The sequence below is a fragment of the Geodermatophilus sp. DSM 45219 genome, assembly GCF_900104025.1.
Taxonomy (GTDB): Bacteria; Actinomycetota; Actinomycetes; order Mycobacteriales; family Geodermatophilaceae; genus Geodermatophilus.
Genome location: NZ_FNIQ01000005.1, coordinates 511050 through 555315 on the forward strand (window position 1 = coordinate 511050; position 44266 = coordinate 555315).

The following is a 44266-nucleotide window of genomic DNA, read 5'->3' on the forward strand; positions in this document are numbered from 1 at the left end:
CCATCGCGTCGGGCAGCCACGCCTGCAGCGGGAACTGGCCGGACTTGCCGCAGGCGCCGAGCAGCAGCAGCAGGCCCATCGCGGTCACCGTGCCGCCGGCCAGCAGGCCGACCGAGCCGAAGACGCCCTCGTAGGACACGGTGCCCAGCTGGGCGAACATCAGGAAGATCGCCAGCGCCAGTCCGACGTCGCCGACCCGGTTCATGATGAACGCCTTCTTCGCCGCGGTCGCCGCCGACGGGCGCTCGTGCCAGAAGGCGATGAGCAGGTAGGACGCCAGGCCCACGCCCTCCCAGCCGACGTAGAGGGCCACGAAGTTGTCGCCGAGGACCAGCAGCAGCATCGCCGCGACGAACAGGTTCAGGTAGGCGAAGAACCGGCGGCGGCGCGGGTCGTGCGCCATGTAGCCGATCGAGTAGACGTGGATGAGCGCGCCCACGCCGGTGATCAGCAGGACGAACAGCGCCGACAGCGGGTCGAACAGCAGCCCGGCCTGCACGTCCAGCGAGCCGGTCGCGACGAAGGTGAACAGCTCGACGTCCACCCGCCGGCCGCCGAGCTGGAGGGTGCACAGCAGGCCGAGCACGAAGGCCGTCACGACGGTGCCGGTGCCGAGCAGGTGACCCCACCGGTCGGTGCGCCGTCCGCCGAGCAGCAGGACGGCGGCCCCGGCCAGCGGCAGGGCGATGAGCAGCCAGGACGCGGCGATCAGCCCGTCGGCCGGAACGGTCTCCATCTACCGGTTCCCCGTCCTCAGTACTTGAGCAGGTTGGCGTCGTCGACCGACGCCGACCGGCGCGTCCGGTAGATCGACATGATGATCGCGAGGCCGATGACGACCTCGGCGGCGGCGACGACCATGACGAAGAACGCCATGACCTGGCCGTCGAGGGTGCCGCTGGCCCGGGCGAAGGTGACCAGGGTCAGGTTCACCGAGTTGAGCATCAGCTCGACGCACATGAACACGACGATCGCGTTGCGCCGGACCAGCACGCCGACCGCGCCGATGGTGAACAGGATCGCGGCGAGCACCAGGTAGTGCGTCAGACTCACGACCCCTCCTCGCTGGCGCTCGTCGTGATCGTGAGCCGGACTGCTCTGCTCATGGGTTCGCTCGCACGCTCGCTCACCTGTCTCGTCCCCCCGGGATGTCGCTGGGCGCGGGGTCCAGGGTGCCGAGCGCGGCGTCGGGCGTGCCGAGCTGCTCGCGGCCGGTGGGCCGCGGCATCTGCTCGACCTCCCGGGGCTCGATCCCGGTGGCGAAGCTGTCCTCTGCCAGCCGGCCGTCGGGGAGCAGGGCGGGCGTGGCGACGGAGTTGCCGCGGGCGTGGACCCCCGGTCCGGGCAGCGTCTGCGGCCGGTCGGTGAGGAACCGGGCCCGCGACAGCTCCTTCTGGGTGGGCCGCGTGCCCGGCTCGCGCTCGATGTGGGCGAGCACCATGGCGCCGACCGCGGCGGTGATCAGCAGGGCGCTGGTCACCTCGAAGGCCAGCAGGTAGCGGGTGAACAGCAGCGCGGCGATCGCCTCGATGTTGCTGGTCTCCGCGCCCTGCACGGCCGCGAGACCGGCGACCGGCAGGCCCTGGGTGGCCCGGGCGACGCCGGCGCCGACCAGCCCGGCGAAGCCGAGGCCCAGCACGATCGCCGCGACCCGCTGCCCGCGCAGGGTCTCCACCACCGAGTCCGACGAGTCGCGGCCGACCAGCATCAGCACGAACAGGAACAGGATCATGATGGCGCCGGTGTAGACGATGATCTGCACCGCGCCGAGGAACGGCGCCTCCTGGACGACGTAGAAGACGCCCAGCGCGAGCATCGTGTTGACCAGCCACAGCGCCGAGTGGACGGCGTTGCGCGAGAGCACCATGCCCAGCGCCCCGGCCAGCGCGACCGGGCCCAGGATCCAGAAGACGACGGCCTCGCCGGTGCCGATGACGACGTCGTTCACGGCATCTCCACCGCGACCGGCTCGGCGGGCGACGCGGGGTCCGGCGTCCGGACGTAGTAGTCCTTCTCGTCGTCACCCAGCCGCATGGCGTGCGGCGGGGCCTCCATGCCCGGCAGCAGCGGGGCCATCAGCTGTTCCTTGGTGTAGATCAGGTCCTGCCGGTTGTCGTCGGCCAGCTCGAAGTCGTTGCTCATGGTCAGCGAGCGGGTCGGGCAGGCCTCGATGCACAGGCCGCAGAAGATGCAGCGCAGGTAGTTGATCTGGTAGATGCGGCCGTACCGCTCACCCGGCGAGTACCGCTCGTCCTCGGTGTTGTCCCCGCCCTCGACGTAGATCGCGTCGGCCGGGCAGGCCCAGGCGCACAGCTCGCAACCGACGCACTTCTCCAGGCCGTCGGGGTGCCGGTTGAGCACGTGCCGCCCGTGGTAGCGCGGCTTGGTCACCTTCGGGACCTCGGGGTACTCCTCGGTGGTCACCTTGCGGAAGATCTGCGCGAAGGTGACCCCGAAGCCCTGCCCGGGTGCGGGCAGCCAGCTGGTCTTCTTGGCGGGGGCGCCGCCGTCCCGGCGCGCGAGCTCGCGCTTCGTCTGCGCCACCACGTCGTGACCGGGGTCGTGTGGATCCGGCGAACGGCGGTCCACGTCCTGGTGCTCAGTCATCGACGTCCTCCTCGATCGTGGTGGTGCTGCGCCGACCGGTGCCGACCACGGCACCGTCGGGCGCGACCGCGTCGCGGCGGCGCAGCCGCGGTGACGGGGGGACGGCGAGGTCCATCGGCGGGATGGGGAAGCCGCCCTCGGCGCGGCTGGGACCGGTGGGCCGGGCCGACCGCCGGCGCGGGCCGGCCGGCGGCAGCACCTCCGGCTCGGCGTCGGTCGGGTGGATCGACCCCGCGGCCGCCTTGGTGGCGGCGATCCGGGTGGCCCGGTTGCTGGCCCGGCTGGCGACCAGGAGCACCGCGATGACCAGCAGCGCGATCGGCACGCCGACGAACAGCGCCACCTGGCCGGTGGACAGGTCGGCCTCGCGGGCGACGGTGCGCATGGTGGCGACGGCGAGGATCCAGACCAGCGCGGTCGGGACCAGCACCTTCCAGCCGAAGCGCATGAACTGGTCGTAGCGCAGCCGGGGCAGCGTGCCGCGCAGCCAGATGAAGACGAACAGCGCGGCGACGACCTTGAGGAAGAACCACAGCAGCGGCCACCAGCCGGAGTTGGCGCCGGCCCAGATCGAGATCGGCCACGGCGCCCGCCAGCCGCCGAGGAACAGCGTCGCGGCCAGGGCGGAGACGGTGACCATGTTGATGTACTCGGCCAGGAAGAACAGCGCGAACTTCAGCGACGAGTACTCGGTGTGGAAGCCGCCGACCAGCTCGCTCTCGGCCTCGGGCAGGTCGAACGGCGCGCGGTTGGTCTCGCCCACGACCGCGATGACGTAGATGACGAAGGACACCGGCAGCAGGACGGCGAACCAGCCCGGGCCGTCGAAGGTGAGGCCGAAGAAGGACACCGGGTTCCCGTCGGCCTGCGCGGCGACGATCTCCGAGGTCGACATCGAGCCGGCGTAGAGGAACACCGCGACGATCGACAGGCCCATCGCGATCTCGTAGCTGACCATCTGCGCGGCGCTGCGCAGGCCGCCGAGCAGCGGGTACGTCGAGCCCGACGCCCAGCCGGCGAGCACGATGCCGTAGATGCCCATCGCCGAGCAGGCCAGGACGATCAGCACCCCGATGGGGGCGTCGGTGAGCTGCAGCGGGGTCTGCTGGCCGAAGATGCTGACCACCGGCCCGAGCGGGATCACCGAGAAGGCCAGGAACGCCGGGACGGCGGCCAGGACCGGGGCCAGGAAGTAGACCGGCTTGTCCGCGAGCGCCGGCATGATGTCTTCCTTGAACGCCAGCTTGAGCCCGTCGGCGAGGCTCTGCAGGTAGCCGCGCGGCCCGACCCGGTTGGGGCCGATCCGCTGCTGCATCCGGGCGACGACCTTGCGCTCGAAGACGATCGCGAACAGCGTCAGCAGCACCAGGACGACGAAGACGCCGACGACCTTGATGAGGACGATCCACCAGACGTCGGTGCCGAAGTCCTCGAGGGTGGGCTGGTTCTCGGCCGCCAGGACCACCACTGCGTCCACGGGCGACCCCGCGAGCTCGGTCACTCGGCACCTCCTGCGATGAGCCGGACCACGCCGCCGGGCGGCGTGCCCAGCCGGGCGCGCAGCTCGCTGCCCGGTGAGCGCATCGGCAGCCAGACCACCTGGTCGGGCATCTCGGTCACCAGCACCGGCAGGCTGACCTCGCCCATCGCGCCGCAGACGGTCACCCGGTCACCGTCGGCCAGGCCGAGCCGGCGGGCGGCGTCCTTGCCGAGGCGGGCGACCGGCGGGCGGGCGGTGCCGGCGAGTTCCGGCTCGTCGCGCTGCAGCGTCCCGACGTCCAGCAGCTGCCGCCACGAGGCCAGCACCGCCTCGTCCTCGGCGAGCTCCGGGTCGTTCGGCGGGACGACGTCCAGCCCGGTGACCCGGGGGCGCTCGGCGACCACGCCCAGGGCGGCCAGCTCGGCGCGGGCCACCTCGGGCGCGGGCAGCCGCAGGTCGACGTCCATCTCGTCGGCCAGGCCCTGCAGGACGCGGCCGTCGGGCAGCTGGCCGGTGCCGTGCAGCGTCGCGTCGAACGGCCGCAGCCGCCCCTCCCAGTCCAGGTAGCCGCCCGCCTTCTCCGCGGCCGCGGCCACCGGCAGGACGACGTCGGCGTGCTCGGTCACCGCGCTCGGCAGCATCTCCAGGCTGACCACGAAGGCGGCCCGGGTCAGCGCCGCCTCGGCCAACCCCGGGTCGGGCAGGTCGGCCGGGTCGACGCCGCCGACCAGCAGGCCGGCGAGCTCGCCGTGCGCCGCGGCGGCGAGGATCCCGCTGGTGTCGCGGCCGGGCGCGGCCGGCAGCTCCGCCAGCCCCCAGGCGGCGGCGACCTGGGCGCGGGCGCCGGCGTCGGTGACCGGGCGGCCGCCGGGCAGCAGCGCCGGCAGCGCGCCGGCCTCGACCGCGCCGCGCTCCCCCGCCCGCCGCGGCACCCAGGCGACGCGGGCCCCGGTCGCGCGGGCCAGCGCCACCAGGGCGGAGAAGGCACCCGGCGACTCGGCCAGCCGCTCACCGGCCAGCACCACCGCGCCGGGCTGCCGCAGCGCCTCGACCGCGGGACCGCCCCAGGTGCCCTCGGCCAGCGCCGCGAGCGAGCGGGCCTCGGCGCCGGGGCGGGTGGCCAGCACGGTGGCCTGCAGCTTCTCGGCGGCGCGGGTGACGAACGGGGCGAGGTCGAAGACCTGCAGCTTCCGGGTGCGCACCGCCCGGCGCAGCCGCAGGAAGACGATCGGCGACTCCTCCTCCGGCTCCAGCCCGGCGAGCAGCACCGTCGGCGCGGCGGCGAGGTCGTCGTAGGTGACGGATGCCCCCGCCGTGCCGCCGGCCGGTCCGGTGCCGGCCACGTGCGCGGTGAGGAACGCCAGCTCCTCCATCGAGTGCGCCCGGGCGCGGGCGTCGACGTCGTTGGTGCCGAGCGCGACGCGGGCGAACTTGGCGTAGGCGTAGGCGTCCTCGATCGTCAGCCGGCCACCCGGCAGCACCCCGACCCCGCCGGCGTCCCGCGCGGCGCGCAGCCCCTCGGCCGCCGCCGCCCACGCCTCGGGCCAGGACGCCGGCTCCAGCACGCCGTCCCGGCGGACCAGCGGTGTGGTGAGCCGCTCGTTGGCGGTGGCGTAGCGGAAGGCCCACCGGCCCTTGTCGCAGTTCCACTCCTCGTTGACCGCCGGGTCCTCACGGGCCAGCCGGCGGGTGACCTTGCCGCGGCGGTAGTCGGTGCGCTGGGCGCAGCCGGAGGCGCAGTGCTCGCACACGCTGTCCTCGCTGCGCAGGTCAAACGGCCGCGCCCGGAACCGGTACTGGGCGCTGGTCAGCGCGCCGACCGGGCAGATCTGGGTGGTGTTGCCGGAGAAGTAGGACTCGAACGGCTCGTCCTCGTAGATCGCCACCTGCTCCAGCGCGCCCCGCTCGAACAGCTCGATGAACGGGTCACCGGCGACCTGCTGGGAGAACCGGGTGCAGCGGGCGCACAGCACGCACCGCTCGCGGTCGAGCAGCACCTCGGTGCTGATCGGCAGCGGCTTGGGGTAGGTGCGCTTGACGTCGACGAAGCGGCTCTCGGTGCGGCCGTTGCTCATCGCCTGGTTCTGCAGCGGGCACTCGCCACCCTTGTCGCACGTGGGGCAGTCCAGCGGGTGGTTGATCAGCAGCAGCTCCATCGTGCCCTGCTGGGCCTTGTCGGCGACCGCGCTGGTGAGCTGGGTGTGGACCTCCATGCCCTCGGTGACCGGCATGGTGCAGGAGGCGACCGGCTTGCGCTGCCCCGCCACCTCGACCAGGCACTGCCGGCACGCGCCGACCGGCTCCAGCAGCGGGTGGTCGCAGAAGCGCGGGATGAACACGCCGACCTGCTCCGCCGCGCGGATGATCAGCGTCCCCTTGGGCACGGCGACCTCGAAGCCGTCGATCGTGCAGTGCACGGCGTCCGGCGGGGTGTGCGGGCCGGGCGTGCCGGGGGGCACCGCCGGCGCGGGCTGGGGATTGGTCAGCGTCACTGGTCCTCCTCGCTGGCGCTCGTCGGGCCAGTGCCGGGGCGTGCTGTGTCTCTGCGCGACCTCGCGAGCTCGGTCACGAGGCGACTCCGACGGGCTCGAGGCGGAGGCTGCGGCCCAGGCGGCCCTGTTCCTCCACCGGCAGCAGGGCGACGTAGTCGTCGCGGAAGTACTTCAGCGAGCTGGCGATGCAGCTGGTCGCGCCGTCGCCGAGGGCGCAGAAGGAGCGGCCCAGGATGTTGTCGCAGGTGTCGGTGAGCAGGTCCAGGTCGGCCGCCGTCCCGCGGCCGTGCACCAGCCGCTCGAGGATCTGGACCAGCCAGTAGGTGCCCTCCCGGCACGGGGTGCACTTGCCGCAGCTCTCGTGCGCGTAGAACTCGGTGAAGCGCAGGGTGGCCTCGACGATCGAGTCGGTCTCGTCGAACACCATGAGCGCGGTGGTGCCGAGCATGGACCCGGCCGCGGCCACCGAGTCGAAGTCGAGCGGGACGTCGAGGTGCTCGGCGGTGAAGTACGGCGTCGAGGAGCCGCCGGGCGTCCAGAACTTCAGCTGGTGCCCGGGGCGGACGCCGCCGGCCATCGCCAGCAGCTCGCGCATCGTCGTCCCCATGGGGGCCTCGTACTGGCCGGGGCGCACGACGCGACCGGACAGCGAGTAGATCTTCGGTCCGGGCGACTTCTCCGGGCCGAACTCCTTGAACCAGTCCGACCCGCCGCGGACGACGAACGGCACGCTCGCCAGCGTCTCGACGTTGTTGATCACCGTCGGGGCGCCGTAGAGCCCGGCGACCGCGGGGAACGGCGGCTTGAGCCGCGGCTGGCCGCGGTAGCCCTCCAGCGAGTCGAGCAGGGCGGTCTCCTCGCCGCAGATGTAGGCGCCGGCGCCGGCGTGCACGATCAGCTCGAGGTCGTAGCCGCTGCCCAGGATGTCGGTGCCGAGGTAGCCCGCGGCGTAGGCCTCCTCGACGGCGGAGACGAGCCGGCGGTGGGCGTGCACGGCCTCGCCGCGCACGTAGATGACCGCGAACGCCGACCGGATCGCGTAGGCGGAGATGATCACGCCTTCGACCAGCGAGTGCGGGTCGGCCATCATCAGCGGCAGGTCCTTGCAGGTGCCCGGCTCGCCCTCGTCCGCGTTGACGACGAGGTACTTGGGCATGGCCGCGGGGCCGGTCGGGGTCTCCCCCGGCTTGGGCTGCGGGATGAAGCTCCACTTCATGCCGGTCGGGAAGCCGGCGCCGCCGCGGCCGCGCAGCCCGGAGTCCTTGACCAGGCCGACCAGCTCGTCGGGGGTCATGGTCAGGGCGGTGCGCAGCGCGGTGTAGCCGTCGAGCCGCTCGTAGGCGGACAGCCGCCAGGACTGCGGCTCCGCCCAGCGGGAGGTGAGCACGGGTGCGAGGGGCATGTCAGGCCTTCCCGTCTGTCGGGGTCGTTCCGGTGGCCGGCTCGGCGGCGGGCGGGTTCTCGGTGCCGGCCCGCTGGCGGCCCCGCGGCTGCCCGTACTCGGCGCCCTTGTCGGGGTGGGCCTGCGCGGCGCCGGCCCGCTCGGCGGGGTTGTCGGCGGCCGCGACGCGGGCGTCGGCGGCCTCCTCGTCAGGCGTCTCCCCGGTGCGGCCGGAGGGCCGCGTCGTCTCGCGAGGCTCGCCCGTGTCGGCCGGTGGCTGCTCGGGCCCGTGCATGGGCGGGGCGGACTCGCCGCGCTCGGCGGCCAGCCGCAGCCCGGCCAGCGTCGGGCCGATGTCGCCCTCGGCGTCGACCGCGGCCGCCCGGGGGGCCGCCCCGCCGTACTGGTCGAAGCCGGCCAGCTGGCGGGAGACCCCGCGGAAGTCGGTCAGCGGGGCGCCGCGGGTGGGGTGCGGCCGCTCCCCGCGGCGCAGGGCGGCGACGAGCTCGCGGGCGCTGTCGACGTCCTGCTGGTCGTAGAACTCGTAGTCGACGGTGACCACCGGCGCGTAGTCGCAGGCGGCCAGGCACTCGGCGTGCTCGAGGGTGACCGAGCCGTCGGCGGCGGTCTCGTCGTGGTGGACGCCGAGGTCGGCGGCGAGGGCGTCGAAGATCCGCTGCCCGCCCAGCACGCTGCACAGGGTGTTGGTGCAGACGCTGACCAGGTGACGGCCGGTGGGGCGGCGCTTGTACATGGTGTAGAAGGTCGCGACCGCGCCGACCTCGGCCTTGGTCAGGCCCAGCTCCTCGGCGCACAGCGCCACGCCCTCGGGCGAGACGTAGCCCTGGACGCTCTGCACCAGGTGCAGCATCGGGAGGAGCGCCGAGCGGGGCTGCGGGTAGCGGGCGATGATCTCGCGCGCCTCCACCCGCACCTGCTCGGTCAGCGGCGGCAGGTCCGCAGGGGCGGGCTGCACGGGGCTGGAGTCCAGCCCGGTGACCGCCGTCCCCTCGGCCGACCCGGGGAGCGAGCTCATCGGTCGCACCCGCCCATGACCGGGTCGAGCGAGGCGATCGCCGCGATGACGTCGGCGATCATGCCGCCCTCGCTCATCGCCGCGGTCGCCTGCAGGTTGACGAAGCTGGGGTCGCGCACGTGCACCCGCCACGGTCTGGTGCCGCCGTCGCTGACGACGTGGTAGCCGAGCTCGCCGCGGGGCGACTCGATCGGCACGTAGACCTGGCCGGCCGGCACCCGGAAGCCCTCGGTGACCAGCTTGAAGTGGTGGATCAGGGCCTCCATCGACTGGCCCATGATGTGCTCGACGTGCTTCAGGGAGTTGCCCATGCCGTCGGGGCCGAGGGACAGCTGCGCGGGCCAGGCGATCTTCTTGTCCTCGACCATCACCGGGCCGGGCTCCAGCCGGTCCAGCGCCTGCTCGATGATCTTCATCGACTCGTTCACCTCGGCCATCCGCACCAGGTAGCGACCCCAGGCGTCGCAGGTGTCGGCGGTCGGCACCTCGAAGTCGTAGGTCTCGTAGCCCAGGTACGGCTCGACCTTGCGCAGGTCCCACGGCAGCCCGGCCGCGCGCAGCACCGGCCCGGTGATGCCGAGCGCCACGCAGCCGGTGACGTCGAGGTAGCCGGCGTCCTTGAGCCGGGCCTGCCAGATCGGCTGGCCGGTGAGCAGCTTGTGGAAGTCGGCCACCCGGGCGGGCATGACCTGCAGGAACTCGCGGATGTGCTCCACCGCGCCGGGCGGCAGGTCCTGCGCGAGCCCGCCGGGCCGGATGTAGGCGTGGTTCATCCGCAGGCCGGTGATCTCCTCGAGCAGGTCGAGGACCAGCTCCCGCTCGCGGAAGCCGTTGGTCATCCCGGTGAGCGCGCCCATCTCCATGCCGAAGGTGGCCAGCGCGACCAGGTGCGAGGCGATCCGGTTGAGCTCCATGACGAGCACGCGGATCGTCTGCGCGCGCTGCGGCGCCTCGATGCCGAGCAGCTTCTCGACCGCGAGGCAGTAGCCGGCCTCGTTGTACAGCGGGGACAGGTAGTCCATCCGCGTGACGAACGTCGTCCCCTGGGTCCAGTTGCGGTACTCGGTGTTCTTCTCGATGCCGGTGTGCAGGTAGCCGATGACCACCCGCGCCTTGGTCACCGTCTCGCCCTCGAGGTCCAGCACCAGCCGCAGGACGCCGTGGGTGGAGGGGTGCTGCGGGCCCATGTTGACGACCAGCCGCTCCTCGCCGATCGCGTCGGCGCCCAGCGTCTGGTCCCAGTCGCCCCCGGTGACCGTGTAGACGCGGCCCTCGGTGGTCTCCCGCGAGCCGGCGTAGGGATCGGTCGGGTTGTACGTGGTGCTCACTGCGTCTCCCGTTCGACTCCGGACTCGTTCCGCTCCTCGGTCGCTCGCGCTCCCTGCGGTGCTCGCTCGCCCGTCGTTCTCACCGATAGCTCCTGCGCGTGTCCGGCGGCGGGATCGTCGCGTCGTGGTACTCCACGGGGACGCCGCCGAGCGGGTAGTCCTTGCGCTGGGGGTGGCCGTCCCAGTCGTCGGGCATGAGGATCCGGGTGAGCGACGGGTGGCCGTCGAAGACGATCCCGAACATGTCCCAGGTCTCGCGCTCGTGCCAGTCCGCCGTCGGGTAGATGCCGGTCACCGAGGGCACGTGCGGGTCCTCGGCGGTGACCGCGACCTCCAGCCGGATCCGCCGGCGGTAGGTCATCGAGGTCAGGTGGTGGACCACGTGCAGCCGGGGCCGGCCGGGCGTGGCCGCGGGGCCGCCGCTGCCCTCGTAGTCGACGCCGGAGACGCTGCTGCACAGCTCGAAGCGCAGCGCCTCGTCGTCCCGCAGGGCCTGCACCACGGTCAGCAGGTGCTCGCGGGCGACGAAGTAGGTGATCTCCCCCCGGTCGACCAGCACCCGCTGGACCGCCGCGTCGTAGGTGGCCGGCCCGACGGCCTCGATCAGCGCGTCGGTGACCTCGTCGAACCAGCCGCCGTAGGGCCGGTCGGTGGAGTGCAGCGCGACCGCGCCGCCGGGCTCGACGCGGACCAGCCCGCCGAAGCCGGAGGTGTCGCCGCTGCCGGAGACGCCGAAGGCGCCCTTCCGGAAGCCGCCGGAGGGGGCGGTGGCGCCCTGCGCGGGGTCCTCGCCGCTGCGGTCCCCGGGGCCGGTCACCGGTTCCCCCGCACGTAGGGCTCCGGCAGCAGGACGGCGTCGCCGCCGCGCTGCTCGATGGCGAACTGGCCGGTGCGCCGCTCGGCCACCGCCTGCTCGTAGGCCGCGCGCTTGGCCTTGTCCACGCGCACCGACGAGGGCATCTCCACCATGAGGTCCGGCGCCCGGCCCTCGGCCCGCGCCTGCTCCAGCTCGCGCGCCCGCCGCGGCCCCAGCGGCTCGTTCATGATCTTGTGGTGCAGCTTGAGGATCGCGTCGGTGAGCATCTCCGGCCGCGGGGGGCAGCCGGGCAGGTACATGTCCACCGGCACGATGTGGTCGACGCCCTGCACGACGGCGTAGTTGTTGAACATCCCGCCGGAGCTGGCGCACACGCCCATCGCCAGCACCCAGCGCGGCTCGGGCATCTGGTCGTAGATCTGCCGCAGGACCGGTGCCATCTTCTGGCTCACCCGGCCCGCGACGATCATCAGGTCGGCCTGCCGCGGCGAGGCGCGGAAGACCTCCATGCCGAAGCGGGCGAGGTCGTAGCGGCCGGCACCGGTCGCCATCATCTCGATCGCGCAGCACGCCAGCCCGAAGGTCGCCGGCCACAGCGAGGACTTGCGGGTCCAGTTGACCAGCTTCTCCACCGAGGTCAGCAGGACGCCGCTCGGCAACTTCTCCTCGAGTCCCATGACCAGCCCCTCAGTCCCAGTCCAGGCCGCCGCGTCGCCACACGTAGACGTAGGCGATGAACACGGTGCCGATGAAGACGACCATCTCGACCAGCCCGAAGACGCCCAGCGCGTCGTTGGCGACGGCCCACGGGTAGAGGAAGACGATCTCGATGTCGAAGACGATGAAGATCATCGCCGTCAGGTAGTACTTGACCGGGAAGCGGCCGCCGGTCAGCGGCTGGTCGACCGGCTCGATGCCGCACTCGTAGGCGGCCAGCTTGGCCCGGTTGTAGCGGCGGGGGCCCACGTAGGGCGCGACCGCCACCGAGAACAGCGCGAACGCCGCGGCCAGCGCGAACAGGCCGACGATCGGGACGTACTGCGACAGCACAGCGCCTACCTCTCGCCGTCGGAGGTGTGGGAGGGGGTGGTCACGTCAGACCGCCGGGGCCAGACGCGTGAGGACGGCGACGGCGCGGTCGAGGCGGTCGCCGTCCCGGCCGTCGGTGAGGTTGCCCATGAGCCGCAGCGCCAGGGCGACCAGCGCGGGCCGCTTGAGCCCGTGCCCGGTGGCGAAGCGCACCAGGTCCGGCCGGGCCAGCAGGGCGAGGAACCCGGTGCCCAGCCGGTGGTGGCGGCCGTACACCTCGCGCAGCCGCGCGGGGTACCGGCGCAGGACGCCCTCGCGGGCGAGGCCCTCGGGGGCGGCCAGGCCCAGGACGGCGGCCTCGGCGGCCATCCGGCCGGTCTCCAGCGCGTAGCTGATGCCCTCGCCGTTGAACGGGTTCACGGTGCCCGCGGCGTCGCCGGCCAGCAGCAGCCCGCGGGTGTACGCCGGCCCGCGGTTGAGCGCCATCGGCAGCCCGGCGCCGCGCAGCGGGGTGACCGCGTGCTCCTCGCCGAGCTGCCACTCCTCCGGGAGGGTGGCCAGCCACTCGCGCAGCACCGCTCGCGGCTCGGCGCCGGTGCCGCGGCGGGCGTCGAGCAGGCCGAAGCCGACGTTGCTGGTGCCGTCGCCCATCCCGAACGCCCAGCCGTAGCCGGGCATCGAGTCCGCGCTCGGGCCCGACGGCGAGAGGTCGAAGGAGATGTCCAGGTACTCGTCGTCCGTGCGCGGGGAGGACACGTACCGGCGGACGGCGACGCCCAGCGGCCGGTCCTGACGACGCAGCAGGCCCAGCGCCTTCGCCAGCCGCCCGGACAGGCCCTCGGCGGAGACCACCAGGGGCGCGCGCCAGGTGGCCGGCGTCCGGTCCGGCCCCTCCTCGGCGTGCACGCCGGTGACCCGGCCGGCGTCGTCCAGCAGCGGACCGGTGACCGTGACCTGCTGCACCAGCCGCGCGCCGGCAGCGACCGCGTGCCCGGCGAGGCCGGCGTCGAGGTCGCGGCGGGTGCGCACCAGGCTGTACGACGGCCAGCGCTCCAGCTCCGGCCAGCCCACCTCGACCACCTGACCGCCACCGGTGACGCGCAGCCCCCTGTGCCGCACCCAGCCGGTGGTGTCGACGCCCATGTCGTCGAGCGCCTTCACCCCGCGCGGGGTCAGCCCGTCACCGCAGACCTTCTCGCGGGGCAGCAGCGCTTTCTCCAGGACGGCGACGTCGAGTCCGGCGCGGGCGAGGTGCCAGGCCGCCGAGGACCCTGCGGGACCGGCGCCCACGACGAGCACGTCGGCCCGCCGGTCGCCGTCGTCCACCTCGGCCCCCTCCGTTGAGTTCCCGCGGCCACTTTGTGAATTGCTTCACAAAGTCGCCCGGTCCCTACTCTAGGCCGGGGTGTGACGTCGGTGACAAGTGGACTTCCAGGACTCGTACGTCACAGTTCCGTCTCGTCCCACGGGCCTCACGCGCCGAGGTGCTCAGGCCCGTGGCTTGCGGCCGCGGTGCAGCGCGACGATCCCGCCGGTGAGGTCGCGCCAGGCCACGTCGGCCCAGCCGTCGTCCTGCAGGCGGGCGGCGAGCGCGGGCTGGTCGGGCCAGGCCCGGATCGACTCGGCCAGGTAGACGTAGGCGTCCGGGTTGCTGCTGACCACACGGGCGATCCGCGGCAGGGCGCGCATCAGGTACTCGGTGTAGACGGTGCGGAACGGCGCCCAGGTCGGGCTGGAGAACTCGCAGACGACCAGCGTGCCGCCGGGGCGGGTGACCCGGGCGAACTCGCGCAGCGCGGCGTCGGGGTCGGCGACGTTGCGCAGGCCGAAGGAGATCACCACGCCGTCGACGCTCTCGTCGGCCAGCGGCAGGGCCATCGCGTCGCCGGCCACCTTGGGCACCGGCCGGGCGGCGCCCGCGCGCAGCATGCCCTGGGAGAAGTCGCAGGCGATCGCGTGCACGCCGCCGCCGGCCAGCTCGACCGTGGAGACCGCCGTCCCCGCGGCGACGTCGAGCACCGTCTGCCCGGGCCGGGCGCCCAGGGCCTCGCGGGTGGCCCGCCGCCAGGAGGCGTCCAGGCCGCCGGAGAGGACCGTGTTGGTGACGTCGTAGCGCTCCGCGACCCGGTCGAACATGGCCGCGACGTCGGCCGGCTGCTTGTCCAGACCGGCCCGCCGCCCCGCGGTGTGTGCGCCCTCTCGCCGGTCTCCCACGACGGGGACGCTACCGGGCTGCCTACCCTGGGCCGGTGACCGTGGTAGCAGTGACCACCCCTGACGCGGTCACGCCCGTCGTCAGCACGACCCCGCTGGTCGAGGCGCCCCGCCTGCTCGACCTGCTGCCGGCCGCCGGCGCGCTGTCCTGGGTGCGCCGCGGCGAGGGCCTGGTCGGCTGGGGCGAGGCGGCGCGGCTGGAGGTCACCGGCCCGCACGCGCTCGCCGAGGCGGCCGCCTGGTGGGACGCGTACAGCGCGGACCTGGACGTCGACGACCGCGCCGGCGTGCCGGGCTCGGGGCCGGTCGTGTTCGCCTCCGTCGCCTTCGACCCGGCCGCGGGGACGTCGGTGTTCGTCGTCCCCGAGGTCGTCGTCGGGCTGCGGGACGGCGCGGGGTGGGTGACCACCACCGGGGACGCCGACCCCACCGGCGTGCTGTCCGCCGCGGCGCCCGCGGCGGCGCCGTCCCCGCTCGGGCGGCTGCGCTACGCGGACGGCGCGCTGGACCCCGCGTCCTGGTGCGCGACGGTCGCCACGGCGGTCGAGCGGATCGACGCCGGTGAGCTCGCCAAGGTGGTGCTCGCGCGCGACCTGCTCGTGACCGCCGACGCGCCGCTGGACGCCCGTGCCCTGCTGGCCCGGCTGGCGACCCGCTTCCCCGACTGCTGGACCTTCGCCGTCGACGGCCTGCTCGGCGCGACGCCGGAGCTGCTGCTGCGCCGGACCGGCCGGCAGCTGTCGTCCCGGGTGCTCGCGGGCACCGCCCCGCGCGGCGCGGGCGCCGACGACGAGCGGCTGGCCGCCGGCCTGCTGTCGTCGGCCAAGGACCGCGCCGAGCACGCCCTCGCCGTCGACTCGCTGGTGCGCGCGCTGGAGCCGTACTGCGCGACGCTGACCGCACCGGAGGAGCCCGAGCTGCTGACCCTGGCCAACGTCCGCCACCTGGCCACCGACGTCACCGGGGTGCAGCGGCGCAGCGGGGCCCGCGGCTCGGCCGGGCTGCTCGAGCTGGTCGGCGCGGTGCACCCGACCGCCGCCGTCTGCGGCACGCCGACCGACGCCGCCGCCGCGCTCATCACCGAGCTCGAGGGCATGGACCGCGGCCGCTACGCCGGCCCGGTCGGCTGGGTCGACGCCCGCGGGGACGGCGAGTTCGGGCTGGCGCTGCGCTGCGCGGAGCTCTGCGACCGGGACCCGGCCTCGGCGCGGCTGTTCGCCGGCTGCGGCATCGTCGCCGGCTCCGACCCGGCTGCCGAGCTGGCCGAGACCCAGGCGAAGTTCGCCGCCTTCCAGGCCGCGCTGGAGAGCTGACCCGGGCTGCGCAGCCGCCTTCCCGGTACTGCCTGGGGCTGTCGCCGTCCGGGCCGTCCGCCCGGGCCCGGTCGGACCACCTTCCGCCCGGAACGCTCGTGCTCTGCCCACCACGGTGGGCAGAGCACGAGTGTCCCGAGCACCAGGATGGCCACCGGGTCGACCGGCGTCGGGCACGGCTCCGGACTGCGTCAGCTCGCCGGCCACGTCGACGAGCTCGCGGTTGGTCCGCTGGGACGCCTGGCGCCGTCCCGGGAGGCGGGAGCCGGGCGCTGCTCCTCGTCGCTCGCCCCGGCACCGCGACCGCGACCGCGACCGCCAGCGGTCACGCTCCGCCGAGTGCCCCGGTGGCGGCCGACCGCAGCCGGATCGCCAGCTCGGCCTCGGCGCGCTGGTCGGTGCCGACGACGACCACCCGCGGCCCACCGGCACGCAGCGCCCTGGGGAGGCCGGCCGGGCCGGGCACCCGCTCCGCCGGCCAGCCCAGCGCCTCCGCCACGGCCACCAGGTCGCGGCCGTGCGGCGTGCCGAACACCCGCCGGTAGCCGGCCTCGTAGCGGGGCTGTCCGGGCTCGAGCTGGGCGAAGATCCCGCCGCCGTCGTTGTCCGGGACGACGAGGGTGAGGTCCGGCCGCGGCTCCCCCTCCCCCACCAGCAGACCCTGCAGGTCGTGCAGGAACGTCAGGTCACCGAGCAGCGCGAACGCCGGGCCGCCGTGCACCCGGGCCGCGCCGACCGCGGTGGAGACCGTGCCGTCGATGCCGGCCACGCCGCGGTTGGCCAGCACCGTGAGCCCCGCGCGGGGGACGGCGAGCCGGTCGACGTCGCGCACCGGGGTGGAGGAGCCGAGCACCAGCAGCGCGCCGTCGGGCAGGGCGGCCACCAGGTCGCGGGCGAGCGACCCGGCGGTCAGCCCCGGCACCGCGTCGAGCAGGCCGTCCACCGCCGTCCCCACCCGGCCGGCGGCGGTGCACCACGCCTCGCGCCAGGACGGGTCGGCCGGCGTCCCGGGGGCCGGCAACGCGCCCACCCGGGTCGTCGAGCGGCCGGCGTCGGGCCAGCGCGGGGCGGCCGACACCGTCTCCACCCGCACGGCGGGGTCGGCCAGCAGTGCCGACACCGGCCGGGACAGCGTCGGCCGGCCGACGACGAGCACCCGGTCGGGCCGGTGCGCGGCGAGCCAGCCCGGGACCCCGAGGAGCAGCGCGCCGCCGCGCACGGACGCCGCCCACGCGCCGCTGGACGGCTCGGCGACGACCGGCCAGCCCTGTGCCCGCGCCAGCTCGGCCGCCTCCCGGCCCAGCGACGGCGGCGCGTCCCCCACGACGACGAGGGTGCGTGCCGGGCCGGGGTCGGCAGGCCGCGGCGGCGCCACGGCGGAGCCGTCGGTCCACGGGGCACCGTCCGGCCGGCCCGACCACGGGCCGACGGTCCGCACGTCGGCGTCCTCGGGCAGCAGCGGCTCGCGGAACGGCAGGTTCAGGTGCACCGGCCCCGGGTCGCTGGAGAGCACGCCGCGCGCGGTCAGCAGCGCCTTGGCCACCAGCGAGCGCCAGTACCGGTTCTGCGCCTCCTCGCGGCCGGCCTCGGGGACCCCGGCGTCGACCGCCGCCCGCACCGCCACGCCGTAGAGCCCGGGCTGGACGATCGTCTGGTTGGCGCCGGTGTCGCGCAGCTCGGGCGGCCGGTCGGCGGTCAGCGCCAGCAGCGGCACACCGGCGGCGTCGGCCTCGAGCACGGCGGCGTGCAGGTGTGCGGTCGCCGTCCCCGAGGTGGTCAGGACCGGCACCGGCCGCCCGGACGCCTTGGCCAGCCCGAGCGCGAGGAAGGCCGCCGTCCGCTCGTCGATGCGCACGTGCAGGGTCAGCCGGCCGGCCCGCTCGGCGTCGGCCAGCGCCAGCGCGACCGGCGCGGAGCGCGAGCCGGGGGCCACGACGGCGTCGGTGACCCCGCCGCGGACCAGCTCGTCGACGAGCACCCGGGCGAGGGCGGTGGAGGGGTTCACCCGCGCACCGCGTCCAGCCGGGCCCGCCAGCGGGCCTCGGTCTCGGGGTCGGCGGCGACGTCGGCCAGCCGGTCGGGCGTCACGGTCCGCACCGGCAGCGCGCCGTCCACGGGCAGCAGCGGGGCGCTGGTGACGTCGCCGTCGAGCAGCGCCACCGTGGCCAGCCCGCAGGCGAACGGCAGCTCCGGCAGCGCGGCGGCCAGCGCCACCCCGGCGGCGATGCCGACCGACGACTCCAGCGCCGAGGACACGACGCACGGCAGGCCGTGCGCGTCGGCCACCCGCAGTGCGGCGCGGACCCCGCCGAGCGGCTGCACCTTGAGGACGACGACGTCGCACGCCTCGCGCAGGTCCACCCGCAGCGGGTCGGCCGCGCGCCGGACCACCTCGTCGGCGGCGATGCGGACGTCGACCCGCCGGCGCAGCGCGGCCAGCTCCTCGAGCGAGGTGACCGGCTGCTCGACGTACTCCAGGCCCACCCGGTCCAGCTCGCGGATGCGGGCGGCCGCGGTGTCGACGTCCCAGGCGGCGTTCGCGTCGACCCGGATCGCGCCGTCCGGGCCCAGCGCGTCGCGCACCGCCTCGACCCGGGCGACGTCGTCCGCCGTGGTCTGCCCGGGCTCGGCGACCTTGACCTTCGCGGTGCGGCAGCCCGAGGCGGTGACGATCGCGTGGGCGCGGTCGGGTCCGACCGCCGGCACGGTGACGTTGACCGGCACGGTCTCCCGGATCGGCGCCGGCCACCGCTCGCAGGCGGCCTCGACCGCTGAGGCCCACCAGCGGCGGCTCTCGGCGACGTCGTAGTCCCAGAACGGGGAGAACTCACCCCAGCCGGCGGGGCCCCGCACCAGCACGCCGTCCCGGACGTCGATGCCGCGGAACCGGGTCCGCATCGGCACCGACCAGACCCGCGCCCCGTCGGTGTCGATCACGCCAGCAAGCGTAGTTCGGCCCTCCTGCAGGGGCCCGCCGCGAGCTTGCGAGTGGCGGGTGGCAAGGGGGTCCTTCAAGGGGGGCAGGAGGGTCCCTACTCTCGGACCTCGTGCCCCGGCACCTCACCGCCGTGCCCGCGCCGGCCGACCCCCTCGCGCTCCTGCCGCAGCTGCGTGCCGCCCTCGACGGCACGGCGCCGCTCGCCGTCCTGCCCGCCGGGCCCCCGGCCGCGGTCGAGGCCGCCCGGGCGGTGCTGGCACCTGCGGAGCCCCTGGAGGAGGGCGCGGACCTCGTCGTCGTCACCTCCGGGTCGACCGGCGGGGGCCGCGGGGTGCTGCTGCCGGCGTCCGCGGTGCGCGCCTCGGGCGAGGCCACGCTGCGCCGGGTCGGCGGCCCGGGGGCCTGGCTGCTGGCGCTGCCGGTGTCCGCCGTCGCCGGGCTGCAGGTGCTCTGCCGGTCGGTCCTGGGCGGCACCGACCCGACCGTCCTGGCCCCCGGCGAGCCGCTGGCCGCCGCCGTCGCCCGGATGCCGGCGGGACGCCGGTACACCGCGCTCGTCCCGACCCAGCTGCGCCGGTACCTCGACGCCGAGCCCGCCGCGCTGCGCGCCTTCGACGCCGTGCTGGTCGGTGGGGCGGCCACGGACGCAGGCCTGCTGGCCCGCGCCCGGGAGGAGGGGGTCGCCGTCGTCACCACCTACGGCATGACCGAGACGGCGGGCGGCTGCGTGTACGACGGCGAGCCGCTGGACGGCGTCCGGGTGCGGGTGGCGGAAGGCGTCGAGCTGGCCGGGCCGGCGCTGGCCCTGGGCTACCGGCTCGATCCCGAAGGCACGGCAGCCGCGTTCGCCGGCGGCTGGTTCCGCACCCGCGACGCGGGCTCCCTGGACGACGCCGGCCGGCTCACCGTGCACGGCCGGCTGGACGACGTCGTGGTCACCGGCGGGGTCAACGTCGCGCCGCAGGCCGTGGAGAGCGTGCTGCGGCAGCACCCGCACGTCGCCGACGCCGTCGTGTTCGGCCGGCCGGACGACGAGTGGGGCCAGCGGGTCGTCGCCGCCGTCGTCCCGGCACCCGGCGCGGAGCCCGACCTCGCCGGCCTGCGACCGTGGGTGGCCGAGCGGCTGGGCGCTCCCGCCGCGCCGCGCGAGCTGCACCGCATCGCCGCCGTCCCGACCCTGCACACCGGCAAGCCCGACCGGCGCGGCGTCGCCGCGGCCCTGCTCGACGAGAGGTCCTGACCGTGGCCACCCCCGCCCAGTGGCTGGCCGGCGCCCGCCCCCGCACGCTGCCGGCCGCCCTCGCCCCGGTGCTCGTGGGCACCGGCACGGCCGCGGCCCTCGACGGCTTCCGGCCGCTGACCGCGCTGCTGGCCCTGCTGGTCGCCCTCGCGCTGCAGGTGGCGGTGAACTACGCCAACGACTACTCCGACGGGAAGCGCGGCACCGACGCCGTCCGGGTGGGTCCGATGCGGCTGGTCGGCTCGGGCGCGGCGACCCCGCGGCAGGTGCTGGGCGCGGCGCTGGCCTCGTTCGCGGTCGCGGCGGTGGCCGGGCTGGCGCTCGCGGCGCTGACGAGCTGGTGGCTGGTCGCGGTGGGCGCGGCCTGCATCGCCGCCGCGTGGACCTACACCGGCGGCCCGCTCCCCTACGGCTACCGGGCGCTGGGCGAGGTGTTCGTCTTCGTCTTCTTCGGCCTGGTCGCCGTCGTGGGGACGACGTTCGTGCAGACCGGCCGGGTCGACGGCCTGGCCGTCGCCGCGTCGGTGCCGATCGGGCTGCTGTCGGTGGCGCTGCTGGTGGTCAACAACCTGCGCGACATCGAGGGGGACGCCGCGGTCGGCAAGCGGACGCTCGCGGTGCTGCTCGGGGACCGCGGCACCCGGATCGCGTTCGCGGCGCTGCCCGCGGTCGCCTTCGGGGTGATCGCCGGGATCGGCGCCGTCCGGCCGTGGGCGACGATCGCGGTCGTCGCCGCCCCGCTGGCGCTGGCCCCGGTCCGCACCGTGCTCTCCGGGGGGCGCGGGCCGGCGCTGATCGGCGCGCTGCAGCAGACCGGGTTGCTCACCCTGGTCACCGGCGTCCTGCTCGGCGCCGGCCTCGCCCTCAGCGGCTGAAGGACTGCCTTTCGCGCGCGAAAGGCAGTCGATCAGCCGCCGTCGCCGGCCAGGCGAGCGTCGCGCTCGGCCCGGGCCCGCTGGCGGGCGACGCTGCGCGCGGCCAGGCCCTCGGTCAGCCGCTCGCGCGAGGGACGCAGCAGCAGGTACGAGACCGGCATCGACAGCAGCAGGCCGAACAGCGCGCCGGACCAGAGGTCCAGGCCGAGGAACCACAGCAGCAGCACCAGGGCGGCGGCGATCCCGAGGCGGCCCACGGTGTAGATCAGCAGCCAGGGTGCGATCCGCGGCGCCGCGGCCGGTCCCCCGGTCGGCGCGCCCGGCACTGCCGGCTCAGCCCTCTCCGCCATGACGGCCCTCCCACTTGGTGCTCAACACGACTGTCGTCCGGGTGCGGGCGACACCTCTGATCCGGTTCAACGCGCTGATGGCGGTCTCCAGTGCCGGGATGTCGGTCACCCGGACCTTCAGCAGGTAGCCCTCGCTGCCCGCCACGCGCCAGCAGTCCTCGACCTCGGGCATCGCGGCCAGCGCCTCCTCGATGCCGGTCTCGTCGACCGAGTCGCTCTCGATCACGCCCACCAGCGCGGTGACGCCCAGCCCCACCGCGGCCGGGTCGACGACCGCCCGGTACCCGGTGATGACCCCGGCCGCCTCCAGCTTGCCGACCCGCTCGTGCACGGCGGGCGAGGAGAGCCCGACGCGGCGGGCGAGCTCCGCGTAGCTGGCCCGGCCGTTCGCGCGCAGCAGGTCGATCAGCTGCCGGTCGACGGCGTCGATGGCGTGCTCCCTCCGGCAGATGGCGCGCTGTGTGCGCGGACGAGTATCGCCCGCGCACGTACTGTGGAGACGAGTCGGGCTCGATCGGCGAGGGGGTGGCCCGCGATGGCCTTCGTAGTGGTGCTGGTGGTGGCGGTCGCGGTCGTGGTCCTGGTGCTCCGCGCGGCGGAGACCGGTGGTGCCGGCGGGCGGCGCGCCCCGAAGCGGCCCCGGCCGCAGCGTGCGGTGCGCCCGATCGCGCCGGACGACGACCCGGAGTTCCTGCGCGAGCTCGAGCGCCGTGCGCGCCGGGACGACGGCTCGCCCGCCTGACCGGCCTGGACCGTCCGGGCCCTCGGCACGCTCGGGGTGGCCCCCTGCAGGGTCCCGCCGCGGGCTCGCGAGTGGCGGGGGCGGCCCCGTCCCGGGTCCCGCCCTGAGCCTGCGAAGGGTGGGGAGGACGGGGTCCTCTTTCAGGCGGCGCCGAAGAGGCGGCGCCAGCCGCGGTGCGGTCCGGCCCGACCGGCGTCCGGGACGGCCGCGTGGTCCTGGTCCGACGTCCCGCCGGGCCAGCCCAGGCCCTCGTGGGTCGTCGACTCCCCCGGCCAGCCCAGGCCGCTCTCGGTGGCGTCGGCGCGCAGCTTCCCGTGCCGTCCGGTGGGCGCGTCCGCGGGACGCCGGGCGAGCGCGGCGGCGACGACGGGGTGCACCGCGTCGCCCTGCAGAGCCGAGTGCCTACCCACGGGGAGCTCCCCTCCGGCGCGACATGGGGGCATGGAAGCACGGCCGCGCCGAGCGTGTCACCGACACGCTGCCGTGCCGGAGAGGCATGTCACCTCGTGTGACGAGCGGGACGCCCGCTCACCGGACCCCTGACCCCGCGGATGGCCCGGACGCGAGGGCTGCCGCCGGGGGCCGCTCGATCATCCGTGCTCGAGACGCTCGGGATGGCACACCTGCGGTGCGGCGACGGGCGCGCCGGGTCTCCGTCGAGGACGGACCCGGGGTCGCGCACGGCCCGCAGCGGAGCCGGTCAGTACTCCCACTCGGCGTATCGCGGGTCCCGCTCGGCCATCGTCCTGAACAGCAGCACCATCCGGTCGATGAACCAGGCCTTGGCGCACTGCACGAGGAGGAGCCCCCCGACGACGGACCTCAGGTCGAACACGACCAGGCCGCGGGCCAGCACGGCCAGCCCGGCGAACTGGAACGCGTAGGTGGTGTTCGGGACGGCGGTCGACCGGAACTGCTCCGGGAGGTCGACCGCGTTCCGGTCGGCCCAGATGCGCTCGCCGAACACCCCCCTCGACGCCCAGTTCCGGGTCGACCGCGGCGGGGGGAACAGCAGCGGCTCGACCACCGTGAAGACCAGCGACGCGGCGAGGGGCAGCAGCGACCGCGGCCCGATCCACCGGCGGCTCCAGATCGACAGGACGATCAGCGGCACGACGGCGAACCGGACCCAGACGCTCACCGGGTTGGCGTGCCGCAGCCAGCCGTCGCCTCGCAGGCCGAACAGCGCCGCCAGCCGGGCGTCGGTGGTCAGGGCGCCGGGCGAGGTGGTCGGGGCTGCTCCGTCCGGGCCCCTCGACGTGGTCGTGCCGCCCTGCCTGCCGATCCCGGCCATGGCGCCGCCTGCCTCCCGCTCGACAACCGGATTCCGCGGGGTCCCTCGTCGGAGGACTCGCTCGGGCACACCGGCGGGGTACCGCGCGGTGAGGAGGATCCGCCGCTACGGCCGGGCGGGGAACCGCCGGTGACGTGCCCGGGACGCGTGACGTGCGCCGGTGACACTCCGCTCGGAGGGCGGTGCACCCCGGTCACCGGACAGCGACCCGGTGCGGCCCGGCCGACTGCGTCCCGGCCCCAGGCACGGTGGGCACGCCGCCCGGCCCCGTCCCAGGACCGTACGGTGCTGCCTCAGTCCAGCCCGCCGTAGCTGTGCAGGCCGGTCGACACCATGTTCACGTACAGCAGGTTGAACACCATCACGGCCAGGCCGATGACGTTGACCCACGCCGCGGGGCGCCCGCGCCAGCCCGCCGTCGTCCGGGCGTGCAGGTAGCCGGCGTAGACCACCCAGGCGATGAACGCCCAGGTCTCCTTGGGGTCCCAGCCCCAGTAGCGGCCCCAGGCGCTCTCCGCCCAGATCGCCCCGGCGATGACGGCGAAGGTCCAGATCGGGAAGCCGAAGACGGCGGTGCGGTGGGCGACCCGGTCCAGCGTCACCGCGCCGGGCAGCCGGGACAGGAACGAGCCGTCGGCGTCCGCGCCGCGGGCGTCGGAGCGCAGCTTGAGCAGGTACAGCACGCTGGCGATGCCGCTGACGAAGAAGATGCCGAAGCCGAGGATCGCCGTGGAGACGTGCACCGCCAGCCAGCTCGAGCGCAGCGCGGCGACCAGCGGGCCGGTCTCGGTGTAGAGGAACAGCCCGATCGCCACCAGCGAGATGACCACCGGGGCGAGCACGAAGGCACCGATGTCGCGGACGGCCGGGATGCGCACGGCCAGGACGAGGTAGACCACCACGCCGACGAGGACGACGGCCGTGGCGAACTCGTACATGTTGCCCCAGGGCAGCCGGTCGGCGGCCATCCCGCGGGTGACCAGCACGCCGGTGTGCACCGCGGCGCCGAGGACGGTGACCGCCAGCCCGGCCAGGCCGAAGCGGTCGCCGCGCGCCGGCGCGGCGGGTGCTGTGCCGCCCGCACCTCCACCCGCACCGCCCCCGGCAGCGACCAGCTGGCGCGCCGGTCGCCGGCCGAACGCCAGCTGCGCGGAGAACGCCACCACGGCGACCGAGTACAGGGCGACGGCGATCGAGAACAGCGTGTCCGACAGCTCGGCCAGCGACGGGTCAACGGTCACGCGGGGAGACCTCCGGTTCCGGTGCGGCCCCGCCGGTCGGCGGGGCGGAGGGGGTCGGGGAGCGCTCGTCGAGCGCGGCCCGCAGCCGCCCGGTCAGCTCGGCGAAGGAGGTGGCGCTGTCGCCGCCGCCCCGCGTCAGCGAGCCGACCGTGAGCACGGTACCGCCGCCGGGAGCCGGGCCGACGCGGGCGAAGAAGCGCTCCCGGCGCAGCAGGAGCAGCGCGAGCAGGCCGGCCAGCAGGGCGATCGAGGCGCCGAGCACCCACACCTGGCCGGGGTCGTGCGAGAGCTGCAGGGCGGCGAACTGGTCGACGCCGGTGAAGGTGATCGCCGTCCCGTCGGGGAGGGTGAGCGTCTCGCCGACCGCCAGGTTGGCGCTCCCGACCTGGGCGAGCCGGCCGCGCTCGATCTGGCTGGCGTCCAGGGAGTACACCGACTGCGGCAGGCCGGAGTCCAGGCCGAGGTAACCCTCGAAGGCCCGGATCGCGACCTGCGGGTTGAGCGGCCGCGGGTCGATCGAGGTCAGGACGCCGCCCTGCATGAGCCCGGTGGGCGCGAAGAAGCCCTCGATGGCCAGCTGGTCCTCCACGCCCGCGCCGAGGTCGGGCAGCTTCAGCGCGCCCTCGCTGGACATCGTCGCCTGCTCGGTCGGCAGGAACGGCGCGGAGACGTCGGTGAACGCCGTCCCGTCGGGCAGGGTGACGGTGAACCGCGGCGCGTAGCCGTGGCCGGTCACGTACACCCGGTCGCCGTCGAGGCGCAGCGGGTCGTTGACGCCGATCGTCGCCGGCGCGCCCTCCTCGTCCGGCCCGCCGTAGCGGATGTCGGCGGTGTAGGAGGCCGCGGTCAGGTCCTCCTCGTACTGCGCCTCGAAGTCGACGAGGTCGACGCAGAGCGGGGTGAGGTCCTCGCTGTCGACCAGGGCGCCGGAGGAATGGGTGTCGTACTGCTGGAAGGCGTTGCAGAAGCCCCGGCCCTCGGTGACCAGGATGCTGCCCTCGTAGCCCCACAGCTTGCCGCCGGCCAGACCGAGCAGCAGCGCCACCAGCGACAGGTGGAACAGCAGGTTGCCGGTCTCCTTCCAGGAGCCCTTCTCCGCCGACAGCTCCGGCCCGGCCACCCCGTCACGACGGACGACGCGGAAGCGGCGCACCCGCAGCTCCTCCTCGACGACGTCGAGGGCGGCCGGGCCGGGCAGCGGGGTGGCGAGCTCGCCGGAGTCCGGCAACCGCGGCAGCCGGCGCGGCGCGGGCGGCGGGGCGGCCCGGAGTGCCCGGACGTGCTCGGCCAGCCGCGGCACGACGCAGCCGATGAGCGAGACGAACAGCAGCAGGTACACCGCGGCGAACCACGGCGAGCTGAACACGTCGAAGGCGTAGAGCCGGTCGAGCACCGGCGCCAGCGTCGCGTGGTCGGCGAAGTACTGCCGGACGGCGTTCTGGTTCAGCGAGCGCTGCGGCAGCAGCGACCCGGGGATCGCGGCCAGCGCCAGCAGGAACAGCAGGACGATCGCCGTCCGCATCGCGGTCAGCCGGCGCCACCAGCGCAGCCACTGGCCCCACGCGCGGGCGCCGAGGGAGGGCCGGGCGGGCGGGGGCGGGACCGCGGCCGGCCGCGGCGGGGCGACCGTGCTCACCGCACCTCCTCGCTGGCGCTCGTCGCTGCGGTGAGCAGTGCTGCCGTGCTGATCGGTGACCCCGCGAGCTCGGTCACCCCGCTCCCTCGCTGGCGCTCGTCCGCGTCGTGCCCGGCGGTGCTCCACCCACGCTGTGACCTCGCGAGCTCGGTCACAGGGACGTCTCCGCGAAGCCGTTGGCGGCCAGCCAGCCCTGCAGCCAGCGCATCATCTCGGTCCACGCGCCGGTGACCAGCAGCAGCCCGACGACGACGAGCACGGCTCCGCCGAAGCGGGTGACCGCCTGCGCGTGCCGGCGCAGGAAGGAGGTGGCGCCCATCGCCCAGCGGGCGCCGAGGGCGACCAGGACGAACGGCACGCCCAGGCCGACGCAGTAGGCCACCGACAGCAGCGCGCCCCGGCCGGCGGTCGCCTCCACGTATGCCAGCGAGTAGACCGCGGCCAGCGTGGGGCCCAGGCACGGCGTCCAGCCCAGCCCGAAGACGACGCCGAGCAGCGGGGCGCCGGCCAGCCCGGCGGCCGGTCGCGCCGACAGCCGCGCGGTGCGCTGCAGCAGCGGCAGCCGGCCGAGGAAGGCCAGGCCCACGACGACGACGACGACGCCCATGACCCGGGTGATGACGTCGTCGTACTGCAGCAGCAGCCGGCCCAGACCGCCGAACGCCGTCCCCACGGCGACGAACACCGCGGTGAAGCCGAGCACGAACAGCACCGCACCGAGCACCATCCGGCCGCGGGGCGAGCGCTCGTCGAGCCGGACCGCGGTCGCCGTGCTCCCACCGGACGTGGCGGTGACGGCCGTCTGCGCCCCGGTGCCGACCAGCCCGGTGACGTAGGACAGGTAGCCCGGCACCAGCGGGAGGACGCAGGGCGAGGCGAAGCTGACCAGGCCCACCAGCGCGGCGACGGCGGCGGCCACGAGCAGCGGGCCGTCGGTGACCAGGCCGCTGAAGGTGTCCCCCATCAGCCCTCCTCGGCCAGCAGCAGGTCCAGCACCGCGCGCAGGTCGTCCTGGGCGACGGCACCGGTGTAGACGGCGGCGACCCGGCCCTGCGCGTCGAGCACGATGGTGGACGGGATCGCGTTGGCCGGGTAGTCCCGGAACGCCAGCGCCACCTCGCCGCGCGGGTCGTACAGCGAGGGGAACTCGATGCCGAAGCTGTCCTCGAAGGCGCGGGCGAGCTGGTCGGTGTCCTTGACGTTGACGCCGAGGAACCGCACGCCCTGGTCGCGCACGTCGGCGTAGACCTCCTGGAACTCCGGCGACTCCACCCGGCAGGGGGCGCACCAGGACCCCCAGAAGTTGAGCACCGCGACCTCGCCGTCGAGCTCGGTGGAGCGGAACCGCTCGCCGTCGAGCAGCTCGCCGCCGAACTCCGGCGCCGCGGCGCGCTCCTCGGGCGGGATGACCTCACCGGAGGGGGTGCCCTGGACGAAGCGGAACTCCCCGCCGTTGTTGACGTCGACCGCGCCGTCGCCGGTGGAGCAGCCGGTGAGCAGCAGGGCGCCCACGAGCGCCCCGAGCAGACCCCGCCTCATGCGCCGGGCACCGCGTCGGGGTCGGTGGCTCCGGCGGGCTCGGCGTAGGAGATCCCGGCGACCCGGTCGCCGTCGTAGGTGACCGAGGTGACGCTGGCCAGCCCGCACTGCCGGCGGCGCGGGTCGTGGGCGTAGCGGCGTCCCTCCAGGTGCAGCCGCAGCGTCCAGATCGGCAGCTGGTGGCTGACGCACACCGCCGCCGCCCCGCGGGCGGCGTCGCGGGCGGCCTCGACCGCGGCGAGCATCCGGACGGCGATCTCGACGTAGGGCTCGCCCCAGGAGGGCCGGAACGGGTTGCGCAGCTTCCACCAGTGCTGGGGGGAGCGCAGCGCGCCGTCCCCGACGCCGACCTTCAGCCCCTCGAACGCGTTGCCGGCCTCGATCAGCCGGTCGTCGGTCTCCACCGGCAGGTCGAGCTTGCCGGCGATCGGCGCCGCGGTCTGCCGCGCGCGCTCCAGCGGGCTGGAGACCACGTGCGTCACGCCCTTGTCGGACAACCACTCCGCAGCGGCCAGGGCCATCGCCTCGCCGGTCTCCGACAGCCGGTAGCCCGGCAGCCGGCCGTAGAGCACCTGCTCGGGGTTGAACACCTCGCCGTGGCGCAGCAGGTGGACGGTGGTCTCGGCCATCAGCTGCTCATCCCGGTGCTCGCGTCGGCCGGCTCCTCGGCCGGCGGGGCGGACGACGGATCGACCGCAGCGGCGGCGCGGGCGGCCGCCGGCAGCGCCTCGAGGACCCGCTCGACGGCGGCGTCGTCGAGGGCGGCGTTGACGAACCACGCCTCGAACGCCGACGGGGGCAGGTAGACCCCGCGGGCGAGCATCGCGTGGAAGAAGGCGCTGTAGCGGGCGGCGTCCTGGGAGCGCGCGTCGTCGTAGTCGCGCACCTGGCGCTCGTCGGGGACGAAGAAGACGGAGAACATCGAGCCGGCCTGCTGCACCCGGTGCGGGACACCGGCGGCGAACAGCGCGGCGCTGGCCGCTCCGCGCAGGGTGGCGGCCACCTCGTCGCAGCGGGCGTACACCTCGTCGGTGCAGTGCCGCAGCGTCGTGAGGCCCGCGGCCACGGCCACCGGGTTCCCCGACAGCGTGCCGGCCTGGTAGACCGGCCCGGCCGGCGCCAGGTGGTCCATGAGGTCCGCGCGACCGCCGAAGGCCGCGGCCGGCATCCCGCCGCCCATGACCTTGCCGAAGGTCATCAGGTCGGCGTCCACCGGGTCCAGGCCGTACCAGCCGGAGCGGGAGACGCGGAAGCCGGTCATGACCTCGTCGACGATGAGCAGCGCGCCGTGCGCGGCCGTGACCCGCCGCAGCGCCTCGTTGAAGCCGTCGAGCGGCGGGACGACGCCCATGTTGCCGACCGCGGCCTCGGTGATGACCGCGGCGATCTCGCTGCCCCGCTCGGCGAAGGCGGCCTCCACGGCGGCGGCGTCGTTGTAGGGCAGCACGATGGTGTCGGCCGCGGCGCCGCTGGTGACGCCCGGGGTGTCGGGCAGGCCCAGGGTGGCGACGCCGGACCCGGCCGAGGCCAGCAGCGCGTCGACGTGGCCGTGGTAGCAGCCGGCGAACTTCACGACGAGGCGCCGGCCGGTGACGCCGCGGGCCAGCCGCACCGCGGACAGCACGGCCTCGGTGCCGGAGTTGACCAGCCGGACCTTCTGCACGGGGGGCACCCGGGCGACGATCTCGTCGGCCAGCTCGACCTCGGCCTCGGTGGGCGCCCCGAAGGTCAGCCCGCGGCGGGCGGCGGCGGTGACGGCCTCGACGACGGCCGGGTGGGCGTGGCCCAGGATCAGCGGTCCCCACGAGGCGACCAGGTCGACGTAGCGGCGGCCGTCGGCGTCGGTGAGGTACGCGCCCTGGCCCTGCGCCATGAAGCGCGGGGTGCCACCGACGGCGCCGAAGGCCCGCACGGGGCTGTTCACGCCGCCGGGGGTGACCCGCTGCGCCCGATCGAACAGGTCGGCCGACGTGGGGGCCTCGTAGGCGTACGGAAGGCTGTCCAGCGAGGTCACGAGCCCAGTGTCCCCTTCCTCCCCGACAGACCGCCGGGGACGTCCGCCACAGCGGCGAGGAGTGCCCGGGACAGCGCTGCCGGGTCGCGGGTGGGCACCAGCACGGTGCGCCCGTCGGTGGTCCGCAGCGGCAGCCCGGCCCGCCCGCGGGGCAGCGACCAGCCGCCGCCGAGGACCGGGGCGCCGGCGTCCACCCCCGCCGTCCCGGCGCCGACCGCGCGCAGGTGGGCGGCGTCGACGTCGGTCAGCGGCACCCGCTCGGGGCCGACGGACAGCACCGGGTCGGCGGCGTCGGCGTCGACCCGCACCGTCCAGGCGCGGCGGGCCGACACCACGCCGGCCGCCACGATCCCGAGGACGGCGAGCACCGCCAGCACCCGGAGCAGCGGCGGCACGTCCGGGCCCGGCAGCGCCAGGTCCAGGACGGCGAGGAGCCCGAGGACCCCGGCGACCAGCCACAGCGGCCGCCAGGAGCCCCCGGGCTCGACGTACGTCATCGCAGCCAGCGGGCCGCTTCCACCGCCCAGTAGGTGAGCACGGTGCCCGCGCCCGCCCGGCGGATGGCGGTGAGCGTCTCCAGGATCGCGCGCTGCCGGTCGACCCAGCCGTTCGCGGCCGCGGCCTCGAGCATCGCGTACTCGCCGCTGACCTGGTACGCGCTGACCGGGACGTCGACGGCGTCGGCGACCCGGGCGACGATGTCCAGGTAGGGCAGCGCCGGCTTGACCATGACCGCGTCGGCGCCCTCGGCGAGGTCCTGGGCCACCTCGCGCAGCGCCTCGTCGGCGTTGGGCGGGTCCATCTGGTACGTCGAGCGGTCGCCGAACCGCGGTGCGCCCTCGGCCGCCTCGCGGAAGGGCCCGTAGAAGCCCGAGGCGTACTTCGCGGCGTAGGCCAGGATCGGCGTCTCGGTGTGCGCGGCCCCGTCGAGGGCCTGCCGGATCGCCGCGACCTGGCCGTCCATCATCCCGCTGGGGGCGATGACGTGCGCCCCGGCCTGGGCCTGGGCGATCGCCACGGCGGCGTACCGGTCCAGCGTCGGGTCGTTGTCGACGACGCCGGCCGGGGTGACCAGCCCGCAGTGCCCGTGGTCGGTGTACTCGCACAGGCACAGGTCGGCCATCAGCACCAGCTCGTCGCCGAGGTCGGCGCGCAGCTGCTGCAGGGCGACGTTGACCACGCCGTCGGCGGCGTCGGCCTGCGACCCCACCGGGTCCTTCTCCGACGGGATGCCGAAGAGGACCAGCCCGCCGATGCCGGCCTCGGCCGCCTCGTGCGCGGCCTTGCGCAGCGAGTCCTGCGTGTGCTGGACGACGCCGGGCATCGAGCCGATCGGCACCGGCTCGTCGATGCCCTGCTTGACGAACACCGGCAGCACCAGGTCGGCCGGGGCCACCCGCGTCTGCGCGGTGAGCCGCCGCAGCGCGGGCGTCGACCGCAGCCGACGCCCGCGCGCGAAGCCGGAACTCACTGGGAGCCCCCGTCCTCCGCCTCACGCAGGGACAGCGCGTACGCGGCCAGCGCGTCGACCAGCGGGCCGACCGCGGCGGTCTCGGGCTGGACGTCGACCCGCAGGCCGAACTCCTGCGCCGTGGCCGCGGTCTGCGGGCCGATCACCGCGACGACGGTCTTCGCGTGCGGCTTGCCGGCGATGCCGACCAGGTTGCGCACGGTGCTCGACGAGGTGAAGCACACCGCGTCGAAGCCGCCGCCCTTGATCGCCTCGCGCACGGGGGCGGGCGGCGGGGCGGCCCGGACGGTGCGGTAGGCGGTGACGTCGTCGATCTCCCAGCCCCGCTCCTTGAGGCCCGCGGCGAGGGTCTCGGTGGCGATGTCGGCGCGGGGCAGCAGCACCCGGTCGATCGGGTCCAGCACGTCGTCGTACTCGGGGAAGTCGGCCAGCAGGCCCTCGCTGGACTGCTGCCCGGTGGGCACCAGCTCGGGCACGATCCCGAAGGCGCGGACGGCGTCGGCGGTGGACTCCCCGACGCAGGCGACCTTGACCCCGGCGAACGCGCGGGCGTCCAGGCCGAGCTCGACGAACTTCTCCCGGACGGCCTTCACCGCGTTGACCGAGGTGAAGACGATCCAGCCGTAGCGCCCGGTGACCAGGCCCTTGACGGCGCGGTCCATCTGCGCGGGGCTGCGCGGCGGCTCGACGGCGATGGTCGGCACCTCGACCGGGACGGCGCCGTAGGCGCGCAGCCGGTCGCTCATCTCGCCGGCCTGGTCCTTGGTGCGCGGCACCAGCACCCGCCAGCCGAACAGCGGCCGGCTCTCCCACCAGGAGAGCTTGGCGCGCTTGTCGACGGCCGAGCCGACGGTGGCCACGACCGGACCGGTGAACGGGTCCAGCCCGGCGGTCTTCTCCGCGACCGCGGCGAGCTTGGCGACGACGCTGCGCTGCCCGGTGCCCGAGCCGCCGGTGGTGACCACGACCGGGGTCGAGCCGGGCAGGCCGCCCTCGACGAGCCGGGCGGCGGCGTCGGGCAGGTCCTCGGCGTTGCCCTGCAGCACCAGCGGCGCGTCCAGGCTCTTCGCCGCGGCGGCCAGCGCCGGGAGGCCGGCATCGCCGCCGCGCAGGTCCGCCGACAGCGAGGTGCCGCCGAGGGCGACACCGGCGAACGCCGGCACGGCGGTCGCCGGGGCGACACCGGGGACGACGTCGAAGCCGACCGAGGTGCGGCCGACGGCCAGCACCTCCTTGACCACGCCGTCGGAGGTGAACGGGTCGCCGGCCACCAGCCGGACGACGGTGCCGCCGGCCTTGGCGGCGGCCACGGCCACCTTGGCGACCTCGGCCGGCTCACCGGTCGCGGGGGTCAGCTCGAGCTCGGGCCGCTCCGCGCGGACCGCCTCGGCGATCGCCGGGGGGACGTCGGGGTCGACGAGGACGGTGTGCGCCTCGGCGAGCGCCGCGGTCGCCCGGGCGGTCAGCATCCCGGGGTCACCCGGGCCGGCGCCGACGAAGACGACCGTGCCGGCCGCGCCGTTCTTGCGCGTCATGTCCTGCTCCTGGTTCTGGCCCCGGAGGGCTCGTGTGTGCGGGGGTACGGGGGGCCGGGGTCTGCTGTCCGGCCGGGGGTGGCGGTGCGCGTCACCGTGTCGATGGGCGACCGCGCGAGCGCGGTCACCGGGAGGCCGCCATCAGCTCGGCCGCCCCCCGGTCGAGGAGTTCCGCGGCGAGCTCGCGGCCCAGCCGCTCGGCCTCGGCGGGCGGTCCGGTCGTCGACCCGCGGACGCCGTCGCTGCCGTCGAGCGCCGTGACCGAGGCGCGGAGGAACAGCTCGGGGCCGTCCTCGCCCTCGGCCAGCTCGGCGTAGGCGGCGACCGGCGCGCTGCAGCCGGCCTCCAGCGCCGCCAGCGTCGTCCGCTCGGCGACCACGCAGGCACGGGTGCCGACGTCGTCGAGGGCGGCGAGCAGCTGCCGGGTGCGGTCGTCGTCGGCGCGGCACTCGACGGCCAGCGCGCCCTGCGCCGGCGCCGGGAGCACCTGCAGGGGGTCGAGGGTCTCGGTCACCGCGCCGAGCCGGCCCAGCCGGGACAGCCCGGCGCGGGCCAGCACGACGGCGTCCAGGTCACCCGGCACCACCCGCGCCATGCGGGTGTCGACGTTGCCGCGGATCGGCACGACGTCCAGGCCGAGGCCGAGCGCGCGCAGCTGGGCGACCCGGCGCGGGGCGCCGGTGCCCACCTTCGAGCCGGCCGGCAGCTCGCCGAGGGTGAGGCCGTCGCGGGCGACCAGCGCGTCGCGCGGGTCCTCCCGCGGCGGGACGGCGGCGATGGTCAGCCCCGGCTCGGGCAGCGTGGGCAGGTCCTTGTAGCTGTGGACGGCGACGTCGACGGTGCCCTCGAGCAGCGCCTGGCGGATCGCCGTCACGAAGACACCGGTGCCGCCGAGCTGCGCGATCGCCGCCGACGAGCGGTCGCCCTCGGTGCTGATGGGCACCAGCTGGACCGGCACGCCGCTGGTCGCGGTGATGGCGTCGGCCACCGCCTGCGACTGGGTGGTCGCCAGCTGGCTGGCGCGGGTGCCCAGCCGCAACGTGGCGGTGCTGACGGTCACGGCCCCTCCTCGCCGGCGCTCGCCGGTGCCGCGACCGCCGGTGCCGCGCCCATGCGTGACCTCGCGAGCTCGGTCACGTCGTCCCCCCGGGGCGCAGCTCGTCGGGATCGACGGTGACGGCCTCGGCCAGGTTGGTCCGGGCGGGCAGCACCTCGGCGTCGATGCCCAGGCCGAACAGCGCGCGCAGCGCGTCGGCGTAGTCGACCCCGCCCGGGGCGCTGGCCAGCTCCTTGACCCGCACGGTCGGCTCGTGCAGCAGCTTGTCGACGACGCGGCGGACGGTGCGCGCCACCTCGGCGCGGGCGCGGGCGTCCAGGTCGGGCACGCGCGTGGACAGCCGCAGCAGCTCGGCGTCGACCACCTCGGCGGCCTGGCTGCGCAGCGCGGACACCGTCGGCGCGACGGCGGCGGCCTGCCGCTCGGCGCGCAGCAGCGCGGTCTCGGCCTCGATGAGGGCGTGCGCCGCGGCGACGTCGTCGGCCGCCACCGGGCTCGCGGACGCGTGCCCGTCGGCCCCGCGCTCGCCCTGCAGCAGCGCCAGGTCGACCACGTGGACGCCGGGCAGCGCCGCGACCGCCGGGTCGACGTCGCGGGGCAGGGCCAGGTCGATGACGACCAGCGGCCGGCCGGGGCGGGCGGCCATCGCCGCGGCGACGACGTCGGTGGTCACGACGAGCCCGCGCGCGCCGGTGCAGGTGACCAGCACGTCGGCGGCGGCCACCGCGGCGGGCAGGTCGGCGAGCTCGGCGGCCCGGCCCTCGACGGAGGCAGCCAGCCGCTCGGCGTGCGCGGCGGTGCGGCTGCTGACGGTGACGGCGGCGCCGCGACGGGCCAGCGTGGTCGCGGCGAGCGCCCCCATGGACCCGGCGCCGACGACCAGCACCGGCCGGCCCGCCAGCGAGCCGATCCGCTCCTCGGCGCGGTCGAGGGACACCGACACGAGCGAGGCGCCGGCCTTGTCGATGCCGGTCTCGGAGTGCACCCGCTTGCCGACCCGCAGGGCCCGCTGGGCGACCGGGTGCATCGCCCGGCCGACGGCGCCCTGCTCGCGGGCCAGCGCGTAGGCGTTGCGCAGCTGCCCGAGGACCTGGGTCTCGCCGACCACCATGGAGTCCAGGCCGGCGGCGACGGTGAACAGGTGCGCGACTGCCTGGTCCTCGTAGTGCACCGTGACGTACGGGGAGAGCTCCTCCACCGTGGCGCCGGCCTGGCGGGCCAGCACGCGGCTGACCTCGGTGACGCCGCCGTGGAAGCGGTCGACCTCGGCGAAGACCTCGACCCGGTTGCAGGTCGCCAGCACGATCGCCTCGCTGACGTGGTCGCTGCCGACCAGCTCGTGCAGCGCCTTCACCGTGTCGTCGGCGCCCATCGCGAACTGCTCGAGCAGCGCCACCGGGGCGGTCTGGTGGCTGACGCCCACCGCCAGGAGACTCATGCCCCCACCTCCACCGTCGTCCCGCGCTGCTGGCCGAGGAACGCGAGCACCTGCAGCTCGACGGACAGGTCGACCTGGCGGACGTCGACCTCCGCGGGCGCGGTCAGCGCCACCGGCGCGAAGTTCAAGATGCTCCTCACCCCGGCCGCGGTCAGCCGGTCGCAGACCGGCTGGGCGACGTCGGCCGGTGTCGCGATGACCCCGATCGTGGCCGCCGTCGCGGCCACGACCTCGTCGAGCTCCTCCATCGGGCGCACCGGCTGGCCGCCGATCTGCTGCCCGACGCGGGCCGGGGCGGCGTCGAAGAGCCCGACGAAGCGGAACCCGCGGCTGCCGAAGCCGGCGTAGTCGGCCAGGGCCGTGCCCAGGTTGCCGATCCCGACCAGCACGCAGGGACGGGAGCGTTCGACGCCGAGGACGCGGGCGATGCGGTCGCGCAGCGTGGCCACCTCGTAGCCCACGCCGCGGACCCCGCACGGGCCGAGGTGGGAGAGGTCCTTGCGCAGCCCGGCCGGGTTGACGCCGGCCGCCGACGCGAGCTCGCCGGAGGACACGTTGCTGCGCCCGCCGTCGGCCAGGCCGACGAGCACGCGCAGGTACACGGCCAGGCGGGCGACGGTGGCCTCCGGGATCCGGGGCCGCGATGGGGACACGGGGATCTCCTCGCTGGCGCTCGTCGACCCCGCGCCCTGGGGAGCTGTGCTGCCGCATGACCTCGCGCGCTCGGTCATGTGCCCACTCCACAAGCGGTCGCGCCCGGGGTCCGGCGGGTGCCGGATGCGGTCGCACGACATCGGGGACCCGGGCGGAGTGCCGCCCGGCGACCGCCACGGTAACCGCTTGTGAACGCAGGAACAAAGTCGCCGGGGGGCCCGCGGGCCGCTCCCCAGCGCAGATCCAGCCGGCTGTGGTGGAGACCATACCCGCGCCTCCCCGACCGGACCCGGTCGGGTGAGCCGGAGCGAGCCGGCCGGCTGCCGCTCCTGGCACGGATCCCTCCGGCCGATCCACCCACGCGCTGTCCCACCTGTTCCCGCGCCGTTGCAGCAGCGCGGGAGCGTCGGGAACAGCGCCAGAGCGGTGTCGCGCGTCGAGCAGTCGGGCTATGTCGAGCAGTCGGGCTATGACGTGCCGAGGTCCCGCCGGAGCCGGGGCACGTCCACCGTGAAGTACGAGTGCTCGCGGCCGTCCAGCAGCACCACCGGCACCCGGTCGCCGTACTCGGCCTGCAGCTCGGGGTCGGCGTCGACGTCCACCGTCGTCACGGTCAGCCCGGCGTCGGCGGCCAGCCGGTCCAGGGTCTCCGCGGCCACCGCGCACAGGTGGCACTCCGCCCGGGTCAGCAGCTGCAGCCGCGGCGTCTCAGCGGTCACCGTCGCCCCCGGGCCCGTCGACCGCCTCCTGCGTGCGGGCCAGGCCCAGCTCCCGCAGCCGGGCCCGGCTGACCTTGCCGGTCAGCGAGTGCGGCAGGGCGGCGAGCACCTGCACCGACGTCGGCACCTTGTACCGGGCCAGGGACGCCGCGGCGTGCTCGCGCAGCTCCTCGAAGCCGAGCCGTGCCCCGGGGCGCAGGGCGACGACGGCGCGGACGGCGGCCCCGGTCTGCGGGTCGGGCACGCCGATGACCGCGCTCTCCGCGACGGCCGGGTGCGTGTCGAGCACCCGCTCCACCTCGGCGGGGTAGACGTTGAAGCCGCTCACCAGGACCAGGTCGCTGCGCCGGTCGACCAGGTGCAGGTCGCCGTCCTCGTCGGCGTAGGCGAGGTCGCCGGTGGCCAGCCAGCCCTCGGCGTCCGGCCCGTCGGCGCCGTCCGGCCAGTACCCGGAGAAGAGGTTGGTGCCGCGCACCCAGATCTCGCCCGGGCCGTCCTCGGCGAGGTCGCCGGACGAGGGCACGTCGTCGTCCGCCGGCTCGTGCAGCGCGGTGTCGCGCAGCTGCAGCTCCACGCCGGGGACCGGGCCGCCGATGCAGTGCGGCTTGGCCCGCCCGGTCGCCAGCGTGCTGGCCACCACCGGGCACGCCTCGGTGAGCCCGTAGCCCTCCCACACCGTCACCGCGGCCCGCGCGCGCATCGCCGTCCACACGTCGACGGGCAGCGGCGCCGCGCCGGAGGAGGCGATCCGCACGGCGGCGAACGCCCGGCGCAGGACGGCGTCGGAGCCGGCGGCGTCGGCCGCGGCCAGCCAGGCCTGGTACATCGGCGGGGCGCCCGGGACGGCGGTGACCTCCTCCCGCGTCATGACCTCCAGGCAGGTGAGCGGGTCGAAGGACTCCACGAGCACCGCGCAGGCACCGGTGGCCGCGACCAGGCCGAAGCCGGCGTTGAGGCCGTAGACGTGGAACAGCGGCAGCACCAGCAGGACCCGGTCGTCGGGTCGCACCGGCGGCGGCTCCATCCGCAGGCACTGCTCCTGGTTGGCCCGCAGCGCCGCGGCCGACAGCATCGCCCCGCGCGGCCGGCCCGTGGTCCCGCTGGTGTAGGAGAGGAAGGCCAGGGCGCCGGGAGCCTCGGGGACGGCGGGCGGCGGGGCGTCGTCCGTGGGCGGTCCGGCGAGCACCGGCACCCCGGCCACCTCCGCCCGGTCCCCGGCCGTGACCAGCAGGGCCGCGGTGGAGTCGGTGAGCACGTACTCGAGCTCGGGGTCGGTGTAGGCGGTGTTCACCGGGACGACGACCAGCCCGGCGCGCAGGGCGCCCAGCGTCGCCCGCAGCCAGTCGACGCCGTTGGGCAGCTGCACCGCGACGCGCTCGCCCGGGGTCAGCCCACGGGCGGCGTACCCGGCGGCCACGCGGTCGACCTGCGCGTCCAGCTCGGCCCAGGTGAGGCGCTGCCCACCGGACACCACCGCCGGCGCGTCCGCGCGCTCCCGGGCCGCCGCGCGCACCAGCACGGACAGCGAGCTACCGACGTCGGTCACGCACACCTCCTCCCCTGGAGCGGTTCCGGCCACCCGCCGGGAGGAGCCTCGCGCCGGCCTCGACCGGGGTGGCGTGGACGGGCTGCAGCGATGTTGTCACCATGGGCTGCGACCCGCAGCACCGCGGTCCAGCCCGACGGGTGCCACGGACCGGGGCCGAGGGACCCCGGCGGGTGGACGAGGAGGACGGACGGATGCGACGGTCGCGCCCCGCGGACGAGCGCGCGCCTGCCGCCGTGTCCGGCGAGCCGCGGCCACGCCCCACCCCTCACCCCCGGGCGGCCCTCGACGCACTGCCCGCCCCCGGCCCGACTCCCCTCCCCGACGAGGACGCCGGTCCGGCCGCGGAGGAGGTCGAGGAGGAGGTCGCCGAGGAGGAGGTCGCCCTCGGCGGGACGGTCCCGTCGCCGGCCGTCGACGTCTGGGCGCTGGTCCGCCGGGCGCAGGACGGGGACGCCGAGGCCTTCGGGCTGCTCTATGACCACTACGTGACGATGGTCTTCCGCTACCTGCTCCACCGGGTCGGCGACCGGGCGCAGGCCGAGGACTTCACCAGCGAGACCTTCGTCCGGGCGCTGCGCCGGATCGACTCGCTGTCCTTCCAGGGCCGCGACGTCGGCGCGTGGCTGGTGACCATCGCCCGCAACATCGTGCGCGACCACGTGAAGAGCAGCCGCTTCCGCCTCGAGGTCACCACCGCGGACATGCACGACGCCGACCGGGCCACCGACGGGCCGGAGGACGCCGTCGTGCAGGCGCTGACCAACGAGCAGCTGCTGGCCTGCATCCGGCAGCTGGGCAGCGAGCAGCAGGAGTGCATCTCGCTGCGCTTCCTGCAGGGGCTGTCCGTCGCCGAGACCGCGGCGGTCATGGGCAAGACCGACGGCGCGGTCAAGGCCCTGCAGCACCGCGCCGTCCGCCGGCTGGCCGACCTGGTGCCCGAGGGGCTGCGGTGAGCGCCGCAGGAGTTCCCGGCCGGACGGCCGTAACGGTCCGGGAGCCGGAGTCGTTCTCGGGGTGGAGGCGCTCCACCGGACGGCGCCGCCCCCTCGACCGACCGCGTGGAGGCACCAGGTGAGCACGCACGCCGGCACGACCCCGCCGGGCGACCGGCGCGCCGCCGTGCGCGACCAGGAGGACGCCGTCCTGGCCCGCCTGCGGCAGCTGTCGGCCGACCTCGACGACGCGCCCGACCCGGCGTTCCGGTCGGCCACCCGCGACCGGCTGGTCGCCATGGCCGCGGTGCGCGCGCCGCGGCCGGAGCCGCGCCCGGGCCTGCGCCGGCTGCTGCCCGCCCGGGCGGACGACGCGCCATCCGCCGTCTGGCGCACCCGGCTGACCGCCGGTCTGGCCGGTGCGGCGCTGGCCGTGACCACCCTCGGCACCCTGGTGGCGCTGTCCACCGACGCCCGCCCCGGCGACGCACTGTACGGCGTCAAGCGGGGCACCGAGCAGACGCAGCTGGCCCTCGCCGGGGACGACCGCGGCCTGACGCTGCTGGAGTTCGCCGCCACCCGGCTCGACGAGCTGGCCGCGCTGACCGACCCCGCCGCCCCCGACGTCGTCGGCCTGCTCGACACCATGGACGCCCAGACCCGGGAGGGCGCCGCCCTGCTGGCCACGCGGGCGGCCGACGGCGTGGACCCCGCACCCGTGGTGGAGCTGGCCGGCTGGGCCGAGCAGCAGACCACCGAGCTGACCGCCCTGCAGCCCGGGCTGCCCACCGGCGCAGCGACCGCTACGCAGGAGTCCCTGGGGCTGCTGGCCGACGTCTCCGCGCGGGCCACCGGGCTCCGGGCCGCCCTGGCGTGCGCGGACGGGCGCGCCACGGTGGGCACCGACCCGCTGGGGCCGGTGCCCGCCGAGTGCCCGGCGGCCGATCCGGGGAGTGGCGCCCCCGCCGGCGGGACCCCGTCCGGGGGCGCCGGCAGCGCTCCCTCCGGCGGTGCGCCCGCTCCCGGCGACCCCGCAGCTCCCGGTGGCACACCGGCCGACCCGCCCGGGCCCGCACCGGCGCCGTCCGCCCCCTCCAGCGGCACCGGCGGCGACCGGGACACCGGGTCACCGTCCGACGGCGGCGGGACGGCGCCGGTCGTGCCCGAGGTGCCGGCGGACGACCAGCCGGTGGGAACCGTGCCGACGCCGCAGCTGCCGGCCCCGGTGCCGGTGGTCCCCGAGGAGCCGGAGGCCCCGCTGCTGGACACCCCGCTGCCCGTCTGCATCCGCCCGCTGGTCTGCTGACCCGCCCGAGGCCCCCGGCCGCTGCCGTCCCGGGCGCCACTAGGGTCCGTGGAGGTGATCCACCGGCCGCCCGCGAGGGCGGTGGAGGAGCGACAGTGGAGGTCTCGTGCCGGGACTGCCCTTCCGCGGCCGCCGCGCACGATCGGCGGACGTGCCCGACGAGGAGACGCGGGCGCACGTCGCCGGCGCCGCCTCGGCCGCAGCCGCCGAGGTCGAGCCGGCGCCGGCCGTCGTCCCGGACCTGACCTCGGCGGCGTTCTTCGACGTCGACAACACCATGATGGTCGGCGCGTCGATCTTCTGGTTCGCCCGCGGGCTGGCCGCGCGCAAGTACCTGACCACCCGCGACATGTCGCGCTTCGTGTGGCAGCAGGCCAAGTTCCGGATCGCCGGCAACGAGAGCGCCGACGACATGCACACCATCCGGGAGAGCGCGCTCGCCTTCGTCGCCGGGCGCCCGGTGTCGGAGATCGTGCAGGCGGGCGAGGAGATCTACGACGAGCTCATGGCCGACCGCATCTGGGCCGGCACCCGGGTGCTCGCCCAGCAGCACCTCGACGCCGGGCAGCGGGTCTGGCTGGTGACCGCGACGCCGGTGGAGCTGGCCAGCATCATCGCCCACCGGCTCGGGCTGACCGGCGCGCTGGGCACCGTCTCGGAGATCGTCGACGGGCACTACACCGGCCGCCTCGTCGGCGAGATGATGCACGGCGAGGCCAAGGCCGAGGCGGTGCGGGCGCTGGCCGAGCGGGAGGGCCTCGACCTGTCCCGGTGCACCGCCTACAGCGACAGCTCCAACGACCTGCCGATGCTGACCCTCACCGGCCGCGCGGTCGCGGTGAACCCCGACACCGAGCTGCGGGCGGTGGCCCGGTCCCGGGGCTGGGAGATCCGCGACTTCCGCACCGGGCGCAAGGCCGCGAAGACCGTCGTCCCCACGGTGGCGGCCGCGGCGCTCTCCGGTGGCCTGGTGGGCGGCGCGCTCGCCCTCCGCCGCCGCAAGCTCAGCTGATCTGTCGGCCTACCGGCCTCCCACCGCGGCCAGGTGCCGTCCCCCTGCTGCGCTGAGCCCGGCCTGCCCCTCCTCGCCGAGGCCTCCGGCCCCCACTCGTCGAGGCACCTCGCAGGGCGACTTCCGCTGGCATCCGCGACTCGGCACCGTCCTGGCTCGCGTGACGCGGGTACGAGCCCCTCCTCGGGGAGGCCTCCGGCCTCCCACTCGTCGGGGCTCAGCCCCAGACGGACTTCCGCTGCAGGAGGAGCTGGTAGATCGACTGCTGGATGTTCTCCCGCACCTGGTCGGTGAGGTTGAAGACCAGCATCGGGTCCTCCGCGGCAGCCGGCCCGTAGGACGCCGTCTCGATCGGCTCGCCGAACGCGATCAGCCACTTCGACGGCAGCGGCACCAGCCCCAGCGGGCCGAGCGCCGGGAAGGTGGGGGTCAGCGGGAAGTAGGGCAGGCCGAGCAGCCGGGCGATGGTCTTGGCGTTGCCGATCATCGGGTAGGTCTCCTCGGCGCCGACGACGGCGCACGGGATGATCGGGGCTCCGGTCCGCAGTGCGGCCGTGACGAAACCGCCCCGGCCGAACCGCTGCAGGGTGTACCGCTCGCGGAACGGCTTGCCGATCCCCTTGAAGCCCTCGGGGAACACCCCGACCAGCTCCCCGCCGGTGAGCAGCCGCTCGGCGTCCTCGTTGCAGGCCAGCGTCGAGCCGAGCTTGCGCGACAGCGAGCCGACCACCGGCATGTCGAACACCAGGTCGGCGCCCAGCAGCCGCAGCCGGCGCCGGGCCGGGTGGTCGTCGTGCAGCGCGACCGTGGCCATCATCGCGTCGAGCGGCACGGTGCCGGAGTGGTTGGCCACGACCAGCCCGCCGCCGACGTCGGGCACGTTCTCCACGCCGCGGGTCTCCACCCGGAACCAGCGGGAGAACAGCGGCCGCAGCAGCGGCAGCAGGACGTGGTCGGTCAGGTCGGGGTCGAACCCGAACTCGTCGGTCCGGTAGTCGCCGGTCAGCCGCCGCCGGAGGAACTCCAGGCCGCCGGCGACCTGGTCCTCCCACGAGGGGGACGACGGCGGCGGGACCCGCGGCTCGTCGTCGTCGGGCCGCAGCGGGATGACGCGCGCCTCAGGCATCGCGCACCGCCCGCAGTCCGGGGGACGGCGGGGTGGGCCGCAGCCTCTCCCCCACCGCGCCGGCGGTCGCGCCCACCCGGGCGACGAGGTCCTGCGCCCGGCCGGTGACCCCGGCGACCACCTCGGGCGGGATGACCGGCGTCAGGGTGCTGGCGTAGTCGGCCAGTGCCTGCTCGGTGGTGTACCGCGGCGTGTAGCCGAACTCCTCGCGCAGCACGCCGGTGTCCACGACCCGGCCGAAGTTGAGGAAGCGCATCTGCTCCGGGGAGTAGTCGACGAACCCGAAGCGGCGGGTGAACCGGCCCAGCGAGCCCAGCGCGGGCGAGGGCAGCGGCACCTGGAGCCGGCCCAGCCGGCGGATCACCTGGGACAGCAGCAGCGTGCCCTCCCCGCCGACGTTGACGGTGCCGGCGAAGTCGCCGGTGGTGGCGCGGGTGAGCACGGCCAGGGCGTCGTCCTCGTGCAGCAGCTGCACCCGGGCGTCGTACCCCAGCGCCGTGGGGACCACCGGCCTGCGCAGGAAGGAGGTGAGCACCGAGTCGATGCGCGGGCCGATGAAGTTGGTGAAGCGCAGCGCGGCGATCCCGACGTCGGGGCGGCGCCGCGAGAACGAGCGGACGTAGCCCTCGATGTCGAGGCTGTCGCGCGCGAAGCCGCCGGAGGGGACCCGGCGGGCCTGCATGGCCTCGGTGAAGACGGCGGGGTCGCGCGACGAGGCGCCGTAGACGGCGCTGCTCGACTTCAGCACGAACCGGCGGACCGACGCCGCCCGCTGGCAGGCGGCCAGCAGCTGCATCGTCCCGATGACGTTGAGCTCCTTCATCGGCCCCCGCCCGCCGGACCCGGCCGGTGTGGAGCTGATGTTCATGTGCACCACCGTGTCGACCGAGGCCGCGGTGATGACCTTGCCGATCAGCGGGCTGCGGATGTCGGCACGCACGAACTCGGTGCGGCCGAGGCGGCGGAGCATCTCCGGCGACGGCGGGACGGTGTCCACCCCGATGACGCGCTCGATGGCGCGGTCGCGAGCGAGCTCGGCCGCCAGCGCACCGCCGAGCCACCGGCTCACGCCGGTGACCAGGACGACCGCGGGCGGCACGAGCGTCAGCTCACTTCTTGTTGCGGCGCTGGACGCGGGTCTTCTTCAGCAGCTTGCGGTGCTTCTTCTTCGCCATCCGCTTGCGGCGCTTCTTGATGACCGAACCCATGTGCGTGCTCCCGACGTCGTTGCGGCGCGGCGGCCACCGTCGACCGGGAGGTCGCACCGGGCGCCGCGCGAGGTGATGGCTCGTGTGCGACGACCCGGACCGTGCCGGTCCCGGCGTCGCTCGGCGTCCGAGCGTACCCGGCGCTCCCGCGGCGACGCTGCCGCGTGGAGCCACCGGCGTTCCGTGCCCACCCGCAGGGGGTGGGGTGGTGCGGTCGTGCGGTGTCGCCCGGAGGGCGACCGTCACGTCTCAGGCGATGGCGCGGGTGACTCCGCGCGCCCGAGCCGGCCCCTCTGCAGGGTTCCCGGCCCCGTCCAGGGCACCGCCCCGAGCTTGCGAGGGGTGGGGGGACGGGGTCCTCCTCCGGTGGAGGGCAGAGGGGTCCTCTGTCACGCGATGTCGGTGTAGGCGTCGCGCAGGTAGTCCTGGACGGCGCGCTCGGGCACGCGGAAGGACCGGCCGACGCGGACGGCGGCGAGCTCGCCGGCGTGGACGAGGCGGTACACGGTCATCTTCGAGACGCGCATCATGCTGGCGACCTCGGCGACCGTCAGGAAGGTGACGGCGGCGCGGGGGGCGGGGACCGGCGGGCGGCCGACGGGCGGCCGACGGGCATGGCGGCCGGGTGCTGCGGCGGGACCGGGCGGGCCATCGTGGCGGCCTGGATCGGCCGGCCGACGGGGCGCGGGCCGG

At 75.6% G+C, this 44266-nt stretch carries 44 protein-coding genes and 2 pseudogenes (1 of these 46 running past the window's edge); 7 read left to right on the forward strand and 39 right to left on the reverse strand.

Annotated elements, in window-relative coordinates; translation table 11 throughout:
• The 14 genes and pseudogenes from nuoL to BLR12_RS18235 all read right to left on the reverse strand — a co-directional run.
• Positions 1-736, reverse strand: partial view of an NADH-quinone oxidoreductase subunit L gene (gene nuoL / locus BLR12_RS18170; protein ID WP_176832575.1) — the 5' end (the start) only. 1160 nt of this gene lie to the left of the window's left edge; the window shows 736 of its 1896 coding nt (coding positions 1-736); it begins with the start codon at positions 734-736; the stop codon falls past the left edge of the window.
• 17 nt (positions 737-753) lie between these two features.
• A complete protein-coding gene (gene nuoK / locus BLR12_RS18175) occupies positions 754-1053 on the reverse strand; it encodes an NADH-quinone oxidoreductase subunit NuoK (RefSeq protein WP_091381126.1) in 300 nt (99 codons plus the stop codon).
• 73 nt (positions 1054-1126) lie between these two features.
• A complete protein-coding gene (locus BLR12_RS18180) occupies positions 1127-1948 on the reverse strand; it encodes an NADH-quinone oxidoreductase subunit J (RefSeq protein WP_091381127.1) in 822 nt (273 codons plus the stop codon).
• The gene (nuoI, locus tag BLR12_RS18185; RefSeq protein WP_255363604.1) at positions 1945-2607 is read right to left on the reverse strand and encodes an NADH-quinone oxidoreductase subunit NuoI; all 663 of its coding nucleotides are present in this window, start codon (positions 2605-2607) and stop codon (positions 1945-1947) included. Before nuoI ends, BLR12_RS18180 begins: the two co-directional genes overlap by 4 nt.
• Positions 2600-4108, reverse strand: coding sequence for an NADH-quinone oxidoreductase subunit NuoH (gene nuoH / locus BLR12_RS18190; RefSeq protein WP_255363605.1), 1509 nt, complete (start codon positions 4106-4108; stop codon positions 2600-2602). The genes nuoI and nuoH overlap by 8 nt, the downstream gene beginning before the upstream one ends.
• Positions 4105-6579, reverse strand: a complete 2475-nt coding sequence (locus tag BLR12_RS18195) for an NADH-quinone oxidoreductase subunit G (protein WP_255363606.1) — start codon at positions 6577-6579, stop codon at positions 4105-4107. The genes nuoH and BLR12_RS18195 overlap by 4 nt, the downstream gene beginning before the upstream one ends.
• A gap of 73 nt (positions 6580-6652) precedes the next feature.
• Entirely contained in the window at positions 6653-7981 is a 1329-nt protein-coding gene (gene nuoF / locus BLR12_RS18200; protein ID WP_091381128.1) for an NADH-quinone oxidoreductase subunit NuoF, read from the reverse strand.
• Between the two features lies 1 nt (position 7982).
• Positions 7983-8996, reverse strand: coding sequence for an NADH-quinone oxidoreductase subunit NuoE (gene nuoE / locus BLR12_RS18205; RefSeq protein ID WP_091381129.1), 1014 nt, complete (start codon positions 8994-8996; stop codon positions 7983-7985).
• Positions 8993-10324 carry an NADH-quinone oxidoreductase subunit D gene (locus BLR12_RS18210; protein ID WP_091381130.1) on the reverse strand — a complete coding sequence of 444 codons (1332 nt, stop codon included), beginning with the start codon at positions 10322-10324 and terminating at the stop codon, positions 8993-8995. Before BLR12_RS18210 ends, nuoE begins: the two co-directional genes overlap by 4 nt.
• 79 nt (positions 10325-10403) lie before the next feature.
• Entirely contained in the window at positions 10404-11141 is a 738-nt protein-coding gene (locus tag BLR12_RS18215) for an NADH-quinone oxidoreductase subunit C (RefSeq protein ID WP_091381131.1), read from the reverse strand.
• Positions 11142-11320: 179 nt separating this feature from the next.
• Positions 11321-11818: pseudogene (locus BLR12_RS18220) on the reverse strand (NADH-quinone oxidoreductase subunit B family protein); the annotation flags it as partial.
• A gap of 10 nt (positions 11819-11828) precedes the next feature.
• Positions 11829-12188, reverse strand: a complete 360-nt coding sequence (locus tag BLR12_RS18225) for an NADH-quinone oxidoreductase subunit A (protein ID WP_091381294.1) — start codon at positions 12186-12188, stop codon at positions 11829-11831.
• A 48-nt stretch (positions 12189-12236) separates the two neighbouring features.
• On the reverse strand, positions 12237-13496 hold the full coding sequence (locus tag BLR12_RS18230; RefSeq protein WP_091381133.1) for a geranylgeranyl reductase family protein: 1260 nt from the start codon (positions 13494-13496) through the stop codon (positions 12237-12239).
• 162 nt (positions 13497-13658) lie between these two features.
• Positions 13659-14384, reverse strand: coding sequence for a demethylmenaquinone methyltransferase (locus BLR12_RS18235; protein ID WP_091381135.1), 726 nt, complete (start codon positions 14382-14384; stop codon positions 13659-13661).
• A 35-nt stretch (positions 14385-14419) separates the two neighbouring features.
• Between BLR12_RS18235 and BLR12_RS18240 the strand changes: the two genes are divergently transcribed.
• Entirely contained in the window at positions 14420-15697 is a 1278-nt protein-coding gene (locus BLR12_RS18240) for an isochorismate synthase (protein WP_176832576.1), read from the forward strand.
• Positions 15698-16022: 325 nt separating this feature from the next.
• Here the strand turns inward: BLR12_RS18240 and menD are convergent, their stop codons facing one another.
• Both menD and BLR12_RS18250 read right to left on the reverse strand, forming a co-directional pair.
• Positions 16023-17702, reverse strand: coding sequence for a 2-succinyl-5-enolpyruvyl-6-hydroxy-3-cyclohexene-1-carboxylic-acid synthase (gene menD, locus BLR12_RS18245; protein WP_091381137.1), 1680 nt, complete (start codon positions 17700-17702; stop codon positions 16023-16025).
• A complete protein-coding gene (locus BLR12_RS18250) occupies positions 17699-18634 on the reverse strand; it encodes an o-succinylbenzoate synthase (protein ID WP_091381139.1) in 936 nt (311 codons plus the stop codon). The genes menD and BLR12_RS18250 overlap by 4 nt, the downstream gene beginning before the upstream one ends.
• A 110-nt stretch (positions 18635-18744) precedes the next feature.
• Here BLR12_RS18250 and menE point away from each other — a divergent pair, with 110 nt between their 5' ends.
• Together menE and BLR12_RS18260 are read left to right on the forward strand one after the other, a co-directional pair.
• Positions 18745-19875, forward strand: coding sequence for an o-succinylbenzoate--CoA ligase (menE, locus tag BLR12_RS18255; protein ID WP_091381141.1), 1131 nt, complete (start codon positions 18745-18747; stop codon positions 19873-19875).
• A 2-nt stretch (positions 19876-19877) separates the two neighbouring features.
• Entirely contained in the window at positions 19878-20750 is an 873-nt protein-coding gene (locus tag BLR12_RS18260) for a 1,4-dihydroxy-2-naphthoate polyprenyltransferase (protein ID WP_091381142.1), read from the forward strand.
• 32 nt (positions 20751-20782) lie between these two features.
• On the opposite strand, the gene BLR12_RS18265 is transcribed toward BLR12_RS18260, so the two are convergent.
• From BLR12_RS18265 to BLR12_RS25710, 3 genes and pseudogenes are all read right to left on the reverse strand, one after another.
• Entirely contained in the window at positions 20783-21100 is a 318-nt protein-coding gene (locus tag BLR12_RS18265) for a DUF4229 domain-containing protein (RefSeq protein WP_091381143.1), read from the reverse strand.
• Entirely contained in the window at positions 21084-21431 is a 348-nt protein-coding gene (locus BLR12_RS18270) for an Lrp/AsnC family transcriptional regulator (protein ID WP_255363609.1), read from the reverse strand. Before BLR12_RS18270 ends, BLR12_RS18265 begins: the two co-directional genes overlap by 17 nt.
• A 15-nt stretch (positions 21432-21446) precedes the next feature.
• Positions 21447-21551: pseudogene (locus BLR12_RS25710) on the reverse strand (AsnC family transcriptional regulator); the annotation flags it as partial.
• Between the two features lie 84 nt (positions 21552-21635).
• Between BLR12_RS25710 and BLR12_RS18275 the strand changes: the two are divergent.
• A complete protein-coding gene (locus BLR12_RS18275) occupies positions 21636-21842 on the forward strand; it encodes a hypothetical protein (protein WP_091381146.1) in 207 nt (68 codons plus the stop codon).
• Positions 21843-21982: 140 nt separating this feature from the next.
• Here the strand turns inward: BLR12_RS18275 and BLR12_RS18280 are convergent, their stop codons facing one another.
• From BLR12_RS18280 to BLR12_RS18355, 16 genes are all read right to left on the reverse strand, one after another.
• Positions 21983-22252 (reverse strand): hypothetical protein, encoded by a 270-nt coding sequence (locus BLR12_RS18280; protein WP_091381148.1) that lies wholly within the window; start codon positions 22250-22252, stop codon positions 21983-21985.
• 290 nt (positions 22253-22542) lie between these two features.
• Positions 22543-23136: a DUF6653 family protein gene (locus BLR12_RS18285; protein ID WP_091381150.1), complete on the reverse strand. Its 594-nt coding sequence runs from the start codon at positions 23134-23136 to the stop codon at positions 22543-22545.
• A 293-nt stretch (positions 23137-23429) separates the two neighbouring features.
• On the reverse strand, positions 23430-24377 hold the full coding sequence (gene ccsB, locus BLR12_RS18290) for a c-type cytochrome biogenesis protein CcsB (protein WP_091381152.1): 948 nt from the start codon (positions 24375-24377) through the stop codon (positions 23430-23432).
• Positions 24367-26013, reverse strand: a complete 1647-nt coding sequence (locus tag BLR12_RS18295) for a cytochrome c biogenesis protein ResB (protein WP_091381153.1) — start codon at positions 26011-26013, stop codon at positions 24367-24369. Before BLR12_RS18295 ends, ccsB begins: the two co-directional genes overlap by 11 nt.
• A gap of 151 nt (positions 26014-26164) precedes the next feature.
• Positions 26165-26977 (reverse strand): cytochrome c biogenesis CcdA family protein, encoded by an 813-nt coding sequence (locus tag BLR12_RS18300; RefSeq protein ID WP_091381155.1) that lies wholly within the window; start codon positions 26975-26977, stop codon positions 26165-26167.
• On the reverse strand, positions 26977-27552 hold the full coding sequence (locus BLR12_RS18305) for a TlpA family protein disulfide reductase (protein ID WP_091381156.1): 576 nt from the start codon (positions 27550-27552) through the stop codon (positions 26977-26979). Before BLR12_RS18305 ends, BLR12_RS18300 begins: the two co-directional genes overlap by 1 nt.
• Positions 27549-28181: a histidine phosphatase family protein gene (locus tag BLR12_RS18310; RefSeq protein WP_091381158.1), complete on the reverse strand. Its 633-nt coding sequence runs from the start codon at positions 28179-28181 to the stop codon at positions 27549-27551. The genes BLR12_RS18305 and BLR12_RS18310 overlap by 4 nt, the downstream gene beginning before the upstream one ends.
• Positions 28181-29566 (reverse strand): glutamate-1-semialdehyde 2,1-aminomutase, encoded by a 1386-nt coding sequence (gene hemL / locus BLR12_RS18315; RefSeq protein ID WP_091381160.1) that lies wholly within the window; start codon positions 29564-29566, stop codon positions 28181-28183. The genes BLR12_RS18310 and hemL overlap by 1 nt, the downstream gene beginning before the upstream one ends.
• Positions 29563-30063, reverse strand: a complete 501-nt coding sequence (locus tag BLR12_RS18320; protein ID WP_091381162.1) for a hypothetical protein — start codon at positions 30061-30063, stop codon at positions 29563-29565. The genes hemL and BLR12_RS18320 overlap by 4 nt, the downstream gene beginning before the upstream one ends.
• On the reverse strand, positions 30060-31037 hold the full coding sequence (gene hemB / locus BLR12_RS18325; protein ID WP_091381164.1) for a porphobilinogen synthase: 978 nt from the start codon (positions 31035-31037) through the stop codon (positions 30060-30062). Before hemB ends, BLR12_RS18320 begins: the two co-directional genes overlap by 4 nt.
• Positions 31034-32572: a uroporphyrinogen-III synthase gene (locus tag BLR12_RS18330; RefSeq protein ID WP_091381165.1), complete on the reverse strand. Its 1539-nt coding sequence runs from the start codon at positions 32570-32572 to the stop codon at positions 31034-31036. Before BLR12_RS18330 ends, hemB begins: the two co-directional genes overlap by 4 nt.
• A 124-nt stretch (positions 32573-32696) precedes the next feature.
• Positions 32697-33632 carry a hydroxymethylbilane synthase gene (hemC, locus tag BLR12_RS18335; protein ID WP_091381167.1) on the reverse strand — a complete coding sequence of 312 codons (936 nt, stop codon included), beginning with the start codon at positions 33630-33632 and terminating at the stop codon, positions 32697-32699.
• A gap of 73 nt (positions 33633-33705) precedes the next feature.
• A complete protein-coding gene (locus tag BLR12_RS18340) occupies positions 33706-35067 on the reverse strand; it encodes a glutamyl-tRNA reductase (protein WP_091381169.1) in 1362 nt (453 codons plus the stop codon).
• A complete protein-coding gene (locus BLR12_RS18345; protein ID WP_091381170.1) occupies positions 35064-35720 on the reverse strand; it encodes a redox-sensing transcriptional repressor Rex in 657 nt (218 codons plus the stop codon). Before BLR12_RS18345 ends, BLR12_RS18340 begins: the two co-directional genes overlap by 4 nt.
• 468 nt (positions 35721-36188) lie before the next feature.
• A complete protein-coding gene (locus BLR12_RS18350; protein ID WP_091381172.1) occupies positions 36189-36440 on the reverse strand; it encodes a glutaredoxin family protein in 252 nt (83 codons plus the stop codon).
• A complete protein-coding gene (locus BLR12_RS18355) occupies positions 36430-37986 on the reverse strand; it encodes an AMP-binding protein (RefSeq protein WP_091381174.1) in 1557 nt (518 codons plus the stop codon). Before BLR12_RS18355 ends, BLR12_RS18350 begins: the two co-directional genes overlap by 11 nt.
• 194 nt (positions 37987-38180) lie before the next feature.
• Here BLR12_RS18355 and BLR12_RS18360 point away from each other — a divergent pair, with 194 nt between their 5' ends.
• The 3 genes from BLR12_RS18360 (at position 38181) to BLR12_RS18370 (ending at position 41239) form a co-directional block, all read left to right on the forward strand.
• The gene (locus tag BLR12_RS18360) at positions 38181-38942 is read left to right on the forward strand and encodes a sigma-70 family RNA polymerase sigma factor (RefSeq protein ID WP_218120722.1); all 762 of its coding nucleotides are present in this window, start codon (positions 38181-38183) and stop codon (positions 38940-38942) included.
• Positions 38943-39060: 118 nt separating this feature from the next.
• Positions 39061-40227 (forward strand): DUF5667 domain-containing protein, encoded by a 1167-nt coding sequence (locus BLR12_RS18365; RefSeq protein WP_091381177.1) that lies wholly within the window; start codon positions 39061-39063, stop codon positions 40225-40227.
• A gap of 151 nt (positions 40228-40378) precedes the next feature.
• The gene (locus BLR12_RS18370) at positions 40379-41239 is read left to right on the forward strand and encodes an HAD family hydrolase (RefSeq protein WP_255363611.1); all 861 of its coding nucleotides are present in this window, start codon (positions 40379-40381) and stop codon (positions 41237-41239) included.
• 217 nt (positions 41240-41456) lie between these two features.
• On the opposite strand, the gene BLR12_RS18375 is transcribed toward BLR12_RS18370, so the two are convergent.
• From BLR12_RS18375 to BLR12_RS18390, 4 genes are all read right to left on the reverse strand, one after another.
• Entirely contained in the window at positions 41457-42365 is a 909-nt protein-coding gene (locus tag BLR12_RS18375; RefSeq protein WP_091381180.1) for a lysophospholipid acyltransferase family protein, read from the reverse strand.
• Positions 42358-43464, reverse strand: a complete 1107-nt coding sequence (locus BLR12_RS18380) for an NAD-dependent epimerase/dehydratase family protein (RefSeq protein ID WP_091381181.1) — start codon at positions 43462-43464, stop codon at positions 42358-42360. The genes BLR12_RS18375 and BLR12_RS18380 overlap by 8 nt, the downstream gene beginning before the upstream one ends.
• Positions 43465-43474: 10 nt before the next feature.
• Positions 43475-43573 (reverse strand): 30S ribosomal protein bS22, encoded by a 99-nt coding sequence (locus tag BLR12_RS18385; protein ID WP_012854759.1) that lies wholly within the window; start codon positions 43571-43573, stop codon positions 43475-43477.
• A 389-nt stretch (positions 43574-43962) separates the two neighbouring features.
• Complete coding sequence (locus BLR12_RS18390; RefSeq protein ID WP_218120723.1) at positions 43963-44103, reverse strand: excisionase family DNA-binding protein; 141 nt, start codon at positions 44101-44103, stop codon at positions 43963-43965.
• Between the last annotated feature and the right edge of the window lie 163 nt (positions 44104-44266).

Coding starts and splice junctions, on each gene's coding strand:
- nuoI (WP_255363604.1), bottom strand. CDS start 2,607: ATGACTGAGCACCAGGACGTGGACCGCCGTTCGCCGGATCCACACGAC.
- nuoF (WP_091381128.1), bottom strand. CDS start 7,981: ATGCCCCTCGCACCCGTGCTCACCTCCCGCTGGGCGGAGCCGCAGTCC.
- nuoE (WP_091381129.1), bottom strand. CDS start 8,996: ATGAGCTCGCTCCCCGGGTCGGCCGAGGGGACGGCGGTCACCGGGCTG.
- BLR12_RS18265 (WP_091381143.1), bottom strand. CDS start 21,100: ATGGCGGAGAGGGCTGAGCCGGCAGTGCCGGGCGCGCCGACCGGGGGA.
- BLR12_RS18275 (WP_091381146.1), top strand. CDS start 21,636: ATGGCCTTCGTAGTGGTGCTGGTGGTGGCGGTCGCGGTCGTGGTCCTG.
- BLR12_RS18285 (WP_091381150.1), bottom strand. CDS start 23,136: ATGGCCGGGATCGGCAGGCAGGGCGGCACGACCACGTCGAGGGGCCCG.
- BLR12_RS18300 (WP_091381155.1), bottom strand. CDS start 26,977: ATGGGGGACACCTTCAGCGGCCTGGTCACCGACGGCCCGCTGCTCGTG.
- BLR12_RS18305 (WP_091381156.1), bottom strand. CDS start 27,552: ATGAGGCGGGGTCTGCTCGGGGCGCTCGTGGGCGCCCTGCTGCTCACC.
- BLR12_RS18310 (WP_091381158.1), bottom strand. CDS start 28,181: ATGGCCGAGACCACCGTCCACCTGCTGCGCCACGGCGAGGTGTTCAAC.
- BLR12_RS18320 (WP_091381162.1), bottom strand. CDS start 30,063: ATGACGTACGTCGAGCCCGGGGGCTCCTGGCGGCCGCTGTGGCTGGTC.
- BLR12_RS18330 (WP_091381165.1), bottom strand. CDS start 32,572: ATGACGCGCAAGAACGGCGCGGCCGGCACGGTCGTCTTCGTCGGCGCC.
- BLR12_RS18340 (WP_091381169.1), bottom strand. CDS start 35,067: ATGAGTCTCCTGGCGGTGGGCGTCAGCCACCAGACCGCCCCGGTGGCG.
- BLR12_RS18360 (WP_218120722.1), top strand. CDS start 38,181: ATGCGACGGTCGCGCCCCGCGGACGAGCGCGCGCCTGCCGCCGTGTCC.
- BLR12_RS18375 (WP_091381180.1), bottom strand. CDS start 42,365: ATGCCTGAGGCGCGCGTCATCCCGCTGCGGCCCGACGACGACGAGCCG.
- BLR12_RS18385 (WP_012854759.1), bottom strand. CDS start 43,573: ATGGGTTCGGTCATCAAGAAGCGCCGCAAGCGGATGGCGAAGAAGAAG.
- BLR12_RS18390 (WP_218120723.1), bottom strand. CDS start 44,103: ATGATGCGCGTCTCGAAGATGACCGTGTACCGCCTCGTCCACGCCGGC.